Origin of the sequence: Micropruina sp. (assembly GCF_047606665.1) — a bacterium.
In the GTDB taxonomy this organism is placed as follows: Bacteria; Actinomycetota; Actinomycetes; order Propionibacteriales; family Propionibacteriaceae; genus Micropruina.
Window position 1 is genome coordinate 1 of sequence record NZ_JASGEF010000040.1, and the last position, 49,717, is coordinate 49,717.

Here is a 49,717-nt window from a genome sequence, read left to right on the forward strand (position 1 = left end):
CCGCGCCAGGCGGCGAGGTTGTGGCGGGTGGTCAGGGTGTTGGGGTGCTCGGGGCCGAGTACGCGTTCCTGGATGGGGAGGAGTTCAGCGAACGCGGTCACGGCACCAGTCGCATCACCAGCTTCCCCGCGCCAGGCGGCGAGGTTGTGGCGGGTGGTCAGGGTGTTGGGATGCTCGGGGCCGAGGATGCGTTCGTAGTCGGCGAGGTTCTGTTCCAACAGAGAGATCGCCCGCTTCAGCTTCCCGGCGCTCTGATAGGCGGCGGCCAGCCACGCGGTTGCGGAAAGCCTGCTGACTTGGTCGTCGCCAGCGGGCGAGAACAGGGCCGCGAGTGCGGCCTCGGCCTCGGGGAATCGCCAGGCGTGTGCCAGCCAGCGAATCAGGATCAATTGAGTTGGGCCGTCGTCGGGCTGGGTAGCGAGAAGACGTTCGGCCCGCCGGATCCACTGATCGGCGCCCTTAGTTGGCACGTTGCCGACCTCGTCCAGGGCTTCGGTGTGCATCGTGAGCCGCAGGCCAAGCATCGCCTTGGTTCTGTCGGCTCCGGCTCCGATCCGCTCTTGGAGAACCACCCGGAGGTTGGTGGGCAGCTCCATCAGATCGCCGGCGTCCCCGTCCATGGCGGCGGCCAGAGCGTCGTCCAACTGACCGAGTAGGTCGAGTGCGGGTGCGCGGGTGATCGGCAACGAGGTGAGTCGCCGGACGACGCCGCCGACGGCGTCCGACTCGAACTCCAGCTGCAGAACCGGCAGGTACGACCCCAGCCGGCCGTCGCCGTCGATCCGTTCCAGATCGTCCGGATCGAACCAGGACTTGATGAAGTCCACCACCAGTCGTAGTGGCTCACCGCGGGAATCCTTGAGCTGGAACGCGAGCCGGGCCATTGGTTCGGCCAGTTCGTAGTAGGTGCGCCGCCGATCCAGCAGGTCGGCGAATGGCGTTGTCACCGGACGTAGCCAAGCCCGATCGACGAGGTCGCTGACCGATTTGGCCAGGCTGCGCTGGTCGATCTCCAAGCGGGCCGCGAGTGCGCCGACATGCAGCGGATGGTTGGCCTCGGCGAGTTCGGCGACGATCAATCGTTGTTGCGGAGAGATGGCGGCCAGCTGCTCCTGGTAGTACGGGGTCAGGTCGTCGAAGCGGGTCATCAGCAGATCGACCAGGGAATCGAGTTCGGCCACGTCCAGCGAACTCGACAGCAGGGCCCACAGCCGTGGCTGCCCGCCGGCCAGGTGGGCGATCGCCTTGACCCGGCCGAGCCCTCGGTCGGTGTGCAGGAACTCGACCAGTTCCTGATTGCCGGCGCGCTCCGCGATGGCGGCGAGCATGTCCCGACCTTGCTCCGGGGTGAACGGTTGCAGCCGGGTGGAGGTGAAGAAGCTGAAAAACGGACGGGCCTGGTCGGAGAGGTTCTTGTCGAGGGTGGTGGAGGTCGCGACCAACACCATGCGGCACTCGTGCTGAAGGAAGTGCCGCAACTTCTGCTGCCCTGTGTCGCCCAGCTGATACAGGATCCGGTCCAGGTTCTCCACCAGCACCACGATGGTGCCGTCTGCTTCTGCGCGGGCGACCAACCGGGCTTCCCGTTCGGCTTCGCTGCCGCGACCGGAAAGGGGAGGTTCGGTCTCCAATCGCTCGAGGATGAGGCCGAGCAGGTGCCGATAGGAGGCGACCGTCCAGGGATCCTCGGGCAGCCAGGCGAGCTGCAGCTGGGCGCCGGTATCGATCATGGCTTTGGTGCGGTGATAGGTAAGCGCAATCAGATGCGTCTTTCCGGCCCCCCTGGGGCCGACCAACAGGGTGTGATTGCGGGTATCGGAGGTGGCTGCTTCCCCGATTCGACGCATGATCGCGCCCAGGACATGGTTGCGTCCGACGAAGATGCCTTCGAGGGTGTCGGCGGGCATCACCGACGGCGTGAACCGAGACAGCAACATAGTCATGACGGTCGGTCCCAGATCATCCGGCGGCGTGCCCAGATGTACTGCAACACCGGATACCTCCAGCGGACCCTCCGCCCGCGCTGTTCGAGATAGTGATCGCTGATCAGATTCGTGAGGACGGAATCGAACCGCTCCGGCTCTCCCACGTCGGTCCGCAGCGTCCCCACGTCGCGCCATGTGTTCTCGACCGAGAGTGCGCCGTTGAGGATCTCGCCGGCGAGCTTGGCGTCGTCGCCGTAGTTGGGCTCGAGCCGGGTCAGAAGGTGCGCGAAGGACTGGAACTCGTCCGGGTCGTCGATGAACTCCTCGAAGGCACCGTCGAACTCGGCCGTCGATACCGGCGTACTGCGGCCGTCATCGAGTAGCGACGCGACCTTGTGCAGCAGATAGGGGATGCTGCCGGTGCGCTCGACAAAACGGCTCACCGAGGCATCGGTCGCGTGGCGACCGATGCCCAGCAACAGGCGTTGGGCAAGCTCGGTCCCCTCGGCCGTGGTCAACGGACCCAAAGGCAGATTGTCCAGGTCGTTGAGGTCGCCCGTGGTCGTACCGCATGCGGTCAGGACGTGATGGAAGCCGATCGAGCCAGCCAGGATCCAGCGGATGCCGCTCTCGGTCTGGCGCAGCATCCGAAGGGTCTGCAGCAATTCGTGGGCGCTCTGTTGTCCCTCGTTGTTGGCGATGTTGAGGATCGCCAGCGGCACCTCGTCCATGCAGATCAGGACCGGGCTGCTCGCACTCTCGCTGAGTGCTTTCAGGGTGTCGCCCAACAGGCTGGCGGGCGAGCGCTGTTGCAGTGCCACCCGAACCTTGATCGGACCGCCACCCACCTCCACGTCCTGGAACATGGCCTGGAGCTTTGCGATGAGACCACTCGTGTGGAGCTTCTGGCTATTGCGTAGCGCGGCCACCGTCCGCAGCAGGAACTCGTCCTGAGTGGCGACGCCCTCGTGGTCGATGATGATCGCGATGAACGCGTCGGTTCGGCTGGTGTACGCCTTCAGCCAGTAGCTCTTGCCCATCCGCCGGGGATCGTTGAGCAGCAGATTCGCGCCGCTGGCGAGCTTTCGGTCGGCGACGGCCGAGGTCTGCTCGCGTCCGACGAAGTGGCGTGGATCCTGGGCCGAGCCAGGCTGCGGGGTGATGGGCTCCATGGCGCCTCCACGTTTGTACGGCAACTTTCCCGTATAAATATACGGGAAAGTTGCCGTACATCAAGCAAGGCGGGGGGCTCAGCCCTCCAGCAGCTTCGTCATCTGGTCGATCTCGGCCTGCTGGCTGGTGACGATGGCGTCGGCGAGCTTCTTCAGGTCGGGGTCGCTGCCCTTGGCCTGGACCTCCTTGGCCATCGCGATCGCGCCTTCGTGGTGCTGGATCATGCCGGTCAGGAAGAGCTTCTCGGCCTCCTTGCCCTGAGCGGCCTTCAGAGCGTCCAGCTCCTGGTCGGAGAGCATGCCGTCGATGCCGGTATGGCCGTGGTGATCGCCGTGCTCCGAGGCGCCCCAGGCGGTCAGCCAGCCGCGCATCTGGTCGATCTCGGGCTGCTGGGCGTTCTTGATCTGAGTGGCCAGCGTGGTCACCTCGGCGGAGATGCCCTGCTTAGCCAGCATCGCGTCGCTCATCACCACGGCCTGCTCGTGGTGCGGGATCATCATCTGGGTGAACATCACGTCGGCGGCGTTCGCGGTGCTCGACGCGGTTGCGGACGCCGATGGCGCCGAACTCGGTGCGGCGGCGGGGGACCGGCAGCCGGCCAGGGCGAGTCCGGCGACGAGGGGAAAGGCGAGACGAACGAGAGCGCGCATGCCATGAATATACCCCCTATGGGTATATTCATGGGCCGATTTGGGTGATCCGCGGGCAATGTCCCGATGCCCGCCAGATGGCTGCCGTGGGCCCGCAGAGACCCCTGACCCCTGAGCACTCGCTGATAGCTTCCTGAGAAGGCCGAAGGATAGCGTTCGACAGGTGATTGGGGAGATGGCGAAACGGCCCGCGGATGAAAGGATGGGCCAACCCCCGATCGAAGTGAGCAGCAATGAGACTCCCCGCGCATCGCGCGCTCCTATCCTCGTGTAGTGGCCCTCGGCTGGCGCTCCGGCGCGCCGTCACGGAGGTGCCTGCGTGATCCGAGTGGTAGCCGTTGAGGACGACCCGTTGGCGCAGCGGGCGATTCGTGGCTACCTCGCCCAGGTTCCCGACATCGAGCTTCTCGACATCGCCAGTGACGGCGCTCGGGGCTTGGAGTTGGTGCGTACCCTGCGTCCGGACGTGCTGGTGACCGATCTGCACATGCCCGGAATGGACGGCATCGCGCTGCTCAACGAGGTCTACCTGCTGCCCGACCCGCCCCGGTCGCTGTGCTTCACCGCGGTCGGCGACGAGCCGTTCATGCGCGAGGCGCTGGCCGCCGGCGCGAGTGGGTTCCTGCTCAAGGTCGACCCGCCGGTGCTGCTGGTGCAGGCCATCCGCAGTGCCTACGAAGGGGAGGCCCTGGTCTCGCCGAAGCTGACCGCGCAGGTGCTGCAGGGCATCGGCCGCAGCGGCAACCGTCCGCGTGACCTCAGTGACACCGAGGTGAAGCTGCTCAGTCTGGTGGGTTCGGGCCTCGACAACGCCGACATCGGCCGTGCGCTGCATCTGGCGCCCAGCACGGTGAAGACCTACGTGAGTCGGTTGCTGCGCAAGACGGGCAGCCGCAGCCGCGCACAACTGGCCGCGAAGGCCAATGCCTGGGGAATGGTGCGCCGTTAAGACCGGGCGTCGCGGCACAGAAAAAGCGTCTTGGCCAGACCCTCGGGTTGCGAGAGGGGGGGGCGAAGCCGATCTGGATCGGCTCCATTGGGGGGCTTCCAGAGGGTCTGGCCGACGCTGGGGGTGGTTCGTCCCGACCTTGCGGCCGAATCGATGTCTCTATTCAACCCGGCCGATGCCGGGTCCCGCACGGCCGGATCAACTTTGGGAGACCCTCAGTCCCGCAGGGTTGATCTGCGTCTATCGGGGGTCTCCGGCCGGCGATCGTTCGCGCCGGGACTTTCGTTATGTCGCAAGGGATCCGTACAGTTGTTGTCGTACCCCTCAACCCCCCTAAGACTGGAGTACATATCATGTCCCTTCTTTACCTGATTGCAGCCATCCCCGTCATCCTCCCCGGCGTGCTGCGCCTGTTCAACGTCGGCCTGAGTGTCAAGCGAGGCGGCCACACGGCCGTCAAGGCCGGATTCTGCCAGGTCCTGCCCTGGTTCTGCTTCCGGTCGCGATAACCTCACCGGGCCACCGTGACCCTGACTCGGTAGCCTTCTACCCGTGGCACCCCCAGAAGGCGAATTGGAACCGGTTTCGAACCGGTGGCTGGAACCGATCCTGGCCGGCGGCGTCTTTTTCGCCTGCCTGATGATCAACCTGGGAGAGTCCTGGAACTACATGTGGGTGATCGATCTGGTCACCTGCGTGGGGGCAGGACTCTCCTACCGGTGGCCGAAGCGCGGCGCGATCGCCGTTGCCGTCGGGGTGTTCAGCTGGCTGGTCATCCCCGGCGTCGTGCCGAGCATGAGCGGTCTGGCGCTTCTGGTGAACGTGATGGCGGCATTCCGCCAGAACCTTCGCTGGAAGATTCCGCTGACCGTGGCGTCGGCCGTCCTGGGCTACGTGGTGATGGTGTCGCGCTCGATCCAGAGTGCCGAGACGCACTGGGTGACGGCGGCCGTCCTGGTGCTCCTGTTCGCCCTCGCCATCGGCAGCGGCGAGTTGGGACGGCGCTGGCAACGGCTCGTCCAGCTCGAGCGTGAGCGAGGCAACGCCGAGTTGGACGCGTTCCGGCTGGAGTTGGCGCGCGACTTGCACGACACGGTGGCCCAGACGCTGTCCTCGACCGCGATGCGGGCTCACCTGGCCCTGGCCGAGCCGGGACTGCCCGACCAATTCCGTGCCGACCTGGAGTGGATGGCGCAGGAGTGCCGGGCGTCCGCGCACGACCTGCGCGAACTGCTCGGACGCCTGCGGCAAGGGCCGTCGGGATCGGCCCAGCCGCTGGCGAACCTCGACACCCTGCGGGCCACCGTCGCCGATCAGGCCGAGCGGTTGCGCGCCGCCGGATTCCGGGTGGAGGCCGAGGTCGAGATTGAACGCCTGAGCGCGGCGCGCGCCCAGGCGCTGAGCGCTGTCACCGTCGAGGCGGTGAACAACATCGTCCGGCACGCCCAGCCGGGCACTGCCTGCGGGCTTCGACTGAAGGACGACGGGTCGGACGTGGTCGCCCGCTTCACCAACGTGGCCGCCCCGGCCACCAACGGGCTGACCCCGCCGGCCGGGATGGGACTCACCGGCGTCCGCGAGCGGCTGGCGCTGCTCGGCGGCCACTGCACCTACCGCCGCGACGGACGAGGCTGGGAGCTGCTGGCCAGGCTCCCGCACGGTGTCGAATACGTCTAGGGACGATCGGACGGCCAGGCGTCCGTCATTCGCCAGGCGCGCAGCGCGACCGGGACGGACGCGGCGGCCGTCCGCACTCCGAGCGACGTCTCGGTGCTTTCCGGATGGACGCGGGCGGTCAGCGCGACACCGTTGACGAAGATCTCCAGCGCCGAGTGGTCGACGACGATCCGGACGCCGACCGCCCCGTCCGCAGCCACCGGCGCGAACCCGCCGCGCAGGCTGGTGTCGATGCCCGGATCGCCGGCCGTGGTCGACCGGTCCAGCTGGACGCTGAGCGAATCGAGGCGGCTGCGTTCGATCCGCAGCACGGCCGCGCCGACGCAGCCCCCGCCCAGGTCATGGCCGGGCAGCTGCACCTCGATGCCGGCGCCCGGCACTAGAATCACCTCGATCTCCAGGTCGAGCTGACCGCCGGACACCTCCGGGTAGCGGCGCATCGCGTCCGGGCCGACCGAATCGCTGCGGTCGACCAGGCAGCCGGCGCGCAACGACTCGACCTCGGGCGCCGGTGCGAACTGCAGCGTGCCGTCGCCGCGCTCGGTGACCAGCCGGGGCAGGCTCATCACCCCGGCCCAGCCGGCCGCCACCCCGAGCGCGGGGCTGCGGGCGTCCTGCAGCCAGCCGAACATGATGCGCCGGCCGGCCTCGTCCCGGTAGCTCTGCGGCGCGTAGAAGTAGCGTCCACCCAGATCGAGACGATGCAAGCCGGACGGCGCGAACCGGTCGCCGCGGTAGCTGCCCGACCAGTACAGGGCGTGGTGGGTGAGGCCCTGGTGCCAGGCCGAGAAGACCAGGAAATCGTGCCCGGTCCGATCGTCGCCGAGCGGCTGATCGCGATCGGCGTCCAGCCGGAACAGCTCGGCGCACTCCCACATGGTGCCCGGCCAGACCGGGTCGTCCTGCGCCCGGTCGAAGGCCGTCCCACTCAGGAACGGGCCGCGATACTCCCAGGACCGCAGGTCGGGGGAGTCGTAGAGCGCCACGAAACCCCCGCTGCCGCGCAGGCCGGCGCCGATCAGCATCCGCCATCGGTCGCCTTCGCGCCACACGCAGTGGTCGCGGAAACCCGACATCCCGGACGCCGGACGCTCGCCGATCACCGGGTTGCCGGGGTCCTTCGTCCAGCTGAGCAGATCGGCCGATCCGGTGGCCAGGCAGGGCAGGTCGGCGTCCCCGGCATGCCCGGTGTAGACCAGGGTGGGCGTCCCGCCGTCGTCGACCAGGACGCCCGACCAGCAGCCGTCGGCGTCCGGACCCTCGCTCGGCTGCAACGCCGCCGGCCGATCCGTCCAATGCACCAGGTCGCGACTGGTCGCATGCCCCCACTGGATCTGGTGATGGAATCCGCCGGCCGGGTTGTACTGGTAGAAGAGGTGGTGGACGCCGTCGCGCTGGCACAGCCCGTTGGGGTCGTTGAGCCATCCGGTCGGCGCGGTGAGATGGAATCGGGGCCGGGCCGGATCGTGCCTGATCCGGCCCAGCAACGACTCGGCGTCCTCCGCGGGCGGAAGGCCGAGGGCCGACGTCACGACGCCGCCTTCTTCACTGTCGCGGTCAACGCGTTCGCGCCGGCCATCGCCTCGGGCCGGTACAGATGACAGCGGACGAGATGCCGGGCGGCCGGCTCGCCGACCCGATGCCGGACCAGGGTGGTGGACGAGCACCGATTGTCCGGGTCGCCGTCGAACGGGCAGGTCTCGGCGGCCAGCACCTGCTGCCGCAGCCGCGCCCGGCGCACCGGGTCGTAGCTGCCGCTGCGGTCGGGGTCGGGGACGGCCGAGACCAGCAGCTCGGTGTACGGATGGGCCGGGTGGGCCAGGATCTCCATCGAGTCGCCCTCTTCGACGATCTCGCCGGCGAACATCACCGCGATCCGGTCGGCCAGATAGCGGGCGCTGGCCAGGTCGTGGGTGATGTAGATCATCGCGATGCCCTTGTCGTCGCGCAGCGACCGCATCAGGTTGAGCACGCCGATCCGCACCGAGACGTCCAGCATCGAGGTCGGCTCGTCGGCCAGGATCACCGACGGGTCCACCGCCAGCGCACGGGCGATCGCCACCCGCTGCCGCTGCCCGCCGGAGAGCTCGTGCGGATAGCTGGCCAGCATGTCGGCGTCCAGGTCGACGGTCGCCATCAGTTCCTCCAGCCGGTCCTGCAGCGCGGCGCCAGCCAGCGGTTGATGGTTGCGCAGCGCCCGCTCCAGGAAGTGCGAGATCCGGTGGACCGGGTTGAGCGAGCCGAACGGATCCTGGAAGACCATCTGGACGCGGCCGCGGTACTCCCGGCTGGCGTGCCGCTTCTCGGTCTTCAACACGTCGACCCCGTCGAGCAGGATCTCCCCCGAGGTGGGCTGCTCCAGCCTGGTCACGCACCGGGCGATCGTGCTCTTGCCCGAGCCGGACTCGCCGACCAGGGCGAGGATCTCGGACGAGTGCAGGCTGAGGTTGACCCCGCCGAGCGCCCGCAGCGTCCGGCGGGCGAGGAACCCGCCCAGCGGGTACTCCTTGACCAGGTCACGGGTCTCCAGAACCGGGGTTGTGGTGTCGGTCATCGGGCTTCTCCTTCGGTTCCGGTGCCCTGCGGGGTCAGGCGGACGCGGTCCTCGTCGCTGATCGGTGCCGCCCAATGGCCGGGGCCGACCGGTTCGAGATCGGCGATCCGGGTCAGCCGGACGCCTTCGCCGAGTCCGCGCAACGGCACCCGTGGCCCGGTGATCGGCGGGAAGGCGCCCATCAGCGCCCGTGTGTAGGCGTGCGCGGGGTGATGGTGCAGGGTGCTGGCCGGTCCCTGTTCGACGATCCGTCCGGCGTACATCACCGCCATCTGGTGGGACAGCTCCACCATCAGCGACATGTCGTGGGTGATGAACAGCACCGAGAAGCCGAGCTCGGCCTGCAGCGCCTTGATCTCGGCCATGATCTCTTGCTGCACCACCACGTCCAGCGCGGTGGTGGGCTCGTCGAGGATCAGCATCCGGGGCCGCAGCGCGACCGCCATCGCGATCACCACCCGCTGTCGCATGCCGCCGGAGAGCTGATGCGGGAACGACTTCAGCCGGTTGCGGTCGATCTGCACCATTTCGAGCAGCTCGCCGCAGCGCTTGTCGGCCTCGGCGCGGCCGACGTCGAGATGGGCGGTGAAGATGTCCCGCATCTGTTCGCCGATGGTGATCACCGGGTTCAGCGAGTTCATCGCCGACTGGAACACCATCGCCACCTCGCGCCAGCGGAACTGCCGCAGTTCGTCGCCGTTCAGCGCCAGCACGTCGCGTCCGTCGAACCGGATGCTGCCGCCGGCCACCTCGGCCGGGTACTTGAGCAGCCGCAGGATGGTGTTCGCGATCGTCGACTTGCCGCAGCCGGATTCGCCGGCCAGACCGAAGATCTCGCCCGGAGCGATGCCGAAGGTGACGTGATCGACGGCGGTCGTGGTGCGGACGTCGCCGCGATACTGCACGGTCAGATCGTCGATCTGGAGAAGTTTCTCGGTCATACTGCGTTCTCCGTTCGGGCCAGCGGAGCGGTGGCCGAGCGCTTCTTGACGGTGCGCAGCCGCGGGTTGGTGACCTCGTCGACGGCGTAATTGAACAGGCTCAGCGCGAACGCGACCAGCGCGATACACAGACCGGACGGCAGGAACACCCACCAGCTTCCGGTCAGCAGCGCACCCTCGTTGCCGGCCCAGTACAGGTTGGTGCCCCAGGACACCGTCGAGGTGTCGCCGAGGCCGAGGAACTCCAGGCCGGCCTGGGCGCCGATGGCGCCGATGATGCAGCCCAGCAGGGTGCCCATCACCACCGAGGCCATATTGGGCAGCATCTCGCGCCACATGATCCAACCGGCCCGGTCGCCGGTCACCTGGGAGGCGGCGACGAAGTCCTTGGAGCGGATCGACAGGGCCTGACTGCGCAGCACCCGTGCCGATCCGGCCCAGCCGGTGATGATCAGCACGAAGATCACCGTGCCGACGCCGGGCGGCATGAACGCGGCCAGGATGACCAGCAGCGGCAGCCCGGGGATGAGCAGGAAGATGTTGGTCACCACCGACAGGGTCTCGTCGATGGCCCGGCCGAAGTAGGCCGAGGTGAGACCGACCAGGATGCCGATGATGGTCGACATCACCCCGGCGACCAGGCCGACGAACAGCGACATCCGGGTGCCGTGCAGGGTCAGTGCGAGCACGTCCTGGCCCTTGGCCGTGGTGCCGAGCCAGTGCTCGGCGGAGGGCTCCTGAGAGGCCAGCGCGGTGATCCGGGACGGGTTGCCGGGGAACAGCACCGGTGCCAGCAGTGCCAGCAGAATGAAGACGATCAGGATGACGGCGCCGATCATCGCCTTGCGGTTGGTCATCAGGCCGTGCAGCAGGCCCGACCGGGAACGCCGCGAGGTCCGGGCCGGTTTGACGGCTTCGGTGGTGGCGGTCGTGATTGGTGTTGACATGATGCCCCTCAGTGAGTGCGGACGCGGGGGTCGAGCCGGACGTAGACGATGTCGACCAGCAGGTTGGCCAGCAGCACCGCGCCGGTGATGATCAGGAACAGGCCCTGCATCAGCGGGTAGTCCAGGCCCTGCACCGCGGTGAGCAGCTGATAGCCGACGCCCGGATAGGCGAAGACGGTCTCGGTGAGCAGGGCGCCGCCGACCACGAAGCCGAGGCCCATGCCGAACGAAGTCACCGAGGGCAGCATCGCGTTGCGGGCCGCGTAGCGCAGCATGATCCGCCGCGACTTCAGGCCCTTGGCCTCGGCCATGGTGATGTAGTCCTCGGCGTTGGTGGCGATCATCGTGTTGCGCATGCCGAGCATCCAGCCGCCGATGCTGACCAGCACGATGGTCAGCGCCGGCAGGAACAGGTGGTAGCCGACGCTGCTGAGGAACGCCCAGCTGAAACCGGCGTCCAGTTCGGAGTCATAGGCGTGCCGCAGCGGAAACCAGCCGAGCACGATGCCGAACAGGTAGAGGGCCCCCATCGCCAGCCAGAAATACGGGAACGAGCCGATGAAGATCAGGAACGGCGGCAGCGCCGAGTCGACCAGGCTGCCCCGGCGCCAGGCCGCCACGATGCCGAGCAGGTTTCCGATCAGCGCCGCGATGATCAGCGAGGTGGCGCCGAGCAGCAGCGTCCAGCCGATCTGGGACGCGATCACCTCCGACACCGGGGTCGGGAATCGAGAGATCGACACCCCCATGTTGCCGGTCAGCACGTCCCCGATATAGCTGACGTACTGCTGAATGAGCGGCCGGTCGTCCATTCCGAACAGTTTCTGCAATTGCAGCACCTGCTCGGCGGTCATCTTGTCCTGACTCCGGGAGAGCATCCGCGAAATCGGGTCGCCCGGCATGAACCGGGGCAGCAGGAAATTGAGGGTGATCGACACCCAGAATGCGATCAGATAGAAACCGATCCTACGAAGAATGAAGCGCACGCGATTCTCCCGTCAAGGTCGTCCGAGTGGGCCCGCTGGGGACAGCCGTCCGCCCGGTGGACGCCGGACAGTGGCGTCCACCGGGTTGGGGGGACGGGTGTCAGCCCTTGCGGGGCTCCAGGGTGGTGAGAATCAGCACGGTCTGCACCGAGCGCGCGCTCAGGCTCGCGTACGGATTCTGCTCATTCGGCCAACCCGTGAAGCGGAGGTCGTTGTAGGCGCCCCACTCCGGCCCGGGGAAGAGCGGAATAACCGGGGCGGTCTCGTCGAAGAGCTGTTGCAGCTGGTTGATGGCGTCCTTCTGCGCAGCCTCGTCGCTAGTGCCGCTGAACGTGTCCAGCAGGGTGTCGGCCCGCGGGTCGCCGAACCGCTGGTAGTTCTCGGTGGCCTTCTTGCCGACCGGCTTGACGGTCCGGGTGCTCATCATCGCCGCGAAGTACTTGTACGGCGCGGGATCGTTGGGCGACCAGACGATGCCCGAATCGAAGTCGCCCTGTTCATAGCCGGCAACGACCTGCGCCCAGTCGGGCGAGTCGACCTTGAGCGTGACGCCGATGGCGTCCATGTTCTGCGCGATGACATTCGCCACCGACAGCCAGTCAGACGAGGTGGCGCCGACCGAGAATTTGAACTCGAACGGCTTGCCGTCCTTGAGCGTGCGCTTGCCGTCGGCGCCCTTGGCGTAGCCGGCCTCGTCGAGCAGCTGGTTGGCCTTGTCGACGTTCAGCTTGGTCCACTCGCACTTGTCGCGCAGGGCGGTGTCCTTCCACTTCTCGTAGCTGCCAGACAGTCCGGTGCAGTCGGCGGGGCCGGTGTAGCCGTTCATGCCGATCTTGGTCACCTGGTCGCGATCGACGGCCATGCTGAGCGCCTTGCGCACCACGGGATCGTTGAACGGCGCCTTCGTCGTGTTCAGCTGCCAGTTGATCATCGAACCCGTGGGCGGGAACCAGTAATGACGATGGGCCGAATCCTTGGCCACGAAGGTCTTCTCGATATTGGGCATGAACTGATCGGTCCAGTCCACGTCGCCGTTGACCGCGGCCAGGTTGGCACCGTCGTTGCCCGAGAACGCCAGCATCTTGATGCCGGCGATCTTCTGCTTGTCGGGCTGCCAGTAGTTCGGGTTCTTGCCGAGCTCGAACGCCTGGGCGGCGAACCGGGTGATCTCGGTGTACGGACCGCTGCCGACCGGCTTCTCGTTGGTGTCCTTCGCCGGGTCCTTGATCTCGGACCAGACGTGCTTGGGAATGATGACGTGCTGGCCGATCTCGAACAATGCCGGCGAATACGCCTTGTTCAGGGCGAAACGGACCTTGCCGCTCTCGGCGGTGACCTTGTCGACGTATTCGTAGCCGCCGAGCAGTTTCTTCTGGAGCTCGAAGGTGTAGACGACGTCATCGGCGGTCAGCGGTTGGCCGTCGGACCATTTCACGTCGGGGCGAATGGTGAACTCGACGTTCTTGCCGTCGGCGCCGACCTTCCACTCGGTGGCCAGCCACGGCGTCGTCTGGCCGTTCGTCGCGCTGTAGATGATCAGCGGCTCGTAGATCGCCTGCTGCGTCATCGGGGCGGCGTTGGGCGAGAACGGGTTGAAGTTGCGGGTGAAGGTGCCCATATCTTCGCGCGGCAGGGTGAGCGGGGTGTCCGAATAGTCCTTGCCGCCTCCGGCGGGAGCGGACGAACTGGGACTGGACGCGGGCTGGCTGCACCCGGTGAGGGCGAGGGCGCCGGCGGCGAGGGTGACCCCGAGCAGGCGCAGGGTCTTCCACCGTTGCGGACGTGACATGATGGTTTCTCTTCCTCTTCACCTCGGTGAAGTTGGAGGGACAGGGATTGCTGTTCGGGGTTTTGATTGGCGTCAGACCGAGCAGCGTTCGTACAGGGGGCAGTCGACCGTCTGCCGCATGGCAGGGGTCGGCTGTCCCGTCGTGAGTGCGTCGAGGGTCTGGACCCCGAGGGTGCCCATCTCCTCGAACGGGAGTGCAACAGTGGTGAGCCGCGGCCGCAGATAGGCCGCGATCACCTCGTAGTTGTCGAAGCCGACGACGGCGATATCGTCCGGAATTCGCAAACCACGTTCTTTGATGGCGTCGTACGCGCCCATGGCCATCCGGTCATTGGCGCAGAAGATCGCCGTCGGCGGCTGGTCCTGTTCCAGCAGGACGTGGGCCGCCGCGTAGCCGCCGTCGGCGGTGGCATAGCCGTCGACGACCAGGTCGTCATCGGTGGCCAGGCCGGCCGCGGCGTGCGCGTCGCGCCAGCCCTGGAGGCGTCCGATGGCGGCCGGGATGGCCGGATCGAGGTTGATCATGCCGATCCGTCGATGACCGGCCTGGATCAGCCGATCGGTGGCCCGTCGTCCGCCGCTGACTTCGTCGGGAATGATGCAGGGCAGCTCGCCCTTCTCGTCGAAGCAGTTGACCAGCACGGTGGGCAGCTCGCGCAGCAGGTCGGGGACGGCGACCGCGCGATGCCAGGTCGCGGCGTACAGTACCCCGCCCACTCGCTGTTCGAGCAGCTTCTCCACCGAGGCCCGTTCGAAGGCCTCCCGGTCCTGCTGATCGCCCTCGCCGGCCGGGGCGATCAGCAGGAACCGACGCTGCCGCCAGGCCTCGTCCTGTGCACCGCGGATGATGTGCGCGGCGAACGGCGCCGTGACGATCTCGGTGAGCAGCCCGTACCAGTCGGTGCTCTGCGCGGCCAGGGCGCGGGCTCTGGCGTCCGGACGGTAGCCGAGCTGGTCTGCCGCCTGCCGCACCCGGGCTTTGGTGGCCTCGGATACGTTGTCGGCCTGCTCGGCGTCGTTGAGGACGAAGGACACCGTGGTGCGGCTGACTCCGGCGGCCCGCGCCACGTCGCTCATCGTCGCCCGGCTGCGGGTCGAAAGGTTCGAACGGGCCATGGAACTCCACCTTGAGAATCCGCGGGTAACGCGCGTTACCGAAGCGTACGCATGTCGCCGTGGAAGCGTCAAGTGGGTGCGGCGAAGACGGTCCGCGTTCACCGGAGGCGGATCTCGCGAATCGTCAGGTTGCGGAAGGTGGCGCCGCCGTCATAGGCGTACAAACGAATGCGATCGTCGCCGGGCAATGGGAAGACCCGATGAGAATGCACGTAGCGTCCGTCGCCGACGAACAACTCGACGCTGGTCCGGTCGACCAGAATGCGCAATGCGAGTTGCCGCGCGCTGGCGTCGAACGGCGTCTGCGACTCGCCCCCGGTGGGGTTCATCGTCGGACGCCGGTTGATGTAGGCGTAGGGGGCGGGCACGTAGGCGCCGACCGCGACGTGGCGTCCGCCGCCAGGGGCCCGGCACAGTTCGAAGCCGGCGTTGGGCGCGACGCCGGAGGCCCAGGTCAGTTCGCAGGTGAGCTCATAGGCGGACGACGCGACGGCGAGATCCTTCGTCCCGGACAGCGCGATGTCGCCGAGCCGGTGGGTCCGGGTGACGTAGTCGCGCAGCGCGGCCGGCGGCTGGGAGGCGAGGTAGTAGCCGCCCTTGCCGCCGCGCAGCCGCAACTCGCGGACGATCATGTCGTCGCCGTTGTAGCCGTCGGTGAACGAGGTCGGGGTGTTGTGCGGATAGTCCCAGAAGTTCGCCCAGCCGATCGCACGGCGCAGCCGCGGGTCTTCGCGTCCGGCCCGGTCGTGGTGCGGGTAGGTCACCGCGCCGTAGAAGTCGAAGCCCCAGTCGAGCCACTGTGGTTCGGCGACGTCCGGGGTGAACCGGGTGCCGTCGAAGCTGCCCACCCAGTAGGCGTAGGTGGCCGGCAGTCCGCGGCCCTTGCCGTTCGCGCTGGCGGCCAGCACCCAGTGCGAGGAGCCGTCCTGGGCGGTCATCTGGAACAGGTCGGGGCATTCCAGGACGCCGATGTCGCTGCGCTCGAAGTCGCCGACGTAGCTCCAGGACTTGAGGTTCGGCGAGGCGTAGAAGCCGAGCCGGTGGCCTTCAGCGTTGATCAGCAGCCAGCGCTTGCGCGGGGCGTCCCAGATCACCTTGGGATCGCGGAAGTCCGAGACGCCGGGGTTAGGCAGCACCGGTGCCGCACCACCGGACGTGAACGACTGGCCGCCGTCGGTGGAGTACCACAGGTACTGCGCCTGCTTGCCGTCCGGCGCCTGGGTGACCAGGGCGACGACGGCGCCCTTGCCGTACCCGGCGGTGCCCAGGGTGTCGACCACCAGGCTGCCCGACCACAGATCGCCGTTGGCGTTGGTGTTCTTGGGCAGTGCCACCCCGCGGTCGCGGAACGCGACGTGGTCGCGGGTGGTGGCCAGCCGCCACGCGGTTCCGCTGCCGCCGGTCAGGTAGTCGGCGTTGTACAGGTAGTAGTAGAGGTACTGGCCGTTGACGTAGATCGGTCGCTGGGGATCGTTCTTCCAGTTGTCGGGGACGCTGAAGTGGTAAGTCGGACGCAGGCTGGGCGTCCGGCTCGGACCGGGGCGGCCGCCGACCGGTGTGGCCTGGGCCGGGCTGGCGCCGATGCCGAGCATCGCGCCGCCGATGGTGGCGCCGCCGGCGCCGATCAAGAGGGCGCGCCGGGACGCGCCAGTGGCTTCAGTCATGTGCTCATGCCCTTCTCCTGGAATTGTGGGGAGCTGATTCTCGAAATTCGCCGCGGCGATTCGCCACAATGGCGTAGCGGCGCCCGGCGGCGTCCAGATCCGGACATCGCCGACAAAACGACGTGGCGAGTGGATTCGACGGCGGAGTCGAATCCAGATGACTATTCACTGGTAGGTAACGCGCGTTACTAACCTCGCGCCATACGCTAATCGGCGGCGCCGTGGCTGTCAATGGCTGTCGGCGAAGGCGCCCCCGGCGCCGGCGTCCGCGCCGCGTACCACCGGAGGGGATCGGACGCCCCAACGGCGCGTCCGCCCGATGTGGGCGACGGAGGCATTAGCCTCTTTGTCGACACTTGGAGGTTCTATGACCGACACCACCACCGAAACGCCGGCGCTGTTCGAGGCCGCGCCCGAGACCGCTCCCGACCCAGGGCCGGTCCTCGGGGCGACCGGGCGTCCGCTGCCCGACCTGCCCGAGCCGCTACCGCCGCAGGGCAACCACCGTGGGCTGATCATCGCGATGTGCAACCAGAAGGGCGGGGTGGGCAAGACCACCACCACGATCAACCTGGGTGCCGCGCTCGCGGAGACCGGACGCCGGGTGCTGCTGGTCGACTTCGACCCGCAGGGCTCGCTGTCGGTGGGGCTGGGCATCAACCCGCACACCCTGGAGACCAGCATCTACAACCTGCTGCTCACCCGCGACCACGATGTCCACGACATCATCACCGAGTCGGTCGTCGACGGCCTCGACATTCTCCCGGCCAACATCGACCTGTCCGCCGCCGAGGTTCAGCTGGTCTCCGAGGTGGCCCGCGAGCAGACCCTGAAGCGGGTGCTGGCGCAGGTGCGCCGCGAGTACGACATCGTGCTGATCGACTGCGCGCCGTCGCTGGGCCTGCTCACCGTCAACGCGCTGACCGCCGCCGACCGGGTGCTGATGCCGCTGGAATGCGAGTTCTTCGCGCTGCGCGGGCTGGCCCTGCTCAACGACACCATCGGCAAGGTCCAGGATCGGCTCAACCCCGACCTGGAGATCCTCGGCATTCTGGGCACCATGTACGACTCCCGGACGGTGCATTCCCGCGAGGTGCTCGAACGGGTCGTCCAAGCCTTCGGCGACAAGGTCTTTCACACCGTGATCCGGCGGACGATCAAATTCCCCGAGACCACGGTGGCCGGCGAGCCGATCACCACCTACGCCACCAACTCGCCGGGAGCGGAGGCCTACCGGATGCTGGCACGGGAGGTGCTCCAGCGATGCCCCGGCGCGTAGCGCTGCCCGGCGCCCAGGAGCTTTTCCGGGCCACCGAACCCGCCGCTGACCAGGGGCTTCGGCATTCCGGACGGGTGAAGCACGACGAGAAGATCACCGTCTACGTCAGCGCCGAGGAATTGCTGGCTTTGGAACAGGCCCGGCTCACCCTACGCGCCCGGCACGGGATCGCGGTCGACCGGGGCCGGATCGTCCGGGCCGCCGTCGCCCTGGCGGTGGCCGATCTGGACGCCAACGGCGACGAGTGCGACCTGATCCGGCAACTCGACGCGTCGTGACGTCCGCCACCACCGAGGCCGTGCCCGGCTTCACCGTCCATCTGGCCAACTTCGAAGGGCCGTTCGATCTGCTGCTGCAGCTGATCTCGCGGCACCGGCTGGACATCACCGAGATCGCCCTGTCGGTGGTCACCGACGAGTTCATCGCCTACGTGAAGGCCGGCCAGCAGCAGGGTCCCGGCCGCTGGGACCTGGAGCAGATCAGCCAGTTCATCGTGGTGGCCGCCACCCTGCTCGATCTCAAGGCCGCCCGGCTGCTGCCCCAGGGCGAGGTCGAGGACGCCGAAGACCTGGCCCTGCTGGAGGCCCGCGACCTGCTCTTCGCCCGGCTGCTGCAATACCGGGCGTTCAAAGAGGTCAGCCGCTGGATCGCCACCACCCTGGCAACGGAGGATCGCCGGTTTCCGCGTCCGGGCGGCCTGGAGGAGCAGTTCAAGGCGCTGTTGCCCGAGCTACGGTTCACCGCCACCGCCGATCAGCTGGCCTGGCTGGCCGCCCGTGCGCTCACCCCGGAGCCGGCCGAACAGGTCTCGCTGAGCCACCTGCACCAGGCCCAGGTCAGCGTCCGGGAGCAGGCCGAACTGGTGATGGCGACGCTGCGCGAGCGGGGCGCGGCCAGCTTCCGCGAGCTGGTCGCGGACGCCGGCGAACGGCTGGTCGTGGTCGCCCGGTTCCTGGCCCTGCTGGAGCTGTTCCGGGAACGGGCCGTGTCTTTCGAACAGCTCACGCCGCTGGGCGAGCTGCGAGTACGGTGGGTCGCCGGCGATGCGGATTCGATCGAGATCTCCGCCGAGTTCGACACCGAGAACAGCCAGGAGAGCGCCGATGACTGATCTGTCCGCGCCGGACGCGGGCGCCCATCCGCTGCCCGGCATCAAGGACGCCGCGGCGCCGTCCGCCGAGACCATCGCGGCGCCGCTGGAGGCCTTGCTGCTGATGGCCACCGAACCGGTGCCGACCGCCGAACTGGCGCAGGCCGTCCGGGCCCCGGTCGGAGTGGTCGAGGAGGCGCTGCGCGGGCTGGTCCGGTTCTACGACGAGACGTCGCGCGGCTTCGAGCTGCGCGAGGTCGGCGGCGGCTGGCGGTACTGGACTCGGGCCGAGCATGCCGAGCTGATCGGCGGCTGGCTGGTCGAAGGCCAGCACGCCCGGCTCTCCCAGGCCGCGCTGGAGACTCTGGCGGTGATCGCCTACCTGCAGCCGATCTCCCGCGGACGGGTCTCCGCGGTGCGCGGGGTGAACGTGGACGGCGTGCTGCGCACCCTGGTCACCCGCGACCTGGTCCAGGAGGTCGACCGCGACCCGGAGACAGGGGCGATGCTGTTCGGCACCACCGGGCAATTCCTGGAGCGGCTCGGGCTGGTCAGCCTGGACGATCTGCCGCCGATCGCCCCGCTGCTGCCGGACGCCACCACGCTGGAAGCCGAGCTGCGGGCGTCCTCGATGGTCGAGCCTTCCTCGTCGGTCGAACCGGTCGAGGCCCCCGCGTTGGTCGGGCTTGGCGAGACCCAGGGCGTCCAGATTCCGACCCGCGCGACCAGCGCGAACTCACCCGGCGATTCAACCGACCAAGAAGGCATCCGATGACTGACGAAGTTCCGACGACCGAGGGGATCCGGCTGCAGAAGGTGCTCGCCGGGGCTGGGCTGGGCTCCCGGCGGCATTGCGAGGAGCTCATCGACAGCGGCGTGGTCGAGGTGAACGGCCGCACCATCACCGAGCAGGGCGTCCGGGTGGATCCGCTGCGCGACGTGATCCGGGTCGACGGCGCGCGCATTCCGCCGCCGCGCCGGCACATCTATCTGGTCTTCCACAAGCCGCGCGGCGTGGTCTGCACGATGGACGACCCGCAGGGCCGGACCACCATCTCCGACTATCTCGGACGCCGCACCAAAGAGGGACTGTTCCACGTCGGACGCCTCGACACCCCCACCGAAGGGCTGCTGCTGATCACCAACGACGGCGATTTCGGCCAGCGGATGGCGCACCCGTCGCACGAGATCGGCAAGACCTACGTGGCCGAGATCGAGGGCGTGATCGAGAACACCACGCTGCGCCGGCTGACCCGCGGCATCAAACTCGACGACGGCGCGGTCCGTCCCGACCAGGTGAAGCTGATTCAGCGCGGCGGCACCCGCAGCATCGTCCAGGTGGTGTTGCACGAGGGGCGCAACCGGATCGTCCGGCGGATGTTCGACGCGGTCGGGCACCCGGTGCGGCGGTTGACCCGGACCGCGATCGGCCCGGTGCGGATCGGACGGCTCAAGGTGGGGGAGTTGCGCGAGCTGACCTCGGAGGAGTTGGGCGCGCTGATGGATCTGGCCGGTCTGTGAGCGCAGCCGCGGCCCGGATCGTCGGGGTCGAGACCGAGTACGGGCTGGCCGCGCGCACACCGGACGGCGGCCGCGGCGTCCGGATCAGCGGCGGGGAGGCGGCCGCACGGCTGTTCGCGCCGGTCGAGCATGAGTACGCGAGTTCGAACGTGTTCCTGCCCAACGGCGGCCGGCTCTATCTGGACGTCGGCTCGCACCCCGAATACGCCACCGCCGAATGCGCCGGCACGGAGCAGTTGCTGGTGCAGGAGCGGGCCGGCGACGAGCTGCTGGCCCGGTTGGCGCAGCGGGTCGAGACCGAGGGTGAGGCGTCCGGAGCGCCGATCCGGTTCCGGCTGCTGAAGAACAATGTGGACGCGCACGGCAACTCCTACGGCTGCCACGAGAACTACTGCATCGCCCGGTCGCTGGACCTGCCCGGACTGGCCGCGGCGCTGACCCCGTTCCTGGTCACCCGGCAGGTGCTCTGCGGATCGGGGCGGTGGAGCCCGGACGGTTTCGCGATCAGCCAGCGGGCCGAGGTGCTGCACGATGAGCTGTCCTCGATGACCACCCGGACTCGTCCGCTGATCAACACCCGCGACGAGCCGTTGGCCGACCCGTCCCGGTTCCGCCGGCTGCACGTGATCTCCGGCGACTCGAATCTGTCCGAGCCGTCGGCGGCGTTGAAGGTGGGTTCGCTGCTGGCAGTGCTGGATGCCGTGGAGGCGGCGGCGTCCGGTGCCGGACCGGCGCTGCCCGCGCTGGAGTTGGACGACGTCGCCGGGGCGCTGCGGGCGGTGGCCCGCGATCCGCGCGCGGTGCTGCGGCTGGCGTCCGGGCGCACCATCGGGGCGCTGGACGTCCAGCGCGAATACCTGGCGGTGGCGGGTGCGTCGCCACTGGTGGCGCGCTGGTCGCGGGTGCTCGATCTGCTGGACGCCGGTAGCGAAGCGGAACTGGACGGCGAGGTGGAGTGGGTGACCAAGTGGGCGCTGCTGCGCCGCTACGCCGACACTCGCGGGCTGTCCTGGGATGACCGTCGGCTGGCCCAGGTCGATCTGGCCTTTCACGAGCTGACCCGCGACGCCGACGGGACGCCGCGCGGCCTGTTCCGGTTGCTGGAGCGGCGCGGGGCGGCGATCCGGCTGACCGACCCGGACGTCGTCGCGCAGGCGATGGACGTCCCGCCGTCCGACACCCGCGCGGCGTTGCGCGGGCGGCTGATCCGCGCAGCACGGGCGCGCGGCGTCCGGTACAGCGTGGACTGGACGCAACTCACCGTGCACGACCTGCCGGACGCCGCCGGCGCCGCCGCGGAGATCGCCGTCCGGCTGCCCGATCCGCTCGCGGTCGCCGACGTGGCGGTGGACGCACTGCTGGCCGCCCTCGCGGCGTCCGGACCCGCTATTTCGGGGAGCGCGACGTAGCAGGGTGGCGAACGTGGGCGCCGTCCGATGCCGCCAAGCGCGGTCGACTACAGTCGGGGCGTGCTTTCCGCCGCCAAGACCGCTGCCATTGTCCTGTGTGCCGCCGCCCTGTTGACCGTCACCGCCTGCGGGCAGTCGGCGGATCCGTCCGCCGTCCCGGCGACGCCGTCGACGTCGGAGTCGACGTCGCCCTCGCCGAGCGCGTCGCCGACCGCGACGATCAAGCCGTCGAACAGTCTGGACGCGATCACCGTCAAGAACCGGAAGTTCGGCGATACGCCGAAGATCACGGTGAAGGATCCCTGGGCGGTCGACCAGACCCGGGTGAAGGTGATGACCGAGGGCACGGGCCCGGTGGTCAACCCGTCGTACGTGTTCGTCAACTACCTGGGCGTCAACGGACGCACCGGCAAGAAGTTCGACGGCAATTTCGGAGCGACAGCGACGATGTTCGACCTGGCCAGCGTGGTGCCTGGGTTCAAGAAGGCGCTCGAGGGCAAGAAGGTCGGCACACGGGTGCTGGTCGCCATGCCTGGAGCGGACGGCTACGACAGCCAGGGCGGCTCGGAGCAGGCCGGCATTCAGGTCGGCGACACGCTGATCTTCGTGGTGGACATCGTCGACACGGTGCTCGCCGGTCCGACCGGCAAGTCGATCACGCCGCCGTCCGGCCTGCCTGCCGTCGCCGAAGTGAACGGCAAGCCGACGATCACCATTCCGAAGACCGACCCGCCGGCCACGATGATCGCCCAGCCGCTGACCACCGGGACGGGCCGCAAGGTCACCGCCAAGGACGTCATCGCCGCGCATTACCTCGCGGTGTCCTGGAAGACCGGCAAGGTGATCGAAGACAAGATGGACGGAGTCGACGGCGGCCTGCTCTCCAGCACGATTCCGGGCTGGCAGAAAGGCCTGGTCGGCAAGAAGGTCGGCCAGCGGGTACTGCTGGTGCTGCCACCGAAGGACAACTACCCCGATGGCAGCACCAACCCGCCCGTCGAGGCTGGCGACACCCTCGTCTACGTGGTCGACATCCTTTACGCCTCCGCGCAGTAGACCCGCGGCGCGGCTGGCTCGGCATCCCGAAGCCAGTGGTACGCCGGTTCCGGTGGTACGCGTGGACGGCGCTTTCAGTCCACGGACGAGGTTCGTGCGCGACCAGGCGAGCCTGTGCCGACCGACCCGGGTGGTAGGAGTGCGTAGCCCGCCGTCGTATCGATGCTCGCCCTTGCGGCTACTTGGAGATCACCGGACGCCTCACCCCTTGGCGTCCGCGATCGAAAGGAAGCGCCATGACCCTCACATCCACTTCACACCGGTTGACCCGGCTGCTGGTCGCGCTCGTGATCGCGCTGGCGGGCGTGGTCGGAACGAGCGCGGCGAGCGCCGGGACGGCGTCCGCACTCTGCGCCTCGCAGCCGATGGTCGGCAACTGGTACAGCACCGATCCCAACACCCGCTCGCTGACCAGGGTGAATGTCGGCTTCGTCTGCGGCGACGTCCGGCTGTGCGACACCAGCGGCCACTGCACCGGCGGCGAGAGCTACTTCACCCTGCGTCCGTTCGGCAAATGCTCGCCGACCGACTGCGACTGGGGCACCAAGCAGGCCACCGCGATGGGCGACGGCTGGCAGCGGGCCATCTACACGCACAGCTGGTCGACCAAGTACGTCTGGGTGAAGACCTACGTGTTCGGCAGCACCACCTACCTGCGGGTCTACACGTTCACCGACTTCACCGCGGCAGACGGACGCACCGACTACACCACCGATCAGTGGATGCTGAAGTAGAAGAGCCCCCACCTCGGCCCGGACGCCCCGTCCGGGCCGAGTCGCGTCCGGGGCTATTCGACCACCCAGGCCTGGCGTGGCAGCGCGTCCGGATCGAAGCGCCGCAGCAGGGACGCCGGGGTGACCGGCTCGTCGATTTCGGCCAGTCCCAGCGAATGGGCCAGCCGGCTCAGCACTTGATCAGCGGTGACCCCGGACCGGCCGAGGTCGGCGAGGGTGACGGCGCCGTCCCGCTTCGCCAACCGCTTGCCGTCGGCGTTGACGGCCAGCGGGACGTGCGCGTACTCCGGCACCGGGCCGCCGAGCTGCCGGGTCAGCCAAGCCTGCCGCGGAGAGCTCGACAGCAGGTCGTCGCCGCGCACCACCTGGTCGACACCCTGTGCCACGTCGTCCACGACCACGGCCAGGTTGTAGGCCGGCACCCCGTCATTGCGGACGACGACGAAGTCGTCCACCACCCCGGTCACCTCGCCGGCCCACCGGTCGGTGACGGTCTGGACGGCGTCCCCGGCCCGCACTCGGAGCGCCGGTGGCCGGGTGCGGCGCTGGCGTTCCCGCTCGGCCTTGGTCAGATTCCGGCAGCTGCCCGGGTACGGACGGTAGCCGTCGGCGTGCGGGGCGGACGCCGCCTCGGCGATCTCCCGCCGGGTGCAGAAGCATTCGTAGGTCTCCAGCGTCGCGACCGCATCGGCGTACCGTGTCAGACGGCGCGACTGCCAGACCGGTTCGCCGTCGAAATCCAGGCCGATCGCGGTCAGGTCGGCGATCTGCCGGGCGGCCACCTCGGGTGCGGCGGTGACCCGCTGCGTGTCCAGGTCTTCGATGCGCAGCAGGAACTCCCGGCCAGAGCCGCGGGCGAGCAGCCAGGCGACCAGCGCCGTCCGCAGGTTGCCCAGATGCAGGTCCGAGGTGGGGGAGGGTGCGAACCGGCCGGCCATGGCGCGATTCTTCCGCATCGCGGTCGGCGCAACACGAGATCTCTGCACTCGTCGACCGGCCGCCGGCGGGCTGAGGCGTGGGCACCTCGACGAATGCAGATTTCGTGTGCTCCCTCGTCGAAAGCGGTTCCCTTGGTAGCCTCGCGGCGCAGGAAACATCCAGGGGCGGGAGGTCCGATGGCGCCACGCAAGTCGGAGCGCGTCATGAATCTCGCCATCTGTCTGCTGATGGCCCGGCGCTTCCTGGACAAGAACCACATCCGCGAGGTCGTCGAGGGCTACGCCGGCCTGTCGGACGCCGCATTCGAACGCACCTTCGAGCGGGACAAGGACGACCTGCGCGCGATGGGCGTCCCGGTCGAGACCGGCAGCAACTCGCCGCTGTTCCCCGACGAGATCGGCTACCGGATCCGCCGGCAGGACTTCGAGCTGCCGCCTATCGACTTCACCGCCGCCGAGGCCACCGCGCTCGGTCTGGCCAGCCAGGTCTGGGGCACCGCCGCGCTGGCCGAGCAGACGGTCAGCGCGCTCGCCAAGCTGCGTGCCGCCGGCGTCGACCCGGACGCCTCGCGGCTGACCGGGATCAGCCCCAGCATCGGCGCCAAGGAACCCGCATTCGAACCGCTCTGGCAAGCCACGATGACCCGGACGGCGGTCAGATTCGGCTACCGCGGCGTCCGGCGCGAGGTGGAGCCGTGGGTGCTCACCTACCGGCGCGGGTCGTGGTATCTGGCCGGCCTCGACCGCACCCGCGGCGCCGCCCGGATGTTCAAGCTGGCCCGGATCGAGGACACACCACGGACGGTGGGCCGACCGGGGGCCTACCCGTTGCCCGACGACATCGACGTGGCGGAGCTGACCCGTTCGCTCGAACCCGGCCCGGCCGCGGCGGAGGCGGTGGTCGCGATCCGCGGCGACAAGGCACCCGATCTGCGCCGACGGGGCGTCCGGGTCGAGTCCGCGGCGTCCCTGCCGCCCGGATTCGCGGCCTGGCGGGTCCGCTACGCGAGCGATGCCGCGTTCGTCACCGAGGTGTGCGGGCACGGTCCGGCGGTCCTGGTGCTCGAGCCGGGGCGACTCCGGCGGCGGGTGATCGCGCGGCTGGCGAAGGTGGGCGGCCGATGAGCACCTCGCACGATCAGGTCTCCCGGCTGCTGGCCCTGGTGCCCTACCTGCAGGCGCATCCGGACGCCGACCTGGCCGAGACGGCGGAGCGGTTCGGGGTCAGCCCGCGCCGGTTGCTGGCCGACCTGGAGGTGCTCTGGTTCGTCGGTCTGCCGGGTGGAATGCCGGGCGATCTGATCGACATCGACATGGACGCCGTCGCGGAACGCGGCCGGATCCGGATCAGCAACGCCGACTATCTGGCGCGTCCGATGCGGTTCACCATCGAGGAGGTGACCAGCTTGATCGTCGCGCTCCGCGCCGTCCGGGAGGTCACCGGGGGCGTTGCCGGCGAGGCGGTCGACTCGGCACTGGCCAAGCTGTCGAAGGTCGCGGGTGCGCAGGAGAGCCGACGGGTCGGGTTCGCGGTCGCCAACTCCGAGGACGGCGTCCGGGAGAGCCTGATCGAGGCGATCGCCGCCGGACGCGCCGTCCGGCTCAGCTACGACGGGCTGACCCGTGCCGAGACCACCACGCCGGTGGTCGAGCCGCACCGGTTGAGCGCGCGGGACGGCTACGTCTACCTGGAGGCCTGGAGCCGCGACCGGGACGCCTGGCGCACCTTCCGGCTCGACCGAATCGCCTCCGTCGAGCCGGCCGAAGGCGGGGTGGCCGACCACGGCGACCCGCCGCAATTCGACGGCGGGTGGCTGGAGGTGCGTCCCGAGGCGGCGTTGGTCACGCTCAGCATCACCAACCATGCCCACTGGATCAGCGAGTACTACCCAGTGCGCTCGATGCAGCGCTACCGCCGCGGTTGGCGCGTGCAACTGCTGGTTGCGGACTCGGCCTGGCTGCGGTCGCTGCTGCTCAGGCTCGGCCCTGAGGTTCGTGCCGTCGACCCGCCCGAGGCGGCCGAATCCGCCCGCGCCGCCGCACGGGAGACCCTGGCCCTCTACGCGGAGTTCGCGAAACCGTAGTTTCACGCGTCCGGAGTTGGTGGAGCGCATCGGCGTCCCGACTCTGTCAGTGCGGTCGGATGCCGCAACGTGGACCGAGGGACGGTTCTCCCGGTCACCGGGGACGGTTCCCTTGGTCACCGGGGACGGTTCCTTGAACCGTTCAAGAAGCCGTCCCTGAACTGGATCGGAACCGTCCCCTGAACCGAAAATGAACCGTCCCTCGTGTCACCGGTGGGGAGGCCACGCCGGGATCGGTTAGTCTCGGTTCATGATGTGGGTGTGGATCTTCCTCGGCATAGCGGTTGCCGGGCTGATCACCATGGCCTCCTATGCGGTGTGGCTGGCCCACAAGGTGTCCGACCTGTTCAGCGAGCTTCAGACGCTGGGCAAGCGGGCCGAGGAACTCGCCGATCTGGTCTCCCAGGTCGCAATCCCCAGCACTGAGTAGACTCACCGAGTTACTCGCAACGAAGGAGCGCACGGAGCATGTTCGGCCTGCCTGGTGGTATGGAATGGGTCATCTTGGCGATCATCGCCCTGCTCGTGTTCGGCGGCAGCCGGCTCGCGAACGCGGGCAAGAATGCCGGCAAGGCGATCCGTGAGTTCAAGGAAGAGACCTCCAGCCTGAAGAAGTCCGACCCGCCGCCGGCCGTCGCTCCCGCACCGCCGGCCGAGCCGGAGGGCGTCGTGCACGAGGGTGAGATCGTCCCGGATGAGAAGGACAAGGGCCAGCGGGCCTGATCCACGGTGGCCCGACGCTTCAGCCTCGGGTGGCTCAAACCGCCCCCTTCGTCGCCGGACGGCGTCATGTCGCTCGGCGATCACCTGCGCGAACTACGCTACCGCGTGCTGTTCTCGCTGGTCTGGATCGTCCTCGGCATGATCCTGGTGGCGATCTTCTACAACCAGGTGTACACCTTTCTGGCGCAACCCTGGCTGCATGCCCGCGACATCCTCAAGGAGACCAACCCAGAGGTCAGCACCCAAATGGTGCTGTCCGGCGTGGCTGCGCCGCTGTCGCTGGTGCTGAAGATCTGTGGCGTCGGCGGGCTCGTCCTGGCGTCCCCGATCTGGCTGTACCAGGTCTGGGCCTACATCGTGCCCGCGCTGCATGCCAAGGAGAAGCGCTGGACGCTGAGTTTCCTCGCGGTCGCGCTGCCGCTGTTCCTCGCCGGGGTTACTGTGGGCTACCTGGTGCTGCCGCAGGGAGTCTCGGTGCTGATGTCGTTCACCCCGCAGTCGGTGCCGATCACCAACCTGATCGAGATCGACAAATTCCTTGAGCTGATGCTGCAGCTGATGCTGGTGTTCGGGCTCGGCTTCCTAATGCCGGTGGTGGTGGTCGGCGCCAACCTGGTCGGTGTGGTGAAGGGTGAGCAGCTGGCGAAGGCTCGCACCTACGTGATCTTCGGCACCTTCGTCTTCGGTGCCGCCGCCACGCCGTCCACCGATCCGTTCTCGATGCTGGCGCTGGCGATCCCGATGTCGCTGTTGTTCGTCGGGGCCGAGGTGATCTGCCGCTTCAACGACAAGCGGAAGGCCCGCAAGGCGGCCGCGGAACTCGCGGCGGCGTGATTGGCGGTGCCCGGAGCGTCGACCTGGTGGTCAATCCGACGGCCGGACGCGGACGTGCCCGGCGCATCCTGCCCGCGTTGGCACGGGCGTTGCGGGCCGCGCCGGGTGCGGACGTCCACGACGGCCTGATCGGCAGCCGCGACGGCGAGGCGCTGGGTGACGTCCCGCTGCGGGTCACAGCTGTCTCGGACGCCCTGTGCGTCCTCGGCTGATCGGGGACGGCTGATCGGGGACGGTTCCTCCGCGTTTGAATTTCGCACGTCGGGGGACGGTTCTTTCGCATTCGAATCTCGAATGTCTGGGGACGGTTCTTTCGCGTTTGAATTTCGCACGTCCAAGAACCGTCCCCGGTGTCCAAGAGAACCGTCCCCGGTGTTCCGGCGGTCGGGCCGACGGTCACGGTAGGTTGGCGGCGATGAACACCGACACCGGGACCGTGCTGCGAGCCTTCGTCTCCGGCTACGGCTTTCCACTGGATGCGTACCAGGTCGAGGCCTGCCGGCATGTTGAGGCGGGCTCGGGCGTCCTGGTCGCCGCGCCGACCGGGGCCGGCAAGACCGTGGTGGGGGAGTTCGCGGTGTTCCTGGCGCTGCAGTGCGGCACCAAGTGTTTCTACACCACCCCGATCAAGGCGCTCAGCAACCAGAAGTACCACGACCTAGTCGAGCGGCACGGTGCCGACAATGTCGGGTTGCTGACCGGGGACGTCACGGTGAACGGTGAGGCGCCGGTGGTGGTGATGACCACCGAGGTGCTGCGCAACATGATCTACGCCAACTCGCCGACGCTGCGCAGGCTGGGTTTCGTGGTGATGGACGAGGTGCACTACCTGGCCGACCGGTTCCGTGGCGCGGTCTGGGAAGAAGTGATCATCGGGCTCGCCGAGTCCGTCCAGGTCGTCTCGTTGAGCGCCACCGTGAGCAACGCTGAGGAGTTCGGCGCCTGGCTTGACGAGGTCCGCGGCGACGTGAAGATCGTGGTCTCTGAGCGGCGTCCGGTGCCGCTGTTCCAGCATGTGATGGCCGGACGCCGGCTCTACGACCTGTTTGCCGCCGAGGCCCCCACCGCGACACCCTTGCCCGCCGGCCAGGTCGACGTCAATCCGGAACTGCTGCGGCTGGCGAAGGAGGAATCGCGCAGCGTCCGCGACGACTCCCGGACGATGCGCAACCGGCGCACCCGCAACGCCATCGAGAAACGCCGTCCACGCTCGTCCCTGGTGCCGCGTCGGGACGCCACCGTCGAACGCCTGGACGTCGAGGGCCTGCTGCCGGCGATCTTCTTCATCTTCAGCCGGGCCGGCTGCGACGCCGCCGTCGGACAGTTGATGCACTCCGGGCTCCGGCTGACCAATTCCGCCGAACGTCGCGACCTCGAGGCGATCGCCGCCAGCCACGTCGAGGGGTTGTCCCCGCCCGACCTGGACGCCCTCGACTACGGCAGCTTCCTGGCCGCCTTCCGCAACGGCATCGCCGCCCACCACGCCGGGCTGCTGCCTGCCTTCAAGGAGTGCGTCGAAGAGGCCTTCGTCCGCGGCCTGGTCAAGGTCGTGTTCGCCACCGAGACCCTCGCGCTCGGCATCAACATGCCGGCGCGCAGCGTGGTGCTGGAACGGCTGGTCAAGTACAACGGCGAGAGCCACGCCCCGATCACGCCCGGCGAATACACCCAGCTGACCGGACGCGCCGGACGCCGCGGCATCGACGTCGAGGGTCACGCGGTGGTGCTGTGGCAGACCGGCATGGATCCGCGTGCCGTCGCCGGCCTGGCGTCCCGGCGCACCTATCCGCTGCGCTCGTCGTTCGCGCCGACCTACAACATGGCGGTCAACCTGGTCGGTTCGGTCGGACGCGAAAGGGCACGGGTGCTGCTGGAGCAGTCGTTCGCGCAGTACCAGTCCGACCGGGGGGTGGTCGGCCTGGCCCGCTCGATCGCGCGGGCCAATGAGCAGATCGCCGACTACCTGGCCCAAGCGGCCTGCGACCAGGGCGATTTCACCGTGTACGCCCGGCTGCGCGCCGAGATCTCCGCGCTGGAGGCCGAGGCAGCCCGCAGCCGCAAGGCCGACCGACGCGCGGAGTCGCTCAGCGTGCTGCTCGAGTTGCGGCCCGGCGACATCCTGCGGGTGCCGTCCGGACGGCACACCGGCTGGGCGGTGGTGGTCGATCCCGGCCTGGCCAAGGGCGATCCGAGCCCGATGGTGATGACCGAGCAACGCCAGCTGAAACGGCTGTCGCTGGTCGACTTCCCGACCCCGCCGGTGGTGGCCGGACGGATGCGGGTGCCGAAGCACTTCGACCCCCGACAGCCGGCGTCCCGGCGCAACCTGTCCGCGGCGTTCCGTTCCAAGCTGGCCGAGATCGACCGGACCCCGCCGCAGTACTCGCCGGCGGCCATGGACGAAGAGGTGGCCGGCCGGATCGCCGAGCTGCGCGTCCAGCTGAAGGCGCACCCCTGCCACGACTGCCCGGACCGGGAGAACCATGCCCGCTGGGCCGAGCAGGCGCTGCGGCTGGAACGGGAGAACGCCGGACGACAACGCCAGGCCGACCGTCGCACCAACACCATCGCGGTGCGGTTCGACCGGATCTGTTCGGTGCTGGAGTCGCTGGGGTACCTGACCGAAGGCGGCACCGAGGTCACCGACGCCGGACGGAAACTGGCCCGGATCTACGCCGAACTCGACCTGGTCAGCGCCGAATGCATCCGGGCCGGCGTATTCGACGACCTGTCGGCGCCGCAGCTGGCGGCGGTGCTGTCGTCGCTGGTCTTCGAGGCCCGCGGCGGAGACCGACGGCGTCCGCCCCGAATGCCCGACCGAGCGTCCGAGGTGGCCCAGCAGGAACTCCGCCGGGTCTGGCGCGACGTCGGGCTCACCGAGCGCGACCATCGGTTGGAGCGCGGCCCCGAACCCGACATCGGCTTCGCCGTACCGATCCACGCCTGGGCGTCCGGACGCCCGCTCGGCGACGTGCTGGACGAATCCGGGCTGACCGCCGGCGACTTCGTCCGCTGGGCCAGGCAGGTGGTCGACTTCGCCGAGCAGGTCGCCCAGGCCGCGGGTCCCGGCCCGCTGCGGACGAGCTGCCGCGAGGTGGTCGACCAGGTCCGGCGTGGCGTGGTGGACGCCGCGCCGTTGGAGGATTGACAACGACCGATGTTCCCGGACCGGCGACCGCCCGGCAGTCGCCGTTGTGCGTTGTGGGCACGGGGGTTGTCAACTACTGTTCGGTCAACGGTTCGCGCCCGGTCGGGGGATTCGGTGGCGGTCGGCCGTTTGTTGGGGGAACCATGAAGCGCATCGTCGCCGCGCTGTCCACGATTCTGCTTACCGCCTGGCTGTTGGTCACGCCGTCGCCGGCCTACGCCGATTCCAGGGACATCGACAACTCGTCGCTGGAATCCGTGCGGGACGCCTACCTGACCTGGCTGCGGCCCGCATTGGAGGTGCCGCAGTCGTGGGACGGCGATCCGGACAAGTGCGTGACAGGCCAGGACACGCCGGTCACGGCGCAGCCGGCGGCCGCGGTCGGAACCTTCTCCGAGGCTGGGCAGGAAGCGACGCTGGACGCGATCAACTACTTCCGCGAGATGGCCGGGCTCCGGTCGGTCACCGAGAAGTCCGAGGGTTCCGCGCTGGCCCAGCAGGCCGCTCTGATCATGCGGGCGAACCGGAAGCTCACCCACGAGCCGACCCCGGACATGGCCTGCTACAGCATCGCCGGCGCACAGGGCGCCGGAGCCTCCAACCTGTCCATCGGCTGGGTCGGCGCACGGGCGATCGCCAGCGGGTTCATCGACGATCCGGGCGACGGCAACGTGGTGGTCGGCCACCGCCGGTGGGTGCTGTATCCGCCCTTGTCGGGCGTGGGTATCGGGTCGACGGATCAGACCACCAGCATGGTCGTGTTCGGCAATGGAACTTCGAGCAGCAATCCGCATCCGAACCAGGGGACGGCCTGGCCGTCGGCGGGCTACGTTCCGTGGGAAGTGATGCCGACCAGCGGGCGTTGGTCGTACTCAGTGCCCCGCGCCGACTTCGCGTCGGCCACCGTCGCGATGAAGAAGAACGGCGCGGCATGGCCGGTGTCGCCGATCGCTCGCAACGGTGGCTACGGCGACCCGGCATTGGTCTGGCAGGGCGATCCGATCGCGGAGCCCGCGCCCGGCGCGGTGGACACCTACGACGTCGCAATCAGCGGAATCGCCGGCGGGCCGGTCAACTATCAGGTCAAGGTCTTCCCGGTGGGTTCCGTCCCGACTCCGCCGAAGGAGTTCACCAAGTCACCGACGCCGACGATCTCGGGGACGGCGCAGGTCGGCAAGACGCTGACCGCGAAGCCAGGCAATTGGTCGCCGTCTCCAGGCTTCGTGAGCTACCAGTGGTACCGCGACGGCGAGCCGATCGCCGGGGCCACCTCGCGCACCTATCTGGTGGACGCCGCCGCCAAGGACGCGGCCGTCACCGTCGGGGTCACCGCCGGACGAACCGGGTACGAGACGACCACGCGGACGTCCAAGGCCACCAAGAAGGTGAAGGCGGGGACGATCACCGCCGCGAAGCCGACGATCACCGGAACGGCGCGGGTGGACCGGATTCTGACGGCCGTACCGGGGACGTGGCAGCCCGAGACGACGACCTTCTCGTACCAGTGGTACCGCAACAGTTCGACGATCAAAGGGGCGACCGGGGCCACCTACACCCTCAAGCCCGCCGATAAGGGCAAGAAGATCTCGGTGAAGGTGACCGGACGGGCCGCCGGCTACACCACCAAGGCCAAGACCTCGGCGAAGACCGGCAAGGTGGGCGCGGCCTGACCGCGGCGAGCTGGACGGAGGCCGGTGATCCACGGGCTGGTGGCGTCGTTCGGCCGGAAGTTATCCACAATTTGACGATCCGGCGGTCCAGAAGGCCGCGGCAGCGTTTACGGTGAGGGCCCGGACCCAACCCGGAACAAGGAGTAATCGCATGCGTCTTCTGCTGTCGTCCCTGCTTATCTGCCTGATCCCTGTGGCCGGCTGCACGATCGGCGGCAGTTCGCCGACATCGCCGGGCCCGGCCGCCTCGACGGCGGCCGATCCGACCGGCGCGCCGTCGGCGTCCGTGACCAGCGCCCAGCCGAGCCCGTCGGCGTCCGAGCTTCCGGTGCTGGCTTCGCGAAAGACCACCCTCGCCCAACTGCCCGCCGTGGTCAGCCTCAATGAACTGTCGGTGCGCGACGGGGTGACCACCCTGACCTGGACGGTGGCCAACGCTCAGCCCGCCGGAAGCAAAGGCATCGGCATTCAGATGTCCGCGAACACCTTCGGCGACGGCATCATCGCGCGGGTGCCCGGAACCGACGATCCGGTCGAGAACGACCAGTACTACGTCGACGGGGTGTTCCTGCTCGACGCGGTCAACAAGCTCCGCTATCTGCCGGCCCGCGATTCGCAGGGCGTCTGCGTCTGCAGCTACGCACCCAGCAGCCTGTTCATCGCGCCCGGCGGCTCGATGCCGTTCAGCGCCACGTTCAAGGGCCTGCCCGAGGGCGTGACCACGGTCGACGTCTCCATTCCGCGGGTGGGGACATTCACCCGGGTGCCGGTTCAGCGATGACCAGGCGCCGGTGGACACGGGCCAGGCGGTTGGCGATCGCGGCCGGCGCGGTGTGGGCGTCGGTGGGTCTGTCGTCGTGGTGCCTGTCCGCTGTGGCGCGCGCCGATCCGACGACGCCGGACGATCCGTCGACGGTGCCGGGATTTCCGGTGCTGGCTTTCGACGGCGAGGCACGGGAGCTGACCTTCCCGGTGGCCACCCTGGACGGATCGGTCACCGAGGACGGCCGGACGATCACCCTCCGCGCCGACGTGTTCTTCGCCTACAACAAGGCCACTTTGAACACGAAGGCCGGGGCGGCGTTGGCACGGGCGGCGGAGAAACTGACCGAACTGGGGGCCACCAAGGTGCGGGTGGACGGCCACACCGACAGCAAGGGCAGTGCCGCCTACAACCGAGGCCTGTCCCAGCGGCGGGCGGTCGCCGTCCGGGCCGCGCTGGTGGCGTCGATCCCGGAGTTGGCGGTCACGGTCAAGGGCTACGGCGAGGCCAAGCCGGTGGCGAGCAACGAGACCGGCGCGGGGCGGGCGCTCAACCGCCGGGTGGTGATCACGGTCCTCGGCTGAGGGCGGCCGGCGGTCGTTGCGCACTACCCTGAGCGCTATGAGCGTCGCCATCCGGGTCATTCCCTGTCTGGACGTCCACGACGGACGCGTCGTCAAAGGAGTCAACTTCCTCAACCTGCGGGACGCCGGCGACCCGGTCGAACTGGCCGCGGCCTACGGCGAGCAGGGTGCCGACGAACTCACCTTCCTGGACATCTCGGCGTCCGCGCAGGGCCGGGAGACCACCCACGACATCGTGCGGCGCACGGCCGAGACCGTCTTCATCCCGCTGTGCGTCGGCGGGGGAGTGCGCGGCGTGGACGACGTCGACGTGCTGCTGCGCACCGGGGCCGACAAGGTCGGCATCAACACCGGGGCGATCAACCGGCCGCGGGCGATCGACGAGATCACCCAGCGGTTCGGCAACCAGGTGCTGGTGCTGTCCCTGGACGCCCGCCGCGAGGCCGGTCAGCCGTCCGGTTTCGGCGTCACCACCCACGGCGGCCGCACGGCAGCCGGACTGGACGCCATCGCCTGGGTGAAAGAGGCGGTCGACCGGGGTGCGGGCGAGATCTTGGTCAACTCGATGGACGCCGACGGCACCACCGCCGGCTTCGACCTGGAGATGATCGAGGCGGTCCGGAACGTCGTCGACGTCCCGGTGATCGCCTCCGGTGGCGCCGGCACCGTCGCGCACTTCGTGGACGCCGCCCGCGCCGGCGCCGACGCCGTGCTGGCGGCGTCCGTCTTCCACTACGGCACCCTCAGCGTCGCCGAGGTCAAGCAGGCCCTCGCCGACGCCGGCTTCCCGGTCCGACTCCCGGTTGCCGGCCGCTGACGATCACGGGGACGTTCCTACCCGGTCCAGCCGTTCCGTGGTCCGTTGGGGACGGTTCTTTCGCCTGACTCGCGCTGAGCGGTCCGTTCGGGACGGCTCCTTCTCTCCGTTCACCCGCTAAATTCCGGGCATGGCCTGTCTGTTCTGTTCGATCGTCGCCGGAGACATCCCGGCTCGCCGGGTCTACGAGGACGATCACGCGATCGCCTTCCTCGACATCAACCCGTGGAAGCGGGGACACACTCTGGTCATCCCGCGCCGGCACGTCGACGATCTGCTGGACGCCGACGAGGCTCTCACCGAGATCGCGCCGGCGATCGGCACCGTCGCGCGGCTGCTGACCGAGCGCCTGGACTCCGACGGCCTGAACCTGCTCTCCAACACCGGCGCCGTGGCCGGCCAGGAGGTGTTCCACCTGCACGTCCACCTGGTGCCTCGGTACGCTGAGAACCCCGGTCTGCGTCGACTCCTCGACCACGACTCGCCGATCGACATCGACGAGGTCTACGCCGCCCTTACCGCGTCCTGACCCCCGTCGTTTTTCGGACGCCCGCACCACCGAGCGCACGGTGGGCCCTCCCCGGCCGGGGAGCGGACGCGGGCCGAAACGACGGCGCACAATGAACGGATGAGCAGACTTCTCACCGACGAAGAGATCGCGCGGCAACTGGGTGACCTACCGGGCTGGTCGAGGCAGGACGACGCACTGGCGGCGAGCATCGAGGCACCGGACTTCCCGGCCGGGATCCGGCTGGTGACGATGGTTGCCGACGAGGCCGAACGGCTCAACCATCATCCCGACATCGACATCCGCTGGCGCACCACCCACTGGCGGCTGAGCACCCATGACGCCGGCGGCCTCACCCAGCTGGACATCGAACTCGCCCACCGGATCGTCGAGTGCGCGGACGCTGTGGGTGCCTGGTTCGCCTGCTGAGCGGAACCTCCAGGACGATCCCAGTGAACCCGGTCCATATCGTGAAAACGCTGGCTCAGAAGTTGACACCACAACGCCGCGGGGCGAAAACTGTCCTCGTGCGGATCTTCTTCCTCGTACTTTCGTGAGCGTGTCAGCCGACTAGTCGACCGACACGCGCCCCTCGCCTGCCGACGCAGCGGGGGTTTTTTCATGCAAGAGGACCGCAACCATCGCCCGCAGAAAGGGGACCGAGATGTCCGACACCATCGCACCACCACTGCTGACCGGGGCCGAAGCCCTCGTCGAGTCGCTGGAGCGAGTCGGCGTAGAGGTCATCTTCGGCATCCCCGGCGGGTGCATCCTGCCGGCCTACGATCCGCTCGGCCAATCGAAGCTGATCCGGCACATCCTGGTCCGGCACGAGCAGGGCGCCGGCCACGCCGCCGAGGGCTACGCGTTGGCGACCGGCAGGGTCGGGGTGTGCATGGCCACCTCGGGCCCGGGCGCCACCAACCTGGTCACCGCGATCGCGGACGCCCACATGGACTCCGTCCCGATCGTCGCGATCACCGGCCAGGTGTCCAGCTTCGCCATCGGCACCGACGCCTTCCAAGAGGCCGACATCCGCGGCATCACCTTCCCGATCACCAAGCACAGCTTCCTGATCACCCGCGCCGAAGAGATCCCGGCCGCCATCGCCGCCGCCTTCCACCTGGCGCAGAGTGGACGGCCTGGCCCCGTGCTGGTCGACATCGCCAAGGACGCGCTGACCAACTCGGCGCCGTTCGCCTGGCCGGAGACCATCGACCTGCCCGGTTACCATCCGGTCACCCAGCCGCACGTGAAGCAGATCCGCGAGGCGGCCCGGCTGATCGGCGAGTCCTCGCGTCCCGTTCTGTACGTCGGCGGCGGCGTGGTGAAGGCGCACGCGTCCGAAGAGTTGGCCACGCTGGCGGCGATCACCGGCATTCCGGTGGTCACCACCTTGATGGCGCGCGGCGTGTTCCCGGACAGCAACGACCTGCACATGGGCATGCCGGGCATGCACGGTTCGGTCTCCGCGGTCGGCGCGCTGCAGAAGGCCGACCTGCTGATCGCCCTCGGCACCCGCTTCGACGACCGGGTCACCGGCAGGCTGGACACCTTCGCCCCCGAGGCGAAGATCATCCACGCCGACATCGACCCGGCCGAGATCTCGAAGAACCGGGTGGCCGACGTCCCGATCGTGGGCGACGTGAAGAACGTGATCGCCGACCTGAACGGTGTCCTGCGCGGCGCCGATCTGCCCGACTTCAGTGCGTGGCGACGCTATCTGAGCGCGCTGAAAGAGAAGTACCGGGTGCCCACCGAGCCCACCCACGAGGGCATGCTGTCCCCGGAGTACGTGATCAAGCGCGTCGGCGATCTGACCGGCCCGGACGCGTTCTATGCGGCGGGTGTCGGCCAGCACCAGATGTGGGCCGCGCACCTGCTGCCGTTCGAGAAGCCCGGACGCTGGCTGAACTCGGGCGGTGCCGGCACCATGGGCTACTGCGTCCCGGCTGCGATGGGCGCCCAGGTGGGCGCACCCGACGCGGTGGTCTGGGGCATCGACGGCGACGGCTGTTTCCAGATGACCAATCAAGAGTTGGTCACCTGCGCACTGGAGGGCATCCCGATCAAGATCGCGGTGATCAACAACCAGAGCCTGGGCATGGTGCGGCAGTGGCAGACGCTGTTCTACGGGCAGCGCTACTCCAACACCGACCTGAACACGCTACGGGTGCCCGACTTCCAGAAGCTGGCCGAGGCGATGGGTGCGGTGGGTCTGCGGGCCGAGCATCCGTCCGAGGTGGACGCGGTGATCAACAAGGCGCTGTCCATCACCGACCGGCCGGTGGTGGTCGAGTTCGTCGTCCACAAGGACGCCATGGTCTGGCCGATGGTCGCCGCCGGGACCAGCAACGACGACATCAAGATCGCCAAGGATCTGGCGCCCGACTGGGAGGAAGAGGAACTGTGAGGACGCACACGCTGAGCGTGCTGGTCGAGAACAAGCCGGGTGTGCTGGCCCGGATCGCCGGTCTGTTCGCTCGTCGCGGCTACAACATCGAGTCGCTGGCGGTCGGGCCGACCGAGCGTCCGGAGTTGTCCCGGATCACCCTGCAGGTGGTGGTGGAGAGTCAGCAGGTCCTGGAGCAGATCACCAAGCAGCTGAACAAGCTGATCGAGGTGCTGAAGATCGTCGAGTTGGAAGACAGCGCGGTGCGCCGCGAGCTGGTGCTGATCAAGCTCAAGGCCGATCCGGTGAGCCGCAGCCAGATCATCGAGATCGTCCAGTTGTTCCGCGGCAAGACGGTCGATGTCCAGAACGAGTCGCTGACCATCGAGGCCACGGGTTCGCCCGACAAACTGGAGGCCCTGCTCGAGATGCTCAAGCCGTACGGCGTCCGCGAGCTGGTCCAGTCGGGCCTGGTCGCTCTCGGCCGGGGCAGCAAATCGCTCACCGACCGGTCCAAATCCGACAAGACCCGGACCCCCGTCCGCAACCACTAGTCAGTTAGGAAGACAACACATGGCAGAGATGTTCTACGACGACGACGCCGATCTCTCGATCATCCAGAACCGGGTGGTTGCGGTCATCGGCTACGGCTCCCAGGGGCACGCCCACGCGCTGTCGCTGCGCGACTCCGGCGTCGACGTCCGGGTCGGGCTGCGTCCGGGCTCGAAGTCGGCCGCCAAGGCCGAGGCCGAGGGACTTCGGGTGGTCACCGTCGCGGAGGCGGCCGCGGAGGCCGATCTGATCATGATCCTGGCTCCCGACCAACACCAGCGCACCATCTACGCCGAGGAGATCGCGCCGAACCTGCAGGCCGGCGACGCGCTGTTCTTCGCGCACGGCTTCAACATCCGGTTCGGCTACATCACCCCGCCTGAGGGCGTGGACGTCTGCATGGTCGCACCGAAGGGGCCGGGTCACCTGGTCCGTCGCGAGTACTCCGAGGGCCGCGGCGTCCCGGTGATCGTCGCCGTCGAGGTGGACGCCTCCGGCCAGGCCTGGCCGCTGGCGCTGTCCTACGCGAAGGCGATCGGTGGGCTGCGCGCCGGTGGCATCAAGACCACCTTCACCGAAGAGACCGAGACCGACCTGTTCGGTGAGCAGGCCGTGCTCTGCGGCGGGGCGTCCGCCCTGGTCCAGGCCGGTTTCGAGGTGCTTACCGAGGCTGGTTACCAGCCCGAGGTGGCGTACTTCGAGTGCCTGCACGAGCTGAAGCTGATCGTCGACCTGATGTACGAGGGCGGCATCGCCAAGCAGCGCTGGAGCGTCTCGGACACCGCCGAGTTCGGCGACTACGTGTCGGGCCCGCGGGTGATCGACGCGCGGGTGAAGGAGAACATGAAGGGCGTGCTGGCCGACATCCAGTCCGGCGCGTTCGCCAAGCGGTTCATCGACGATCAGGACGCCGGTGCGCCCGAGTTCAAGCGCCTGCGGGCCGAGGGCGAGGCGCACCCGATCGAGGGCACCGGTCGTGAACTGCGCAAGCTGATGGCGTGGGTGAAGAGCCACGACGACGACTACGTCGAAGGCACCGCCGCACGCTGAGTGAGCGTGCGCCCCCACCGCGGGGCGCATCAGGAACGGGCGCCTCTCCCCACAAGGGAGCCGGCGCCCGTTCTGCATGCCCGGCGACCTCGAACGCGGGGGAGGGTTCTTGCGCGGACTTCGAACGTGGGGACGGTTCTCGGACGTTGGGGACGATCCCCGCGCGTGCGAATCTCGCACGGTTGGGGACGGTTCTTGGGAGTGCGAGTTTCGAACGAGTGAGAACCGTCCCCAACGGTCACTCTGGTGACGGGGAGAACCGTCCCCGATGGTCACCGGCGGCAGATTTGGCCCAGCCGACCGGCGGATGTCACCGTCTGTTCACCTTCGGCGGCCCACCCGTTCACTCCGACCACACAGGCTTCGAATGTGACACTTGAGTTACTGCTACTAATCCTGGTGATCGGAACCGCTATCGCGTTCGACTTCACCAATGGCTTCCATGACACGGGCAACGCCATGGCGACCTCGATCGCCACCGGCGCGCTCAAGCCGAAGACCGCCGTGGCGTTGTCCGCGGTGCTCAACCTGATCGGCGCGTTCCTGTCCGTCGAGGTGGCGCTGACGGTGACCAACGCCGTGATCCGAATTCAGGACTCCACCGGAGCACCCAAAGCCGAGTTCCTGGCCAACCACGGCCATGGGCTGCTGATGATCGTCTTCTGTGGACTGATTGGCGGCGTGCTGTGGAACCTGCTGACCTGGCTGCTCGGCCTGCCCTCCAGCTCCTCGCACGCCCTGTTCGGCGGTCTGGTCGGTTCGGCGCTGGTCGCGCTCGGCATCGGCGGCGTCAACTGGATGGGCGACGGCAGCAAGCTGGACGGCGTGGTCGGCAAGGTCATCCTGCCCGCCTTCGCCTCGCCGGTGGTGGCCGCCCTGGTCGCGACCATCGGCACCTGGCTGATCTACCGGATCACCGCCGGCGTCGCCACCCGCTACGCCGAGTCGGGCTTCCGCTGGGGCCAGATCGGTACCGCGTCCCTGGTCTCGCTGGCGCACGGCACCAACGACGCCCAGAAGACGATGGGCGTGATCACGCTGGCGCTGATCGCCTACGGCACCTGGACCGACACCACCAACGTCCCGACCTGGGTCAAGATCGCCTGTGCGGTCGCTATCGCGGCCGGCACCTTCACCGGCGGCTGGCGGATCATCCGCACCTTGGGCAAGGGCCTGGTCGAGATCTCCTCTCCGCAGGGCATGGCCGCCGAGGCGTCCTCGGCAGCGGTCATCCTGACTTCCAGCCACCTCGGCTTCGCGCTCTCCACCACCCACGTGGCCACCGGCTCGATCCTGGGTTCCGGTCTCGGACGCCGTGGCGCGGAGGTCCGCTGGGGCGTCGCGCTGCGCATGGTTCTGGCCTGGTTCGTGACGCTCCCCGCCGCGGGACTGGTGGGCGCCGCCTGCTACCTCATCGGCAATGGCATCGGGGGTTACGCGGGCGTCCTGATCGTCTTCGGCGTGCTGGTCGGCCTGACCGCGTGGATGATCCGGCACTCGCGCAAGACCGCCGTCCATGCCGGCAACGTCAACGAGGACTGGGATCCGAACGCGACCCCGGGTTCGTCGGTGTCGTCGTCCGCTCCCGCCACCGTGGACGCCAAGGCCTGAGGAGGACCTGATCATGTTTCAGCTTTTCGCAAACGCAGTCGGCCAGGTTCTCATGGTCGGTGTGGTGATCGGCGCCGGCCTGCCGGCCCTGTTCGCCTTCGGTATCCGCACCCTGGCTATCGGTGCCGGCGGTGACGCCGAAATCGGCCATGAGCCGGGCAGGCCGGCGATGAAACTCGTCGCCTACCTGTGCTTCGCCTTGGTGCTGGGGGTCATCGCGCTCGGCATCGCGATCATCGTGTCGTCCGGGTTCGGGTATAACGTATCCTTTGACGGAATCATTCCGACCTTCGTGAAGAAGCACTGACGCCATGGCTGAGCGAAATCCTACGCCCACCGAGACCATCGTCGGTTGGCTGCGCACCGGCTATCCGGACGGCGTCCCCGCGCACGACTACGTGGCGCTGCTCGGCATCCTGCATCGTTCTCTGACCGATGCCGAGGTGACCGAACTGGCCGCGCAACTGCAGCACGATGACGACCGCGGCGAGGAGGCCATCCGGGAACGGATCCGGCAGCACGCCCTCGAGGAGCCGTCCGATGAGGACATCCGACGCGTCGCGAGCCGGCTCGCTGCGGGCGGTTGGCCGCTCGACCAGGCGGTCAGTGTTTCGACCGCGGTCGGTCGAGGCTGAGGAACGGATGTGTTGTCACGGATCGAACGAATCGTCGCCTGGCTCAAGGGGGGCTACCCCCACGGCATCCCCGAGGCGGACTACGTCCCGCTGCTTGCCGTACTGCGCCGGCGGCTGACCCAGCAAGAGATCGATGAACTGGCCGATCGGATCGTGAGAGACGGTCTGATCCCGGCCGTCCGGGTGGACGTGGGAGCCGAGTATCTTCGGGTCACCCACGAACTGCCCAGCGAGTCAGAGATCCGCCGGATCAGCGAGAAGCTGGCCGAATCGGGCGTCGATGTCGCCTACGTCGAGCCGGCCTGGGTCAGGCCGGCCGGCACCGACATCGCCTGAGACGAACCACTGCCCAGGGTCGCGCGCCGCGCGGCCCCTTGGGCCTTGCGCTGTCCCGTGACAGCGCACAGCCATCGCCGGCAGACCCCTCGGCCACCGGTTCCGATGGGACGCGTGGGGTCTGTCCCCCGCGTACCAGCCCGGACGCGCTGAGGCTCGCCCGGCGACCGACGTCCTGACCGGCCTACCCGGGTAGAACCACCTGTCTGCGGCGTGTGGCAAGCTTTCCGAGTGACAGCTCAGACCCGTCCTGCCGATCCGGGCCTGACCGCTGCCGAGGTGGCCGAGCGGATCCAGCGTGGGCAGCGCAACGACCTGCCACCTCGATCGGGCCGGACTCGCGCCGACATCGTCCGGGCCAATGTGTTCACTCGAATCAACGGCATCCTGGCCGCGCTGCTGATCTGCGTGCTGGCCACCGGCTCCTGGATCAACGGCGCCTTCGGGCTGCTGATCTTCGCCAACTCGGCGATCGGCATCATCCAGGAATTGCGGGCCAAGAAGACCCTGGACAGCCTGGCGGTGGTGGGCGAGGCCCGGCCCCGGATCCGCCGCGACGGCGTCGGACGGGAGTACGCACGGGAAGAGATCGTCCTGGACGACCTGATCGAGGTCGGCCCCGGCGACCAGATCGTGGTCGACGGGACGGTCGTCGAGGCCGACTACCTGGAGGTCGACGAGTCGCTGCTGACCGGCGAATCCGACCCGGAACCGAAGGCGCCCGGTGCCGAGGTGCTGTCCGGCAGCTTCGTGGTCTCCGGCGCCGGCGCCTACCGGGCGACCAGGGTCGGCGCCACCTCGTACGCCGCGCAACTGACCGCCGAGGCGGCCAAATTCACCCTGGTGAAGTCGGAGCTCACCCGCGGCATCAACCAGATCCTGAAGGTGATCACCTGGGTGCTGGTCCCGGTCGGGGCGGCGACGATCTGGGTGCAGCTGAGCCAGGCCGGCGACGATTGGCGACGCGCCGTCCTGGCGATGGCCGGGGCGCTGGTGCCGATGGTGCCCGAGGGGCTGATCCTGCTCACCGCGGTCGCCTTCGCGCTGGGCGTTGTCCGGCTCGGGCAGCGCAAATGCCTGGTTCAGGAGCTGCCCGCGATCGAGGGCCTGGCCCGTGTCGACGTGGTGTGCGCCGACAAAACCGGCACGCTCACCGAGAACGGCATGACCTTCGGCGAGCTGCGGGTGCTCGACGGCGTCCCGCCCGCCGAGGTCGAAGACGGCCTGCGGCAGCTGGCGGCGTCCGATGCCCGCCCGAACGTCTCGATGCAGACCATCGCCGCTGCGTTGGTACCGGCCGACGTCCGCTGGCCGGTGCTGGCTAAGGCCCCGTTCACCTCGGCGAAGAAGTGGTCGGGGGCAACGTTCGAGGCGTCCGCGAACGCGTCGGTGAGCTGGGTGATCGGCGCTCCCGACGTCCTGGCCGCGCCCGGTTCGGCGGCGGCGTCGGAGGCCGACCAGCTCGCCGCCCAGGGGTTGCGGGTGCTGCTGGTCGGCACCGCCGAGCTCCCCGTCGACGATCCGGGCGCCCCCGGGGCGGTCAGCCCGAAGGCCTTGGTCGTGCTCAACCAGCGGATTCGTCCGGACGCCGCCGACACCCTGGCCTTCTTCGCCGACCAGGGCGTCGGGCTGAAGGTGATCTCAGGCGACAACGCGGCATCGGTCGGCGCCGTCACCCGCTCGCTCGGCGTGGTCTCCGACCACGCTGTCGACGCCCGGATGCTGCCCGCCGACCCGCAGGCGTTCGCCGACGCCGTCGAGCACACCGATGTGTTCGGACGCGTCACCCCCCACCAGAAGCGGGCCATGGTGGGCGCCCTGCAGCAGCACGGGCACACCGTCGCGATGACCGGGGACGGCGTCAACGACGTCCTGGCGCTGAAGGACGCCGACCTGGGCGTGGCGATGGGGTCCGGCTCGGCAGCGACGCGGGCGGTGGCCAAGATCGTGTTGCTGGACGACCGGTTCGCCACCCTGCCGCACGTGGTGGCGGAGGGACGCCGGGTGATCGGCAACATCGAACGGGTCGCGAACCTGTTCCTCACCAAGACCATCTACTCGGCGTTGCTGGCCCTGTTCGTGGTGCTGTGGCGGGTGCCGTTTCCATATCTGCCGATCCACGTCACCATCACCGGCTGGTTCACCATCGGCATTCCGGCCTTCCTGCTGTCGCTGGCGCCGAACAACGAGCGGGCCCGTCCGGGTTTCGTGGAACGCGTGCTGCGGCTGGGGGTACCGGCCGGCGTCATCGTCGCGGTGGCCACGTTCGTCACGTACCTGCTGGTGCTGCCCGAGTCTGGCACGGACGTCGTCGCGATGCGCCAGGCGACCACGGCGACCCTGGCCTGCGTGATCGTCGCTGCCACCTGGGTGCTGGCCGTCGTGGCGCGTCCCTATCAATGGTGGAAGGTGGCGCTGGTGCTGGTTTCCGGGCTGGCCTATCTGCTGATCTTCAGTTGGCCGTTCACCCAGTCGCTGTTCATGCTGGACGTGAGCGACGCCTTGGCGATGACTACCGGTCTGATCTCCGGACTGATCGGCGCCGCGCTGATCGAACTGACCTGGTGGATCCGCGGTGCGATGTTCAACGAGCCGCGGGTGTTCTGGAAGTCGCGCATTGAGGACGTCTGACCACCCGCTCGCCACCAATGTCCGATGCCCTGCGGCCTACCCGGTAGATGCGGGACTCCAGGGCCGGAGCGGGCGGAGGATCGGGGGCGGCTGGTAGGGTGCCGATTGCTCAGAGGTCTGAGGGAAGGGGCGTCCGTTGCGCAGCCGGGTCGAGGAGATCGTCGAGTTCATCCTGGCCGCCATCGAGACCGGGCGGTTCGCCATCGGCGGCCGGCTGCCGGGCGAGGACGAGCTGGCCGAGCAGGCCGGAGCCAGCAGGCTCACCGTCCGTGAGGCGGTCAAGACCCTGGCTGCCCAGCGGGTGCTGAACGCGGTGCAGGGGCGCGGCACCTTCGTGAATCCGGTGGAGAAATGGATCTCGATCGAGGCGCTGATGCGGGTGAACCGCGGCAGCCCAATGGACGTCCTGCTCCAGCTCGTCGAGGTGCGCGGCTACATCGAGATCGGTGCCGCGGAGCACTTCGCACGGGTGGTCACCGACGAGCAGTTGGCGCAACTGCGCGCGCACCTCGATGAGATGATCGCCGCGCACGCCGTCACCGATGTGCCGCGGGTGATCGCCGCCGACCTCGCCTTTCATCAGCTGATCCTGGACGGTTGCGACAACCCGTTCATCGCCGCCACCATGCAGCCGCTGGGCCGCGCGCTTGTCGAGGGGCGGCGCGAGACGTCCGCCGTCCCGCAGATGCGCGAGCACGCCATTCACGAGCACGGCAACGTGCTGGCGGCGTTGGAGCGGCGCGATCCGCCGGCGGCGCGCAAGGCAATGCGGTCGCATATGCGGCAGACCGCGGCCGATACCCGGACCTACTTCCGTCCGGCCGAGGAGCCCACGCCCACGGCCTGAGTGCGCGCAGCCAACCAGTCTCGGTGAGGGTTCTGCGGGTTAGCCATGGCCCTGGAACTGCACCGTGTGGAATTTTCGGCGGCGTGCTGCCAACCCTTGAAGTCCTCTGAGGACTGCTGCTATCGTATATAACCTCAGACCTCAGAGGTCTGATGGATCACACAATGGAGGTGTGGATGATTTCAAGGGACGAATTACTAGCCGGCCTTCCGCCGGAGCGTCCGATCGGTCCGCAGGATGTCCGGCAGGCCCGCGAGGAGCAGGCGCGCCCGCTGGTCGTGCTCGACGACGACCCGACCGGCACCCAGTCGGTCGCCGAGCTGCCGGTCCTCAACTCGTGGACGGCCGACGACCTGGAGTGGGCATTGGGCACCGGCGCAGCGGCGGTCTACGTGATGACCAACTCGCGCTCGCTCGACCCCGTGGCGGCCGCCCGGTGCAACGTCGAGGTGGTCTCGGCGGCGATCGAGGCGGCGCGTCGGCTGGGCATCGAGGTGGACGTCGTCTCTCGCGGTGACTCGACCCTGCGGGGGCACTTCCCGCTGGAGCCGGACACCATTCGGGCGACGATGGCCGAGCACGGCATCGTGATCGACGGGGTCGTGGTGGTGCCGGCGTTCGGCGATGCCGGCCGGATCACGGTGAACTCGGTGCACTACGCCGGCAGCGACGCCAGCGGCTACGTGCCGGTGGGGGAGACCGAGTTCGCGCGCGACGCCACCTTCGGCTACGCCAGCTCCGACCTGCGCGATTGGGTCGCGGAGAAGACCGGCGGACGGATCCCGTCCGACCAGGTTGCGGCGATCACGCTGGCCGAGCTCCGTTCGGCCTCCGACGACGCGGTCGAGACCCTGGTGGGTCTCAGCGACGGGCGTCCGGTGGTGGTCGACATCGTCGACGAGGCCGACTTGCGCGCCCTCGCGCTCGCGGTGCTCCAGGCGCAGGAGCGCGGCAAACGCTTCGTGTTCCGGGTCGGCCCGCCCTTCGTCCGAGCGATGATCGGCCAGCCGGTGCTCGAACCGCTGACCGCCGCCGACGTGGCCGCGATCCGTCCGGCCGAGTCCGCCAACGGCGGCCTGATCGTGGTCGGATCGCATGTCGGGCTGACTACCCGGCAACTGGACGCCCTGCGCGCCCGGCGGGCGCCCGCCGAGTTCGAGATCGACGTCGCCACTGTGCTCACCGACGGCAGGGACGCCCACCTGGCCGAGATCGTCGACGCCGTCAGCGACGCGCTGACCAGGGGGAATGCCGTCATCCGGACCAGCAGAACGCTGGTCAAGGGCGCCGACGGCGACGACTCGCTGCGGATCGCACGTGTGGTGTCGGACGCCGTCGTCCAGGTCGTCCGCACCGTGCTCGACCGCACCCCGCCGCGATTCGTCATCGCCAAGGGCGGCATCACGTCCTCCGACGTGGCGGCTCGCGGACTGGAGATCGGCCGGGCGATCGTGCGCGGTCCGATGCTTCCCGGGATCGTCTCGCTCTGGGAGCCGATCATGGGGCCCGCACAGGGCATTCCGTACATCGTCTTCGCCGGCAACGTCGGCGACGACCAGTCCCTGGCCGACGTGGCCGACAAACTCTCCGACTGAAACGAGGAACCGACATGAACAATCCCGTCATCGCCGTCCTCGGCCTCGGTGCCATGGGTCTGCCCATGGCGACCCGGCTGGCCGAGAAGTACTCCGTCCGCGGCTTCGACATCAATCCCGAGCGGCTCGCGCTGGGTCAGCGGGCCGGGGTGGACGCCTCGGCGTCCGCACCCGAGGCGGCCACCGGGGCCGACGTCGTGCTGCTCGCAGTACGCAACAAGGCGCAACTCGAGGACGCCCTCTACGGTCCGAACGGCGTCGCGCCCGTCCTCGCCGCCGGGTCGACGATCCTACTCACCTCGACCGTCGGCATCGACGCCGTCCGCGAGGTCGCCGACCGGCTGGCCGCCGACGGCCGGCACCTGGTCGATGCGCCGATCTCCGGCGGCCCGGTGCGGGCCGGCAACGGTGATCTGCTGATCACCGTCGGGGCAACCGACCAAGCCTACGCGGCCGCGCTCGGCGTCCTGGAACAGCTGTCCTCGACCCTGGTCAGGGTCGGCGACAAGCCGGGCGACGGCCAGGCCATGAAGACCGTCAACCAGTTGCTCTGCGGCGTTCACATCGCAGCGGGCGCGGAGGCGCTGGCCCTGGCCGACGCCCTCGGCCTCGACCCGGCGCTGGCGCTGGAGACGCTCGGGGCCGGTGCGGCAGCCTCGTTCATGCTGGGTGATCGCGGACCGCGGATGCTGCAGGCCTACGACGAGGCGGGGGCCGAGGTGCGCAGCAGGATCGACATCTTCACCAAGGACATGGGCATCGTCAACGGTGCCGCCCGCTCGGCCGGCTTGGCTACCCCGATCGCCGCCGCGGCCGAAGGGCTGTTCCTGATCGCTCAGGCCGCAGGCCAGGCGGCGATGGACGACTCCTCGGTGATCAAGGTGATCGCGCCGACGCGCAGGGAGCAGCAGGGATGAGCCCCACCGTTCTGCTGCTGATCGCGGCGGCCGGTGTCGCGCTGCTGCTGTCACTGGTGCTGAAGCTCAAATTCCACCCGTTCGTCGCGTTGATGTTGGTGAGCATCCTGGTCGCTCTGGTGGCCGGGGTGCCGCCGAAGGACCTGGTCACGACGATCGAGAGTGGTATGGGCTCGGTGCTGGGTCACATCGCGATCATCATCGCCCTCGGCGCGATGGTCGGCCGGATCATCGAACTCTCCGGTGGCGCGCAGGCGCTGGCCGCCACACTGATGGAGAAATTCGGCAGCCGCCGGACACCGCTGGCGCTCACCGCCGCCGGCTTCCTGCTCGGCATCCCGGTCTTCTTCGAGGTCGGAGTGATCATCCTGATGCCGCTGGCCTACGGTGTCGCCAAGGCCGCGAAGAAGCCCCTGCTGCTCTACGCTCTGCCGATGTGCTCGGCGATGCTGGTGGTGCACGCCTTCCTGCCACCGCACCCGGGACCCGTGGCCATCGCGGGCATCTTCGGCGCCGACATCGGCCGGATCTTGATGTGGGGTCTTCCGCTGACCGCCGTCGTGACGTTCGTCAGCTACCTGGTCGCCAACCGGATGAACAAGAAGATCTATCCGATGAGCGATGACGTCCGGGCCGAGGTGTACGGCATCGACGTCACCAACGAGGACATCGTCGACTGGGTGAAAAACCCGGAGTCGGCGCACGCCGGCAGCCCGTCGGGTCATCACCTGGACGCCGCGGGCGGTGAGCACAGTGGCTTGAGCGCGGCCGAAGAGCTGGCGTCGGTCGACGTCCTCACTCGCCGGCTGCCGGCGGGTCCGGCCCCTAGTTTCGCGATGATCGCGTCGCTGATCATCCTGCCGATCGCGCTGATCCTGCTGGGCACGCTGGCGACCAGCTTCCTCGCCGAGGGCAACGTCGTCCGCTCGGTGCTGGTCGTGCTGGGTGCTCCGCTGGTCGCGCTGCTACTCGATGCGCTGCTGTGCGGGTACCTGCTCGGCATCCGGCGCGGCTGGAGCCTGCAGGACGTCGGTGACGTGATGGGCTCGGCGATCCCGCCGGTCGCCATGGTGATCCTGATCGCCGGTGCGGGCGGCGTGTTCGGCAAGGTGCTGGTGGCGACCCACATCGGCGATGCGGTGGCCAACGTGCTGCAGGCCACCGGATTGCCGATCCTGGTGCTTGCCTTCCTGTTCACTGTGCTGCTCCGGGCCGTGCAGGGATCGGCGACGGTCGCCCTGGTGACCACCGCCGGGGTGATCTCCCCGCTGATCGCCGCGGCGCACTACAACCCGAATCAGCTGGCCCTGGTCTGCCTGGCGATGGGTGCCGGCGCGTTGGCCGTCTCGCACATCAACGATGCCGGGTACTGGATCGTCGTGAAGCTCGCCGGCCTGTCGGTGGGCGACGGCCTGAAGACCTGGACGACACTGACCACTCTCGGCGGCGTCCTCGGTGTGATCCTGGTCGCCGCTGCCTGGCCACTGGTCAGTTAGGGAACCGCTGATCAATCATGTCCCGGCTGCGGCGCACCCGGACGGGCGATCTGCGGCCCCCAAATCTTGCGCCGTACGTCCAGTACGCCCACAAGATCTGGGGGCCGCAGCTCATCCCGCCGGGCA

48 protein-coding genes are annotated in these 49,717 nt (G+C 68.7%); 36 read left to right on the plus strand and 12 right to left on the minus strand.

What is annotated here, in order from left to right; translation table 11 throughout:
* From QM619_RS09155 to QM619_RS09165, 3 genes are all read right to left on the minus strand, one after another.
* A partial coding sequence (locus tag QM619_RS09155; protein ID WP_415107150.1) for a tetratricopeptide repeat protein occupies nucleotides 1-1,943 on the minus strand: 1,943 nt, incomplete at its 3' end.
* The gene (locus QM619_RS09160) at nucleotides 1,940-2,965 is read right to left on the minus strand and encodes a hypothetical protein (protein ID WP_415107152.1); all 1,026 of its coding nucleotides are present in this window, start codon (nucleotides 2,963-2,965) and stop codon (nucleotides 1,940-1,942) included. The genes QM619_RS09160 and QM619_RS09155, both read right to left, overlap by 4 nt.
* A gap of 210 nt (nucleotides 2,966-3,175) precedes the next feature.
* A complete protein-coding gene (locus QM619_RS09165) occupies nucleotides 3,176-3,748 on the minus strand; it encodes a DUF305 domain-containing protein (protein ID WP_415107155.1) in 573 nt (190 codons plus the stop codon).
* A 319-nt stretch (nucleotides 3,749-4,067) separates the two neighbouring features.
* On the opposite strand from QM619_RS09165, the gene QM619_RS09170 reads away from it, so the two are divergent.
* From QM619_RS09170 to QM619_RS09180, 3 genes are all read left to right on the plus strand, one after another.
* Entirely contained in the window at nucleotides 4,068-4,697 is a 630-nt protein-coding gene (locus QM619_RS09170) for a response regulator (RefSeq protein ID WP_415107158.1), read from the plus strand.
* Between the two features lie 353 nt (nucleotides 4,698-5,050).
* Complete coding sequence (locus QM619_RS09175) at nucleotides 5,051-5,206, plus strand: hypothetical protein (RefSeq protein ID WP_415107161.1); 156 nt, start codon at nucleotides 5,051-5,053, stop codon at nucleotides 5,204-5,206.
* A 43-nt stretch (nucleotides 5,207-5,249) separates the two neighbouring features.
* Nucleotides 5,250-6,374, plus strand: a complete 1,125-nt coding sequence (locus QM619_RS09180) for a sensor histidine kinase (protein ID WP_415107163.1) — start codon at nucleotides 5,250-5,252, stop codon at nucleotides 6,372-6,374.
* On the opposite strand, the gene QM619_RS09185 is transcribed toward QM619_RS09180, so the two are convergent.
* The 8 genes from QM619_RS09185 to QM619_RS09220 all read right to left on the minus strand — a co-directional run bounded on the left by QM619_RS09185 (nucleotide 6,371) and on the right by QM619_RS09220 (nucleotide 16,371).
* Nucleotides 6,371-7,906, minus strand: coding sequence for a glycoside hydrolase family 32 protein (locus tag QM619_RS09185; RefSeq protein WP_415107166.1), 1,536 nt, complete (start codon nucleotides 7,904-7,906; stop codon nucleotides 6,371-6,373). The two genes, QM619_RS09180 and QM619_RS09185, sit on opposite strands and share 4 nt — an antisense overlap.
* Nucleotides 7,903-8,928, minus strand: coding sequence for an ABC transporter ATP-binding protein (locus QM619_RS09190; RefSeq protein ID WP_415107169.1), 1,026 nt, complete (start codon nucleotides 8,926-8,928; stop codon nucleotides 7,903-7,905). The genes QM619_RS09185 and QM619_RS09190 overlap by 4 nt, the downstream gene beginning before the upstream one ends.
* Entirely contained in the window at nucleotides 8,925-9,869 is a 945-nt protein-coding gene (locus QM619_RS09195) for an ABC transporter ATP-binding protein (protein ID WP_415107172.1), read from the minus strand. Before QM619_RS09195 ends, QM619_RS09190 begins: the two co-directional genes overlap by 4 nt.
* Nucleotides 9,866-10,816 (minus strand): ABC transporter permease, encoded by a 951-nt coding sequence (locus QM619_RS09200; protein WP_415107175.1) that lies wholly within the window; start codon nucleotides 10,814-10,816, stop codon nucleotides 9,866-9,868. Before QM619_RS09200 ends, QM619_RS09195 begins: the two co-directional genes overlap by 4 nt.
* A gap of 8 nt (nucleotides 10,817-10,824) precedes the next feature.
* Nucleotides 10,825-11,802: an ABC transporter permease gene (locus QM619_RS09205; protein ID WP_415107178.1), complete on the minus strand. Its 978-nt coding sequence runs from the start codon at nucleotides 11,800-11,802 to the stop codon at nucleotides 10,825-10,827.
* Nucleotides 11,803-11,902: 100 nt separating this feature from the next.
* Nucleotides 11,903-13,591: an ABC transporter substrate-binding protein gene (locus QM619_RS09210; protein WP_415107180.1), complete on the minus strand. Its 1,689-nt coding sequence runs from the start codon at nucleotides 13,589-13,591 to the stop codon at nucleotides 11,903-11,905.
* Nucleotides 13,592-13,663: 72 nt separating this feature from the next.
* Nucleotides 13,664-14,707, minus strand: coding sequence for a LacI family DNA-binding transcriptional regulator (locus QM619_RS09215; RefSeq protein ID WP_415107183.1), 1,044 nt, complete (start codon nucleotides 14,705-14,707; stop codon nucleotides 13,664-13,666).
* A 98-nt stretch (nucleotides 14,708-14,805) separates the two neighbouring features.
* Nucleotides 14,806-16,371, minus strand: coding sequence for a glycoside hydrolase family 32 protein (locus tag QM619_RS09220; protein WP_415107186.1), 1,566 nt, complete (start codon nucleotides 16,369-16,371; stop codon nucleotides 14,806-14,808).
* A gap of 367 nt (nucleotides 16,372-16,738) precedes the next feature.
* Here QM619_RS09220 and QM619_RS09225 point away from each other — a divergent pair, with 367 nt between their 5' ends.
* From QM619_RS09225 to QM619_RS09260, 8 genes are all read left to right on the plus strand, one after another.
* Entirely contained in the window at nucleotides 16,739-17,650 is a 912-nt protein-coding gene (locus QM619_RS09225) for a ParA family protein (RefSeq protein ID WP_415107189.1), read from the plus strand.
* Entirely contained in the window at nucleotides 17,635-17,928 is a 294-nt protein-coding gene (locus tag QM619_RS09230; protein ID WP_415107192.1) for a hypothetical protein, read from the plus strand. Before QM619_RS09225 ends, QM619_RS09230 begins: the two co-directional genes overlap by 16 nt.
* Nucleotides 17,925-18,761 (plus strand): segregation and condensation protein A, encoded by an 837-nt coding sequence (locus QM619_RS09235; protein ID WP_415107195.1) that lies wholly within the window; start codon nucleotides 17,925-17,927, stop codon nucleotides 18,759-18,761. The genes QM619_RS09230 and QM619_RS09235 overlap by 4 nt, the downstream gene beginning before the upstream one ends.
* Nucleotides 18,754-19,515 carry an SMC-Scp complex subunit ScpB gene (scpB, locus tag QM619_RS09240; protein WP_415107198.1) on the plus strand — a complete coding sequence of 254 codons (762 nt, stop codon included), beginning with the start codon at nucleotides 18,754-18,756 and terminating at the stop codon, nucleotides 19,513-19,515. Before QM619_RS09235 ends, scpB begins: the two co-directional genes overlap by 8 nt.
* A complete protein-coding gene (locus QM619_RS09245; protein ID WP_415107201.1) occupies nucleotides 19,512-20,261 on the plus strand; it encodes a pseudouridine synthase in 750 nt (249 codons plus the stop codon). Before scpB ends, QM619_RS09245 begins: the two co-directional genes overlap by 4 nt.
* Entirely contained in the window at nucleotides 20,258-21,670 is a 1,413-nt protein-coding gene (locus tag QM619_RS09250) for a proteasome accessory factor PafA2 family protein (RefSeq protein ID WP_415107204.1), read from the plus strand. The genes QM619_RS09245 and QM619_RS09250 overlap by 4 nt, the downstream gene beginning before the upstream one ends.
* 60 nt (nucleotides 21,671-21,730) lie before the next feature.
* Nucleotides 21,731-22,726 (plus strand): FKBP-type peptidyl-prolyl cis-trans isomerase, encoded by a 996-nt coding sequence (locus QM619_RS09255; RefSeq protein WP_415107207.1) that lies wholly within the window; start codon nucleotides 21,731-21,733, stop codon nucleotides 22,724-22,726.
* A 236-nt stretch (nucleotides 22,727-22,962) separates the two neighbouring features.
* The gene (locus tag QM619_RS09260) at nucleotides 22,963-23,460 is read left to right on the plus strand and encodes a hypothetical protein (RefSeq protein ID WP_415107210.1); all 498 of its coding nucleotides are present in this window, start codon (nucleotides 22,963-22,965) and stop codon (nucleotides 23,458-23,460) included.
* A gap of 53 nt (nucleotides 23,461-23,513) precedes the next feature.
* Here QM619_RS09260 and gluQRS read toward each other — a convergent pair whose 3' ends face one another.
* Entirely contained in the window at nucleotides 23,514-24,398 is an 885-nt protein-coding gene (gluQRS, locus tag QM619_RS09265) for a tRNA glutamyl-Q(34) synthetase GluQRS (protein WP_415107213.1), read from the minus strand.
* 204 nt (nucleotides 24,399-24,602) lie between these two features.
* Between gluQRS and QM619_RS09270 the strand changes: the two genes are divergently transcribed.
* The 25 genes from QM619_RS09270 (at nucleotide 24,603) to QM619_RS09390 (ending at nucleotide 49,591) form a co-directional block, all read left to right on the plus strand.
* Complete coding sequence (locus QM619_RS09270; protein WP_415107217.1) at nucleotides 24,603-25,523, plus strand: helix-turn-helix transcriptional regulator; 921 nt, start codon at nucleotides 24,603-24,605, stop codon at nucleotides 25,521-25,523.
* Nucleotides 25,520-26,482 (plus strand): helix-turn-helix transcriptional regulator, encoded by a 963-nt coding sequence (locus QM619_RS09275; protein ID WP_415107220.1) that lies wholly within the window; start codon nucleotides 25,520-25,522, stop codon nucleotides 26,480-26,482. Before QM619_RS09270 ends, QM619_RS09275 begins: the two co-directional genes overlap by 4 nt.
* A gap of 250 nt (nucleotides 26,483-26,732) precedes the next feature.
* Nucleotides 26,733-26,912 carry a hypothetical protein gene (locus QM619_RS09280; protein WP_415107223.1) on the plus strand — a complete coding sequence of 60 codons (180 nt, stop codon included), beginning with the start codon at nucleotides 26,733-26,735 and terminating at the stop codon, nucleotides 26,910-26,912.
* A 38-nt stretch (nucleotides 26,913-26,950) separates the two neighbouring features.
* Entirely contained in the window at nucleotides 26,951-27,205 is a 255-nt protein-coding gene (locus QM619_RS09285; protein ID WP_415107226.1) for a twin-arginine translocase TatA/TatE family subunit, read from the plus strand.
* A gap of 66 nt (nucleotides 27,206-27,271) precedes the next feature.
* Complete coding sequence (tatC, locus tag QM619_RS09290) at nucleotides 27,272-28,039, plus strand: twin-arginine translocase subunit TatC (RefSeq protein ID WP_415107229.1); 768 nt, start codon at nucleotides 27,272-27,274, stop codon at nucleotides 28,037-28,039.
* Between the two features lie 26 nt (nucleotides 28,040-28,065).
* Nucleotides 28,066-28,251 carry a hypothetical protein gene (locus tag QM619_RS09295; protein WP_415107232.1) on the plus strand — a complete coding sequence of 62 codons (186 nt, stop codon included), beginning with the start codon at nucleotides 28,066-28,068 and terminating at the stop codon, nucleotides 28,249-28,251.
* A gap of 203 nt (nucleotides 28,252-28,454) precedes the next feature.
* Nucleotides 28,455-31,187, plus strand: a complete 2,733-nt coding sequence (locus QM619_RS09300) for a DEAD/DEAH box helicase (RefSeq protein WP_415107234.1) — start codon at nucleotides 28,455-28,457, stop codon at nucleotides 31,185-31,187.
* A gap of 143 nt (nucleotides 31,188-31,330) precedes the next feature.
* On the plus strand, nucleotides 31,331-32,857 hold the full coding sequence (locus tag QM619_RS09305) for a CAP domain-containing protein (RefSeq protein WP_415107237.1): 1,527 nt from the start codon (nucleotides 31,331-31,333) through the stop codon (nucleotides 32,855-32,857).
* 151 nt (nucleotides 32,858-33,008) lie between these two features.
* Nucleotides 33,009-33,638: a hypothetical protein gene (locus QM619_RS09310; protein WP_415107240.1), complete on the plus strand. Its 630-nt coding sequence runs from the start codon at nucleotides 33,009-33,011 to the stop codon at nucleotides 33,636-33,638.
* Nucleotides 33,635-34,204 carry an OmpA family protein gene (locus QM619_RS09315; RefSeq protein WP_415107243.1) on the plus strand — a complete coding sequence of 190 codons (570 nt, stop codon included), beginning with the start codon at nucleotides 33,635-33,637 and terminating at the stop codon, nucleotides 34,202-34,204. Before QM619_RS09310 ends, QM619_RS09315 begins: the two co-directional genes overlap by 4 nt.
* Nucleotides 34,205-34,241: 37 nt before the next feature.
* The gene (hisF, locus tag QM619_RS09320) at nucleotides 34,242-35,021 is read left to right on the plus strand and encodes an imidazole glycerol phosphate synthase subunit HisF (RefSeq protein WP_415107246.1); all 780 of its coding nucleotides are present in this window, start codon (nucleotides 34,242-34,244) and stop codon (nucleotides 35,019-35,021) included.
* 130 nt (nucleotides 35,022-35,151) lie between these two features.
* Nucleotides 35,152-35,550 carry an HIT family protein gene (locus QM619_RS09325; RefSeq protein WP_415107249.1) on the plus strand — a complete coding sequence of 133 codons (399 nt, stop codon included), beginning with the start codon at nucleotides 35,152-35,154 and terminating at the stop codon, nucleotides 35,548-35,550.
* A 99-nt stretch (nucleotides 35,551-35,649) separates the two neighbouring features.
* On the plus strand, nucleotides 35,650-35,958 hold the full coding sequence (locus QM619_RS09330; protein ID WP_415107252.1) for a 4a-hydroxytetrahydrobiopterin dehydratase: 309 nt from the start codon (nucleotides 35,650-35,652) through the stop codon (nucleotides 35,956-35,958).
* A 235-nt stretch (nucleotides 35,959-36,193) separates the two neighbouring features.
* The gene (locus QM619_RS09335) at nucleotides 36,194-37,942 is read left to right on the plus strand and encodes an acetolactate synthase large subunit (protein ID WP_415107255.1); all 1,749 of its coding nucleotides are present in this window, start codon (nucleotides 36,194-36,196) and stop codon (nucleotides 37,940-37,942) included.
* Complete coding sequence (ilvN, locus tag QM619_RS09340) at nucleotides 37,939-38,475, plus strand: acetolactate synthase small subunit (protein WP_415107257.1); 537 nt, start codon at nucleotides 37,939-37,941, stop codon at nucleotides 38,473-38,475. Before QM619_RS09335 ends, ilvN begins: the two co-directional genes overlap by 4 nt.
* Nucleotides 38,476-38,494: 19 nt before the next feature.
* The gene (gene ilvC, locus QM619_RS09345; RefSeq protein ID WP_415107260.1) at nucleotides 38,495-39,523 is read left to right on the plus strand and encodes a ketol-acid reductoisomerase; all 1,029 of its coding nucleotides are present in this window, start codon (nucleotides 38,495-38,497) and stop codon (nucleotides 39,521-39,523) included.
* 369 nt (nucleotides 39,524-39,892) lie between these two features.
* The gene (locus tag QM619_RS09350) at nucleotides 39,893-41,134 is read left to right on the plus strand and encodes an inorganic phosphate transporter (protein ID WP_415107263.1); all 1,242 of its coding nucleotides are present in this window, start codon (nucleotides 39,893-39,895) and stop codon (nucleotides 41,132-41,134) included.
* Between the two features lie 61 nt (nucleotides 41,135-41,195).
* On the plus strand, nucleotides 41,196-41,441 hold the full coding sequence (locus QM619_RS09355) for a hypothetical protein (protein ID WP_415107266.1): 246 nt from the start codon (nucleotides 41,196-41,198) through the stop codon (nucleotides 41,439-41,441).
* Between the two features lie 4 nt (nucleotides 41,442-41,445).
* The gene (locus tag QM619_RS09360; RefSeq protein ID WP_415107269.1) at nucleotides 41,446-41,769 is read left to right on the plus strand and encodes a DUF3349 domain-containing protein; all 324 of its coding nucleotides are present in this window, start codon (nucleotides 41,446-41,448) and stop codon (nucleotides 41,767-41,769) included.
* 9 nt (nucleotides 41,770-41,778) lie between these two features.
* The gene (locus tag QM619_RS09365) at nucleotides 41,779-42,105 is read left to right on the plus strand and encodes a DUF3349 domain-containing protein (RefSeq protein WP_415107272.1); all 327 of its coding nucleotides are present in this window, start codon (nucleotides 41,779-41,781) and stop codon (nucleotides 42,103-42,105) included.
* A 231-nt stretch (nucleotides 42,106-42,336) separates the two neighbouring features.
* Nucleotides 42,337-44,736, plus strand: coding sequence for an HAD-IC family P-type ATPase (locus tag QM619_RS09370; protein ID WP_415107275.1), 2,400 nt, complete (start codon nucleotides 42,337-42,339; stop codon nucleotides 44,734-44,736).
* Nucleotides 44,737-44,872: 136 nt separating this feature from the next.
* The gene (locus QM619_RS09375; RefSeq protein WP_415107278.1) at nucleotides 44,873-45,583 is read left to right on the plus strand and encodes a FadR/GntR family transcriptional regulator; all 711 of its coding nucleotides are present in this window, start codon (nucleotides 44,873-44,875) and stop codon (nucleotides 45,581-45,583) included.
* 176 nt (nucleotides 45,584-45,759) lie between these two features.
* Nucleotides 45,760-47,178, plus strand: coding sequence for a four-carbon acid sugar kinase family protein (locus QM619_RS09380; protein ID WP_415107281.1), 1,419 nt, complete (start codon nucleotides 45,760-45,762; stop codon nucleotides 47,176-47,178).
* Between the two features lie 14 nt (nucleotides 47,179-47,192).
* On the plus strand, nucleotides 47,193-48,095 hold the full coding sequence (locus QM619_RS09385; protein ID WP_415107284.1) for an NAD(P)-dependent oxidoreductase: 903 nt from the start codon (nucleotides 47,193-47,195) through the stop codon (nucleotides 48,093-48,095).
* On the plus strand, nucleotides 48,092-49,591 hold the full coding sequence (locus tag QM619_RS09390; RefSeq protein WP_415107286.1) for an SLC13 family permease: 1,500 nt from the start codon (nucleotides 48,092-48,094) through the stop codon (nucleotides 49,589-49,591). Before QM619_RS09385 ends, QM619_RS09390 begins: the two co-directional genes overlap by 4 nt.
* Nucleotides 49,592-49,717: the final 126 nt, after the last annotated feature.

What these genes read in the sequence shown, in the direction of transcription:
- QM619_RS09160 (WP_415107152.1), bottom strand. Translation starts at nt 2,965, where the DNA reads ATGGGCAAGAGCTACTGGCTGAAGGCGTACACCAGCCGAACCGACGCG.
- QM619_RS09165 (WP_415107155.1), bottom strand. Translation starts at nt 3,748, where the DNA reads ATGCGCGCTCTCGTTCGTCTCGCCTTTCCCCTCGTCGCCGGACTCGCC.
- QM619_RS09175 (WP_415107161.1), top strand. Translation starts at nt 5,051, where the DNA reads ATGTCCCTTCTTTACCTGATTGCAGCCATCCCCGTCATCCTCCCCGGC.
- QM619_RS09190 (WP_415107169.1), bottom strand. Translation starts at nt 8,928, where the DNA reads ATGACCGACACCACAACCCCGGTTCTGGAGACCCGTGACCTGGTCAAG.
- QM619_RS09195 (WP_415107172.1), bottom strand. Translation starts at nt 9,869, where the DNA reads ATGACCGAGAAACTTCTCCAGATCGACGATCTGACCGTGCAGTATCGC.
- QM619_RS09200 (WP_415107175.1), bottom strand. Translation starts at nt 10,816, where the DNA reads ATGTCAACACCAATCACGACCGCCACCACCGAAGCCGTCAAACCGGCC.
- QM619_RS09210 (WP_415107180.1), bottom strand. Translation starts at nt 13,591, where the DNA reads ATGTCACGTCCGCAACGGTGGAAGACCCTGCGCCTGCTCGGGGTCACC.
- QM619_RS09215 (WP_415107183.1), bottom strand. Translation starts at nt 14,707, where the DNA reads ATGGCCCGTTCGAACCTTTCGACCCGCAGCCGGGCGACGATGAGCGAC.
- QM619_RS09220 (WP_415107186.1), bottom strand. Translation starts at nt 16,371, where the DNA reads ATGACTGAAGCCACTGGCGCGTCCCGGCGCGCCCTCTTGATCGGCGCC.
- QM619_RS09225 (WP_415107189.1), top strand. Translation starts at nt 16,739, where the DNA reads ATGACCGACACCACCACCGAAACGCCGGCGCTGTTCGAGGCCGCGCCC.
- QM619_RS09230 (WP_415107192.1), top strand. Translation starts at nt 17,635, where the DNA reads ATGCCCCGGCGCGTAGCGCTGCCCGGCGCCCAGGAGCTTTTCCGGGCC.
- scpB (WP_415107198.1), top strand. Translation starts at nt 18,754, where the DNA reads ATGACTGATCTGTCCGCGCCGGACGCGGGCGCCCATCCGCTGCCCGGC.
- QM619_RS09245 (WP_415107201.1), top strand. Translation starts at nt 19,512, where the DNA reads ATGACTGACGAAGTTCCGACGACCGAGGGGATCCGGCTGCAGAAGGTG.
- QM619_RS09260 (WP_415107210.1), top strand. Translation starts at nt 22,963, where the DNA reads ATGACCCTCACATCCACTTCACACCGGTTGACCCGGCTGCTGGTCGCG.
- gluQRS (WP_415107213.1), bottom strand. Translation starts at nt 24,398, where the DNA reads ATGGCCGGCCGGTTCGCACCCTCCCCCACCTCGGACCTGCATCTGGGC.
- QM619_RS09270 (WP_415107217.1), top strand. Translation starts at nt 24,603, where the DNA reads ATGAATCTCGCCATCTGTCTGCTGATGGCCCGGCGCTTCCTGGACAAG.
- QM619_RS09275 (WP_415107220.1), top strand. Translation starts at nt 25,520, where the DNA reads ATGAGCACCTCGCACGATCAGGTCTCCCGGCTGCTGGCCCTGGTGCCC.
- QM619_RS09280 (WP_415107223.1), top strand. Translation starts at nt 26,733, where the DNA reads ATGATGTGGGTGTGGATCTTCCTCGGCATAGCGGTTGCCGGGCTGATC.
- QM619_RS09285 (WP_415107226.1), top strand. Translation starts at nt 26,951, where the DNA reads ATGTTCGGCCTGCCTGGTGGTATGGAATGGGTCATCTTGGCGATCATC.
- tatC (WP_415107229.1), top strand. Translation starts at nt 27,272, where the DNA reads ATGTCGCTCGGCGATCACCTGCGCGAACTACGCTACCGCGTGCTGTTC.
- QM619_RS09300 (WP_415107234.1), top strand. Translation starts at nt 28,455, where the DNA reads ATGAACACCGACACCGGGACCGTGCTGCGAGCCTTCGTCTCCGGCTAC.
- QM619_RS09305 (WP_415107237.1), top strand. Translation starts at nt 31,331, where the DNA reads ATGAAGCGCATCGTCGCCGCGCTGTCCACGATTCTGCTTACCGCCTGG.
- QM619_RS09310 (WP_415107240.1), top strand. Translation starts at nt 33,009, where the DNA reads ATGCGTCTTCTGCTGTCGTCCCTGCTTATCTGCCTGATCCCTGTGGCC.
- QM619_RS09315 (WP_415107243.1), top strand. Translation starts at nt 33,635, where the DNA reads ATGACCAGGCGCCGGTGGACACGGGCCAGGCGGTTGGCGATCGCGGCC.
- hisF (WP_415107246.1), top strand. Translation starts at nt 34,242, where the DNA reads ATGAGCGTCGCCATCCGGGTCATTCCCTGTCTGGACGTCCACGACGGA.
- QM619_RS09325 (WP_415107249.1), top strand. Translation starts at nt 35,152, where the DNA reads ATGGCCTGTCTGTTCTGTTCGATCGTCGCCGGAGACATCCCGGCTCGC.
- QM619_RS09330 (WP_415107252.1), top strand. Translation starts at nt 35,650, where the DNA reads ATGAGCAGACTTCTCACCGACGAAGAGATCGCGCGGCAACTGGGTGAC.
- QM619_RS09335 (WP_415107255.1), top strand. Translation starts at nt 36,194, where the DNA reads ATGTCCGACACCATCGCACCACCACTGCTGACCGGGGCCGAAGCCCTC.
- ilvC (WP_415107260.1), top strand. Translation starts at nt 38,495, where the DNA reads ATGGCAGAGATGTTCTACGACGACGACGCCGATCTCTCGATCATCCAG.
- QM619_RS09360 (WP_415107269.1), top strand. Translation starts at nt 41,446, where the DNA reads ATGGCTGAGCGAAATCCTACGCCCACCGAGACCATCGTCGGTTGGCTG.
- QM619_RS09380 (WP_415107281.1), top strand. Translation starts at nt 45,760, where the DNA reads ATGATTTCAAGGGACGAATTACTAGCCGGCCTTCCGCCGGAGCGTCCG.
- QM619_RS09385 (WP_415107284.1), top strand. Translation starts at nt 47,193, where the DNA reads ATGAACAATCCCGTCATCGCCGTCCTCGGCCTCGGTGCCATGGGTCTG.
- QM619_RS09390 (WP_415107286.1), top strand. Translation starts at nt 48,092, where the DNA reads ATGAGCCCCACCGTTCTGCTGCTGATCGCGGCGGCCGGTGTCGCGCTG.